Below are 46,337 nucleotides of genomic sequence, written 5' to 3' on the forward strand. Positions count from 1 at the left end.
ATGGCACTGCTACCGAGGGTTTAAGGATGTTTGGCAGTGATCTTCCCAGTGGCACTTACTTTTATATCCTGGAGCTGAACGACCCGGACTATCCCCAGCCGTTAACTGGATTTGTATACCTGAAGAAGTAACCAAACCTTTGAGGTCCGTGTAAATTACTGTCTCTCTAACGCCGGCAAATACCACTTGAATCTCACCGCCATAAGCCTTAGGGCGATAATAACCGATGAAGTGGCCAGATATACACAGTCTTTGTCGAAACCGAAATGCCGCATCCCGAAAAACACCGTGCCGCCGATTATACAAATCGTAGCGTAAATCTCACGTCGGAAAATAACCGGAATTTCATTGCACAAAATATCGCGGATCACCCCGCCGAAACTCGCAGACATGGTCCCGAGCGCGATGCAGATGACCGGATGAAGTCCCACGCTGATCCCTTTCTCAATCCCCACGAGCGTGAAAACGCCCAACCCGATGGTATCGAACAGAAAAAGTGACACCCGAAGGCGGTCCAGTTTCTTTCGAAAAATAACAGCGAGAAAAAAACCAAAAGTAATCAGGTATACATAGTTCAGGTCGAGCATCCACCCGACAGGTGTGCGCCCAATCATAATGTCGCGCAGCGTTCCGCCACCCACCGCGGTGACAAAAGCAATAATATATACCCCAAAAGGATCCAGCTTTTTATTCATCGCAGTCAAGGCGCCGGAAACGGCAAATGCCGAGGTCCCAATCACATCAAGCAGGTAAAAGACGTTTGACTCCATTACATGTTTCGGGTGTAGTAATTATAGTCCTTAAGGACAATCGCTACGAATATTTCGTCGCTGCCAGATTGGTTCCTGATTCCGGTAACCTGTTCTATTTTCATACAAAGCCTGCTGAAAATATGGTAATCCCGGTCCTTCAGCGCCACCTGGTACGTTTCTTTGATAATTCGGATGTCGTTATCGGTAAGCTTAATCACTCCGGGATAAGTTGGAACGTACTCGGCATCAATTTCCTCAAGGATTGTGCTGTCGATGGTAACATTACTTTTCAGTGTGATAACCGCAGTACCGGCTGCCATATCACCCAATCGCTGCGTTTTGTCACTTACCAGCGAGGCGATAAGCCCCACTAATCCAAATGCAAAAAACAAATCAATGAGCTTCATCAGCCACCGGATCAGGTAGTCCCCAAAACCCGCCTGATACCCATCAATCTTTACCACTTTAATCTTTAAAAGCCGTTTGCCCAAAGTTTGCCCTTCAAAGATACTCTCCATCAGCAACGAATAAAACATCGCCGGAAGACACAGCATAATATTCAGCGCGGCAGCAGACCAATAATCCCAGTCTGCGGTCAATCTGCCTACATGAAAAAGGTCCATTACCAACCAGAAAATGAAGGTGAGGTATGCCGTGAGAATCAACAGGTCGATGCAAAGTGCGAGGATCCGGACCCCTAAGGACGCCGAGCTGAAATTAATATTAACATTCTGTGTCGTGGTAATCGATAATTGCGTCATATTTTCTATTTTAGCCAGCGATGAGAGAAGTTTCGTTTATTAAACAAAATAAAGAAAAATGGCTTGACTTTGAGCAGGTCATTTTTGGCAAAACTAAGAAAAATCCTGATGAGATCGCGAGTCTTTATATCCACCTGATAAATGACCTCTCGTATGCACAGACGTATTACCCAAAAAGTAAGACCGTCGTCTACCTGAATTACCTCGCCTCGAGGATTTACCAGAAAATCTATAAAACCAAACGGCAGGATTCGAACAGGCTGGTTTACTTCTTCAAAACAGAAGTCCCTTTGGTGCTTTATGAATACCGGCGCTATTTGTTGTTTGCCTTTGTGTTTTTTTTCCTTACGTTCGGAATCGGTGTCATCTCAGCGATGTATGACGACACCTTTACGAGGCTCATCCTGGGCGATGAATACGTGAATACCACATTGGAGAATATTAAAAACGGAGACCCATTGGCCGTTTATAAAAGCGGAAGCCATCTCGGCAGTTTTATTGCGATCACCATGAACAACCTCAAAGTCGGTGCGATGTGTTTTGTATACGGAATTACCTGCGGCCTGATGACTTTTTACATGTCGTCGTACAATGCCGTGATGATTGGCTCATTCCAGTACTTTTTTTACCAGCATGGTGTGTTTTGGCAAAGTGTGCGCGGTATCTGGATCCACGGTTCGATGGAAGTATTCGGAATTGTCATTGAAACAGCAGCGGGATTTATACTCGGCGCGTCGATTTTATTCCCAAAAACCTATTCGCGGATGAATTCCCTGAAAATTGGGTTTAAAAGCAGCCTCAAGATCTTTCTCGCGACGGTACCTTTTACGATCGCAGCGGGGTTTCTCGAAGGTTTTGTAACCCGCTACAGCATTGTCATGCCAAACTGGCTCAGCGTACTGATCATTTTGTCCACGTTATCGTTGATATCATTCTATTTTTTGGTATATCCTTTCATTGTAAACAAAAAAGTAAATACAGCACATGTTCGACCTTTATAAAAAGCGGAAATTCGGGGACTACATCTCCGACAGCATTACGTTTATACGAACGTTTGCAAAACATTATTTTGGTAATTATTTCGCCATCAATGGGGTATTTTTAATGATTCTTGCTGTAGGCTGCTATTTTTTGATGGAAATCCTGATGAATGCGATTTTTGCCATGGCGCGACAAGGGCAATCCCAACTGCTTTGGAACGATTACCTCAATGGTTCCGGGGGATTGATCATCACGACGTTCATCATCACGTTGCTGATGATTATTTTGTTGTCGCTTTGCAGTTTTACTTACACTGTTGTCTATTTTGAACTTGTCGATAAGCACAAAGGCAATGATTTCACCCGCAAAGAAATCCGTGCTGTGTTTAAAACCCATATTGGGAGGATGTTCCTGTTCTTCCTGCTATCCCTGATCACCATATTTCCGATATTGATTCTGTTTTTCATGGCAGCAACCGCGCTGAGTTTTATGGTGATTGGCATCCCGCTTTTGGTGATTTTCGGCCCGTCAATGCTGGCCTGGGTTAGCCTGAGTTATTACGAATATTTACTCAACCGACAAATTGGCTACTTCGGCGCCTTGAGCCACGGACTGGAAATGGTACGGAACAGTTTCTTAGCCATCACCGGTGCCACACTGATCATCACCATCATCATCCAGATATTGCAGTCCGCAGTGACGATGATTCCATACGTCATTGGAATTATTATGTTTATGGTGTCTACAGATTCCGGAAATGTTGCGCCAAATCAGGAAACCTTCAGTATGATTTCCGTGATGATGGCCATTATTTTTGTAATTTCAATCGTTGCCGGGTATTTTTTCAACAACCTGATGATCGTCAGCCAGGGCATCATTTATTACACGGCGAAAGAAAACGAAACCAACAATTCCGCACACATGGAAATTGATAATATTGGAACTTTTGAGTAGATTCCTGTGCATACTTTTAGTTTTGATGATTTCCTTTTCAGGAAATGCATTGGCATTGGCGCCGATTGAAGCGAAAACAGAAATCACACAAGCGAAACAGAAACCGATAAAGACCGATCAGTCAGACCTACAGAAAGTCAAATTCGGAGACCTAAAAGAAAAATATAGTGGTGCAGACTTTATCTACGAGAAACGCTCTGCGAAAAAAAATGCCTGGGACCGTTTTGTGGAATGGTTCAATGGCCTTTTTGAAAGCAATACCAGTAAAAATACCCAAGACACTATTGATATGGTGAAGACGTTTGGGGCGGGTTTATTGATATTATTCGTGGTTTTCCTGATTGTAAAATCGGTGATGAATAAGGAAGGACGCTGGATTTTCGGGAAAAACTCCGATAAGGGCATCATCCGTCATGAGGAAATTGAAAAAAATCTACTGCTTGTCGATTTTGAAAAACTGATTCGCGAGACCAAAATCTCCGGTGAACGACGGCTTACGATCCGGTATTATTACCTGTTCCTATTGAAAAAAATGGCGACACAGGGATTTATCGCCTGGGATCCTGAAAAAACCAACTCCGATTACCTTCGGGAACTTGTGGACCCGCAGTTAAAAACGAAGTTTGACTATCTGTCTTACCTGTACAATTACATTTGGTACGGTGAATTCGAAATTGATGAAGACGCATTGCAGCGCGCGGAGCAGGCTTTTGAGCAAACGATTAAATCGATGCCGTTATGAACCGGACGCTAAAGATATACATCGGGCTTATCGTACTTATGGTCGTTCTTGTTGCGTTTTTGGACAGCACAAAACCGAAACCCGTGGACTGGAGCCCGACCTATCGAATAGAAGATAAAATTCCGTTCGGGCTTTATATTTTCGACAAAGAACTTCCAGAGCTATTCGACGGCAAGAAAGTAACAAAGGTAAATTCCACGCCGTACGAGTATTTTGGCAATGACTATCAGGAAGATACCTTAGGAAGCTACTACTACCACCCTGAGCAGACATTCCTGTCAATCTCTGAAAAACCCATATCCGACAAGCAGTCTGAAATGATGCTGCTTCGTTTCGTTGCGGGAGGAAATCACGCCTTTATCAGCTCCAAAGGCATCTCCCGATACCTGATGGACACGCTGAAACTCGATCAGGAAATGGATTTTCAATACGCAAAAGACGTTGTAAACTGGGTGGGTAATCCAAAACTGGGAACCAAAAAATATAAAATCACTGAAGGGCTTGGCAACGTATATTTTTCAAAGATTGATACGCTCACGACAACGGTGCTGGGCTATCAAAGTGGCGATACTGCAAGGGTGAACTTTATAAAAGTCCCTTTCCACAAGGGCTATTTCTTACTCCACACCCAGCCTGCCGCTTTCACGAATTTTCACTTGCTGAAAGACGACCATGCTGCTTATGCGGAAAAAGTGTTGTCGTACCTTCCGAAGAAGGACATTGTGTGGTTTATGAAAGGCAACACGCGGCCAAATGTTTCGAATTCGATATTTCGTTTTATCCTCACCAACCAGCAGCTCTCATGGGCGTGGTATATTTTCCTTGGTGGCTTGCTGGTGTTCCTTATTTTCAATGCCAAAAGGCGCCAGCGGATCGTTCCCATTATCCCACCGGTGACCAATACGACCATCGACTTCGCAAAAACAATCGGAAACCTGTATTTTCAGGAAGGGGATCACGATAATCTTATCGATAAAAAAATAATCTACTTTCTTGAAAAGCTAAGGCAGGATTATCTGATGGACACTGCCGTTCTCGACGATAAATTTATCACCAGGCTACAACTGAAATCCGGAAAAAAACTGGAAGACATTCAAAATGTCGTTTACCTCATCAACAACCACCGAAAGAAATATTATACCGCCACTGAAAGTGACTTGATTGCGATCAGCCAGGCCATTGAAAAAATAGTTAGTTAATGCCGAAAGGCCACAAAATACAAATCGATATGGAAAATTTTGAAAATGAGTCCGAAAGCCAAAAACCAGTTGCTGAAAACATCAACTTCGAGTCACGCCTGGACCTGAAGAAATTGCAGGACGGCATTGCTGCAGTGAAAGCGGAACTCTCGTCTGTGATTGTAGGGCAGCAAAAAATGATTGACCAGTTGCTTGTCGCCATCATGTCAAACGGGCACGTGTTGCTCGAAGGCGTGCCTGGCGTAGCCAAAACGATTACGGCAAAACTGCTGGCGCGCACCTTAAGCATCGATTTCGGAAGGATTCAGTTTACACCGGATTTGATGCCTTCAGATATATTGGGTACCTCTGTATTTGATCTAAAGAAATCTGAATTCGAATTTAAGAAAGGCCCTGTTTTCTCTAACCTTATCCTAATCGATGAAATCAACCGGGCACCGGCAAAAACGCAGGCGGCGCTATTTGAGGTCATGGAGGAAAGGCAAATTACGATTGACGCCAAAACCTACCTGATGGACACACCGTTCCTGGTTATCGCGACACAAAACCCGATTGAGCAGGAAGGTACTTACCGGCTTCCCGAAGCCCAGCTGGATCGTTTCCTGTTCAAAATCACCATCGACTACCCGAAGCTCGAAGAAGAAATCGCGATCATCGATCGGGAGCACAAGCTGCAGGATCATGGGAAATTGGATAATATCCGCAAAATCCTCTCCGCTGCTGACATAAAGCACTACCAGACGCTGGTGAAGCAGGTTATTGTAGAACCACAACTGCTGGAGTACATCGCCAAAATCGTCATCAATACCCGCGAAAATGGCTTCCTGTATTTGGGGGCATCGCCACGGGCGTCCATTGCAATACTAAATGCTGCCAAAGGTTTCGCGGCGTTGCGCGGCCGGGATTTTGTAACGCCTGAAGACATCAAGGAAGCCGCCATACCGGTACTGCAACACCGCGTAATCGTTACTCCGGAACGCGAAATGGAAGGCATCAGCAGCATCGAGATCATCAGGCAAATATTAGAATCGGTAGAAATACCAAGATAATTTAAAGATGAGGCTATTGAACTTTTTCCGGAAATTATACATCAACCACCAGTTCTTCTTTGCGCTGATGGGCTTGATGGTACTATTCGTCCTATCGTTCATTTTTCCGTTTTTATTCAATGCCACCCGTTACCTATTCTTTGCTTTGCTGTTGCTGCTACTGCTCGACATCATGATCTTATTCGTCGCCCAGCGTGGCATCGAAGCGTCCAGAAGCATGGCCGAAAAACTGTCAAACGGCGATGAAAACCCCATCACGGTGAACATCCGTAATTTTTACACGTTTCCAATACAAATTAAATTGGTCGATGAAATTCCCTTCCAGTTCCAGGTGCGGAATTTCAACATCAACAGCACCATCAGCCCTTCCTCCGAAAAAGTAATTGTTTACCAGCTTCGTCCTACAGAACGCGGAGAGTATTTTTTTGGAAACCTCAACATCTATGTTTCGTCACCATTGCGCATCATTTCCCGGCGGTTTACTTTCAACAAAGACCAGATGGTTCCCGTATACCCATCGTACATCCAGCTGCGGAAATACGACCTGATGGCATTTTCAAACAATTTGCTGCAATACGGTGTCAAAAGGATCCGCCGCATTGGCCACTCGATGGAATTCGAGCAAATAAAGGAATACACGCAGGGCGATGACATCCGAACGCTCAACTGGAAAGCCACCGCGAAGAAAAATGCATTGATGATCAACCAGTTTCAGGACGAAAAATCGCAATCGGTATACATGGTCATTGACAAAGGGCGCGTGATGAAAATGCCTTTTAACGGCCTGAGCTTACTTGATTATGCCATTAACGCCACGTTGGTATTATCAAATGTTATCCTGAAAAAACACGATAAAGCCGGGATGCTGACTTTTTCGAAAAAGCCCGAAAACCGTGTCGTCGCTGAAAAAAGGTCTTCGCAGATGGAAAAAATCCTGCAGAGCCTTTACGGCATAAAAACCGATTTCTTTGAAAGCGATTACAGCAGGTTGTACGCCGATATCCGCCAGCACATCAACCAGCGGAGCTTAATCATTTTATACACCAATTTTGAAAGCCTCGACGGGCTGCACCGCCAGCTTCCTTACTTAAAAGCCATTGCTAAAAGCCATTTGTTGGTGGTCATTTTCTTCAACAACACCGAACTGAACGATCTCATTGATAAAAAAGCAGATACCATCCAGCAGGTGTATGACAAAGCTATTGCCGAAAAATTTGCATTTGAAAAGCGGTTAATTGTCAACGAACTCCGAAAATACGGCATCCATTCTGTACTGACACAGCCCGAAAACCTTACGCTGGACACAATTAATAAGTACCTCGAGATTAAGGCGCGCGGAATTTTGTAGTTTTGCTGAAACACTTCAGATGATCCGCAACAATATCGATCTGGTAAACATCGTCCTTATGGTACTGTCTATGGCGGTGGCGGTGTTCATTCCGTTCGAATTATTCCTGTTTGTTTATGCGGTGCTTGGCCCGTTGCATTATCTTACGGAAATCAACTGGCTGCACGGAAGGAACTACTTCCTGACCCGCAAAAACGATTATTTTTTTATTTTCTTCTTCATTGGCCTGCTTTTGGTTACCAGTATTTTTCAACTGAAGGGATATTCGCCGCTGCTTATTTTCACTACTTTTTTTGGATCACTGGCGTTGCTGTTTTTCGAAAGCCGGACGAAACGATTTCTGGCGCTTATTGGAATATTGGTGGTCGGGATGCTGTTAAACACGTTCTGTTTTTACCATTTTCGACTGGTTTTTTCGATGTTTTTACCTTCAATCGTACATGTTTTTATTTTTACAGGCTTATTCATTTTGCTTGGCGCCTTAAAGACCAGGAGCAAAATAGGCATCGCTTCAATCGTCGTATTTATAAGTTGCTCCGTCGCACTGCTGCTCATCAGCAGCAACATCAATCAGTCGTCTATCTCAGCCAATCTCATCGACAGCTACCGTATTTTCCGGAATCTGAATATCAAGATGATTGAGGTTTTTCAATTCTTTCATTTCCCGGAAATAAAGGAGAATATCGGCAATACCAATGACAATCAACTTGTTTTCTTTTCTGATTTCGGGATAAAAATCATGCGGTTTATCGCGTTTGCATATACCTACCATTACCTGAACTGGTTTTCAAAAACATCTGTAATCCTATGGCATAAGACTTCAACCATGAAATTATTGGCTATTTTCGTGATATGGTTTGTATCGGTCGCGCTTTACACATACAATTACAAAGTCGGACTCCAATGGCTTTACCTTTTAAGCATCGCACATGTATTGCTGGAATTTCCGCTAAACCACAAAAGTTTGATCGATATCCGCAAACAGCTGAAATCGCAGCCGTCACAGTAAAAAAGTTGTATATTTAACTTAAATTATCGTTTTGAAACAGATTACATCGGTACAAAATCCATTCATAAAATCGCTGGTCCTACTACAGGAAAAATCCAAAGCACGCAAACAGAGCGGGACATTCCTGATTGAAGGAAAACGCGAAATCGAACTGGCATCAAAGGGAGGCTATCACATTGAACAAGTACTTTTCTTTCCCGGAATCTGCACCGAAAGCGAGGCGCGAAAACTTGTACCGCAGGGAGATCCGATTGAAATCAATAAAGAAGTCTACCAGAAACTGGCTTACCGTGATACCACAGAAGGGGTTATTGCCATAGCGCAAACCCGCGATTATTCCCTGAACGCCCTAAAACTGAACGACAACCCTTTAATCCTGGTGGCGGAAGCACCTGAAAAACCGGGAAATATCGGTGCCCTACTTCGCACTGCGGATGCTGCGAAACTTGATGCCGTGATTATAGCCGATCCTAAAGGAGACCTGTACAACCCCAACATCATCCGCTCCAGTGTAGGTTGCCTTTTTACAAACCAAATTGCAACAGGAACTTCCGATGAAGTGATTGCATTCCTTCACCGCCATAACATTGCGATCTATTGTGCCACGCTTCAGGATTCGACATTGTACCACACACAGGATTACACCACCCCATCAGCACTCGTAGTCGGTACGGAAGCAACCGGCCTTTCCCAGCCCTGGCGCGACGCTGCGACACAAAATATCATTATCCCGATGCAGGGCGAAATTGATTCCATGAACGTATCGGTTGCCGCTGCGATACTGATATTTGAAGCCAAGAGGCAACGGGGTTTTTAATAATGTCGAATTTATAATTTTAATTTATGAAACATAGATTGTTGCTTTTCATGCTGTTGATTTCCGGAACGATTTTCGCACAGCTTACGGAGCCTGAGGTAGATGCGTTGGTAAACCGTACGATGGCTACGTTTAATGTCCCAGGAATAGCCGTTGCCGTGATTAAGGATGGTAAAGTGGTCCTTTCAAAAGGATATGGCGTAAGATCGATAATTACCAAAGAAAAAGTGGATGCCAATACCCTTTTCGGGATTGCCTCAAACAGCAAGGCATTTACCAGCGCGGCATTGGCTATTCTCATTGACGAAAAGAAAATCAATTGGGACGATAAGGTCATCCAATACATCCCCGAATTTAAAATGTACAACGATTATGTCACTTCAGAATTCACCGTCCGCGATCTCTTAACCCACCGAAGTGGCCTGGGCCTTGGGGCAGGTGACCTGATGATCTGGCCTGATGGGCATAATTTTACGCCGAAAGACATCATCAACAACATCCATTTCCTCAAACCAGTTTCGGGCTTCAGGACAAAATACGATTACGACAACCTTTTGTATGTCATTGCAGGCGAATTGGTTGCAAGGGTAAGCGGGCAAAGCTGGAACGAATTTATTGAACAGCGCTTCCTGATGCCATTGGGCATGACCCATAGCGCCCCCTCGTGGAACCGTCTTAAAGACACGTCGAATGTGATTGTTCCCCATGTGCCTATCGACGGTAAACTACAGGTGATCAAAAGGTACAAGAACAACATTTTTGATGCCGCGGCGGGAATATACACCAGCGTAAATGACCTTAGCAAATGGGTACAAATGCAGTTGAATAACGGGAATTACAACAATATCCAGTTTTTTTCGGCTAAGCAGCAAAAGGAAATGTGGACGCCGCAAACGTTGATCCCGGTGACGACCATACCGCCATACAACACACATTTAAAAGCTTACGGGCTTGGGTGGTTTATTAGCGATATAGCGGGTCACAGCCAGATTACCCATACTGGCGGACTGGAAGGCATCGTGACACAGGTGACCATGATTCCCGACCTGAAACTCGGCATTATCGTACTGACGAACCAGCAGTCGGGATCTGCATTCAACGCGATTACAAATGCGATCAAAGACAGCTACCTCGGGATACAACAGGGTGATCTTGTAGATATTTACAGTAAAAAAGACAAAGCCAGTGAGGACGTTGCGGATAAAATAACCGATGAGGTCTGGGCAACCGTAGCCAAAAATCAAAAAGAAAAAATTACCGTGAATGCCGCCGATTACGTCGGAACGTACAAAGACAATTGGTTTGGCGACATCATCATTACAGCGAAAAAAGGGCATTTGTATTTTTCGTCGTTACGCTCCCCAGGCCTCTCCGGCGAAATGTTTTTTGTGAAAGACCATCAATTTGCAGTGCGCTGGAACAACCGGTTCTTTCACGCAGATGCGTTTGTTAATTTTGCAGAAGGAAACCGGAATTTCGAAATGCGTGCCATCTCCCCTTTAACCGATTTCAGCTATGATTTCCAGGACCTTTATTTCGAGAAGCAATAAAGATAATCTTGGTGTATTCCTATAAACACCGGAGACTCTTAAATAAAAAATAAAACTGTTTTACAGTATCTTTCTCCCGTACTTGTTAGTTGCACAGTTCAATTCTTTATCCTATTTTTAGGGTTGAATGTTTTTTGCTATGACAGAAATTGAAATTGAACAGGAAAATAAGGCCATTGCGCGCGAATATAAAGAACTGCTTCGCATCAGTTACCAAACCCTCAGTGTTGACGACAAGAAATTGATCCGAAAGGCATTTGATGTGGCGGTTGACGCCCACAAAGACCAACGACGCAAATCCGGAGAAGCCTATATTTTCCACCCTATTGCCGTCGCAAAGATCGTCGCCTCCGAAATCGGATTGGGCGCCACCGCCATTGCCGCAGCACTGATGCACGACGTGGTTGAAGATACCGAAGTAACGATTGAGGACATCGAAAAAATGTTCAATCCGAAAATCGCCCAGATTGTCGAAGGCCTGACCAAAATCTCACAGGTTCAAAAAGACCTGAATATTTCGATGCAGGCGGAAAATTTCCGCAAAATGCTGCTGACGCTCAATGATGACGTCCGTGTGATCCTGATTAAGCTTGCCGACAGGCTGCACAACATGCAGACGATGGATTCGATGGCGGAGCATAAACAGACGAAAATCGCGTCGGAAACTTTATACATTTACGCACCCCTCGCCCACCGACTCGGACTTTACAACATCAAAACAAAACTCGAGGATTTAGGGCTGAAATACACCGAGCCGCAGGTATACAACGAGATCCTGAGCAAGATGAAGGAAACCAAGGAAGAGCAGGACGAGTATATCAAGACGATTTCTGACATCCTGAAACAATCCCTCGATTTAGAGCACCTGGATTACATTCTCAAAGGCCGCCCGAAATCCATTTATTCGATCCGCCGGAAGATGAAGGCACAGAACGTAAGCTATGACGAAGTGTACGATAAGTTTGCACTCCGAATTGTTTATCGCTCGTCTTTCCACGATGAGAAATTTATTGCCTGGAAAATATATTCCATCGTAACCGATCATTTCCGACCAAGCCCAAGCCGCTTGCGGGATTGGATTTCCTCTCCGAAATCGACCGGTTACGAAGCGCTGCACACCACCGTGATGGGTCCGAAAGGCCGCTGGGTGGAAGTGCAGGTACGCAGCGAGCGCATGGATGAAATTGCAGAAAAAGGCTACGCAGCCCACTACAAATACAAACAAGGCGCAAATGAAGAAAGCGGTCTCGACATCTGGCTAAACCTGCTCAAGGAGGCGCTCGAAAATCAGGAAACCAACGCGGTTGACTTTGTCGAGGACTTCAAGATGAACCTGTATTCGAAGGAAATTTTTGTCTTTACACCAAAAGGTGAAATTAAATCATTGCCAAAAGGGGCGACATCACTCGACTTCGCATTCAGCATCCACTCGGCCATCGGAATACGAACCCGCGGCACGCGCGTGAACGGAAAACTTGTTCCGCTAAATTATGAATTGAAAAGCGGTGACCAGATAGAAGTCATTACCTCTCCCAACCAAAAGCCGACGATGCACTGGCTGGAGTATGTAACCACCGCACGCGCCAAAAATAAGATCAAAAGCGTACTGAACGAAGACACCAAAAAAATCGCGGAAGAAGGCAAGGAACTGCTGACGAGAAAACTGCGACACCTGAAAGTAAACGTCAATGAGAATACGATCAACGAACTCGTCATTTTTTTTAAACTCAGGACCAGCCTCGACTTGTTCTACCGCGCCGGAATAGGATCAATTGAAAACACACAGCTCAAAGAATACGCCGCGCTGAAAAGCAATACGTTCATGAATTTTTTCAAGAACAAGATCAAGCGCACACCTTCCTACCAACCCGAACAGATCCAGAAAGACGAAATCACCAGCAATTATGACATGCTGGTTTTCGGTCCGGAACACGATAAACTGGATTACAAATTGTCAACCTGCTGCAACCCGATTCCGGGCGACGAGGTCTTTGGATTCATCACGATTAATGAGGGAATCAAGGTGCACAAAAAGGACTGCCCCAACGCGATTAGCCTACAGTCAAATTATGCATATCGGATCATACAAGCCAAATGGATCGATTCAACGCAACAGGAATTCAAGGCAGTGCTGAATATCACAGGAATGGACAGCCTGGGACTCACAAACGAACTCACAAAAGTCATTTCCAGCAACATGCATGTCAACATCCAGAGCATTTCGCTGAGCAGTGAAGCCGGCATTTTCAAAGGACAGGTGACAGTAATTGTACAGAATAATACCATTTTGAAACGACTGCTGGAAAACATCCAAAAAATCGAAGGCATCGATAAAGTGACGCGGGTGTATAAATAAGTTTGAATTAGGAATTACGACGCTATTGCCTTAATTCCTAATTTTTAATTCCTAATTTGAAATTTCTAATTCTTAATTCCCAACTCCATGGAACCCATCTTCAACGACAGCTGCAGGCTGGAGAAAACGGAAGGCAAAGGCGCCTGGACATTCGTGATGATGCCAATAATGACGCACCTGCCGAAAAAGAAAAACAGCACCGTTCGCATTCGCGGCACGATTGACGATTATCCACTGGAGGGCATCAACATTTGGGCAATGAAAAAAGGCACATTCCTGGCCGTCAAAGCCGACATCCGAAAAGCCATTAAAAAAGAAGCAGGCGATACTGTAAAACTAGTGCTATACCTCGATGAGCCACAATCTGCCATTCCTGAAGATTTCCTATTGTGCCTGCAGGACGAGCCAAAGTTGCTTGCGTTTTTTCAAAAATGGCCGGCAGCAAAGCAAAAAGAGATGATCGACCATATCTTCTCGGCTAAAACCGAAGACGAAAAAATCCTGCGCATGGCAAAATCCATCGAGAAACTTGAAAACTCTTTTAATTATTAATTGTTAATTATTAATTATCCACCATGCGGCAACAACTATTAATTATTAATTGTCAATTATTAATTATATTTGCCAAATGACATTGATATCCGTCGACAACAGCAAAAACCAGGAAACCGTAAAGACCGTTTTCACGAAATACCTGGAACTCAAAGGGCACCGAAAAACACCGGAACGCTACGCCATCCTGCAGGAAATCTATGATAGTGAAGAGCACTTTGACATCGAGAACCTGTACATCAAGATGAAAAACAAGAACTACCGCGTGAGCCGTGCGACCCTGTACAATACGATTGAATTGTTGCTCGATTGTGCATTGGTCCGTAAACACCAGTTTGGGCAAAATCAGGCACATTACGAGAAGTCCTATTTCGACAAAAACCACGACCACATCATCATGACCGATACGGGAGAGGTAATCGAATTTTGTGACCCCCGCATACAAACCATAAAAAAAACAATTGAAGAGATTTTCGATATTGAAATCCACAATCACTCACTGTACTTTTATGGCAACCGCAAACAAATTAATAATGACCCGAACCCGCAGGGTGAATTGAGCGGAGCTAATAATTGACAATTAAGAATTTGGGCGCCGCCTTCGGCCCGGGCTCTACGCGGTGCATGGCACCTTGCTTCGATCCCTGGCGCGGTCCCGGCAAACATTTAAACCATAAACACACAACAACCAAATTAACAACTGACGATTATTGATCGTGCGCCGCAACATTATTAATTATCAGGAGTTAATTATTAACTTAAAAAAATGACCGTAGATTTATTATTAGGACTGCAATGGGGCGATGAAGGCAAAGGAAAAATTGTTGACGTCCTCACTTCCAGGTACGACATTATTGCCCGATTTCAGGGCGGTCCGAATGCCGGGCACACACTAGAATTTGATGGCATTAAGCACGTCCTCAGGACTATCCCCTCTGGAATTTTCCACAAAGATTCTATTAACGTCATCGGGAATGGCGTGGTCATCGACCCGGTCGTATTTCAAAAGGAGATTGAAGGCCTGGCGAAATTCAACATCGACATCAAGAACAAACTGATCATCTCCCGTAAAGCACACCTGATCCTCCCGACGCATCGTCTTCTCGACGCCGCATCTGAAGCTTCGAAAGGCAAAGCGAAAATTGGCTCTACATTAAAAGGAATCGGTCCAACCTATATGGATAAGACAGGACGAAACGGGCTTCGTATCGGCGATCTTGAACTCGACGATTTTAAAGACCGCTACCGCAACCTCGCTGACAAGCATGAGGCCATGATTAAATTCTATGATGTGGCTATCCAATACAACCTTGCAGAACTTGAAAAGGAATTTTTTGAAGCCGTAGCCGATTTAAAGAAATTGACCTTCATAGATAGCGAAGAGTATTTGTACCAGGCACAAAAATCCGGAAAATCGATTCTCGCCGAAGGAGCGCAAGGGTCTTTACTTGATGTGGATTTTGGAACATACCCTTATGTAACCTCATCCAATACGACCGCTGCGGGCGCGTGTACCGGTTTGGGGATTGCGCCAAACCAGATCGGAGAAGTCTATGGTATTTTTAAGGCGTACACCACCCGAGTAGGAAGCGGACCTTTCCCCACTGAATTGTTTGACGAAGTGGGTGCAGACATGGCCCGTATCGGTAATGAATTCGGATCCGTAACCGGAAGGCAACGACGTTGTGGCTGGCTGGATCTTGTAGCTTTAAAATATGCCATCCGCGTAAACGGCGTCACGCAATTGATGATGATGAAGGGCGATGTGCTTTCCGGATTTGAGAAACTGCAGGTTTGTACAGCCTACAATTACAAAGGGGAAATCATTGACCACCTGCCGTACAATATCGAACCGGAAAATGTCACTCCGATTTATACGGAATACAGCGGCTGGCAGGCAGATTTAACAGGAATGACAACCTATAATGAATTGCCAGCAGAGTTGAAATCCTACATCGAATTCATTGAAAAAGAGGTTGAGGTTCCTATAAAAATTGTATCGGTTGGGCCTGACCGGAAACAGACCATTATGAGATAATAAATTGCCGCCTTACAGCGGCTTTTTTATTGGCCACGGCTATAAAAAAACTGCCCCTAAGGGCAGCTTGATAAGAGTGTGTTTGCATTAACTAATTGAAATTCTGATCGTGTGTTATTCCTTTACCATCTTGCCCCGTTGCGAATGTCCATTTGCGTCAGTGATACTATAGAAATAAATACCGGGGGTCAGATGCTGCACGTCAACCGACGGAAAAGCCTTAACATTCCGGATAACATTCCGACCGTTAACGTCGAAGACAGAAACCCTGCACGTTTCAATGCCGGGTCCCTGAAAACGAACTTCGCCATTTGTAGGATTGGGCGAAATCGTAAACTTATCGCTAAATTTGGCACCAACACCTTTTCGTGATTGCGATCCAAAACCGGCATTGCACTCAACACCAACAATACTGTAAATTTGCCGTACTTCTTTAGGTGAGCAATATTGGACCATATCGTCATTTTGAAAACTAATTGGGTAAGATGCATCGGTTCCATCTGTATATTGCAGATAAACGATAAAGCATTGGTGACAATCAGGCCCCAGCAACTTATACTGAACGCAATACATATCACAACATTTGGTAAAAGTGTAATCCACACAAAGTGGCGGTGGTGGCGGTGGAACTGATGTCGCCAAAACGATGGCAACCCTGCCAATGCCTACCCCAGTCTTTACCGCGACACTGACAACAGGTGTTTGCCCGGAAAAATCGTCTTTGAAAACTGTAGTAAATCCAGTAATCCGGGTATCAGCGTTAAACTCAGCCGTCTCATTGACGTAATGATCATACCCTCCACTCAATTCAGGCGAAACAAAAAAAGCTGCGGATGTATCACCACAAGCAGATGTAATGGTCAGGCGTACGGGCGTATCCCATGGAATCTCGCCGACAGCTGAACTAACAATGCCCGCTGAATCAAATGCGGTCTTAAAAAAAGTAATTTTGCCATCCTGGCTCGTCCCCGAGAGGATACTACTACACCCCTGTTGCCCGTAGGTAAGGCAGCAGCAGGTCAATAGCAACGCATAAAATGCATTTTTAATTGATTTCATAATTAGATAGATTTAGGGGTTTCTCTACTTTCAGGTTTTATAGTCGCTGTTTCGAAAATTCCGACTTTACACACTTCATTTAAAATAATTTCAATTAATTATTCGCAATTTACGATATTACAAGCACTTTGCCATTCTCGTATAGAATACTTAATTAACTATTTTTTCAACAATTTCATAAAAAAAAACGACTGCTGAAAGTCAGTCGTCTGGATCTGTGCACCGCACCGCCAAATACATCAAAAGTCCGTACGGAAGCAAAAACTGAACGCATCCGCTAATAAGATGTTATCCTAAAAAGGTTGGGATTATTGTTTTATAACGATTATTGTTGCCTTGAAACCCGTGGCGAGATTCCAGCTATTGGCCGAAATTACTTCTCCCTTATCGTTATAAACGACAAGCTGAGCTGTATTGGGTCCGGAAGACCCCTGATTCAGGGCTTCAAACTCTATGGTATTAAACCCGGGATTCAATGGCAATTCAAATCCCTGGAAATCGCTGTCCAAAGTTACATTCGAGCGGGCAATGATTCCATTAGCATAAATCCGAATCTCATCGCCATCCACAAATTCATGGTCGCGGTACATGATATTAACGGTTCCAGAAGTAGTCTTGATATCACCTAAGTACTGATCTTTTCGGATTGCCTGTTGATTTTCACTTAAGGCATTATCCTTGTTCAGTTTTTTAAGATAGGGCGTTCCGGCATTCACAAACTGCGGCTGGTCCATGATGCCTTTTCTTTCAGGCTCCATCAACGGCTTTACTTCCTCGGGCTTTTTATCAAAAAGGCTTGGCGTTGGCAGTGTTGGACTTACTGTGGTCGGTGTAGTGGTGGTATTGCTTCCCGGAAGGATCGGTTTAAATTTTTTCCCAATGTCATTTTGGGCAAAAGCGCCAAATCCAGACAGGAGCAAAATGTAGCCGAAATTCCGCATAACGTAAAATATAACATTGAACCGCCGATAAAAGTATAAAAATCCTGCTGCCGTTTTAAAAAAATAACATTTCTCTAAGATTTAAGCTTTTACTTTTGGACCAATTTAAAGATAAATGACTCAGAAGGGTTTATATCAACTTCCAAAATACCGCTCCCTTTCGCTACGGTGAGTTTGGAGTTTTGCTTTTTATAAAGTTGGTCCTGCATGTCATAAATTCCGTCACTAAGTCCCCATTGACTAATTAATGACTCTGGAATAAGCAGATTGAAATGGCTTTTGCTGACCCATGAAAAATTGTTGACAATCACGAGCTTTTCATTATCCGCCCAACGCGCAAAGGAATAAATGCCTTCACTGTAGCCTTTTGATTGCCTGCGGTTTATTGTTTGCAATTCCTGGTACTTCCCCATCAAAGCGTCGCTCTTTATGGTAAAATTAAGCAGCCTCGAATAAAAATCCCTGAGATCCTGTTCCTCCGCCGACAATTGTCCCCCATCAAATTCACCATTGTTCATCCAACGCTGGTGGTGCGGCACACCAATATAATCAAAGATGGACGTACGGGACTTTTTACCGAAACCAGCGTCCTCATCGCCTGGCTCACCGACTTCCTGTCCAAAATAAATCATCGTTGGTGAAGTGCCCACAGTAGCAGAGTATACCATTAATGGTTTCCCTTTCTCTGGGGTTCCCGCAAATTCGCGGCTGGCAAGCCTCTGCTCGTCATGGTTGTCCAAAAAATGGAGCATATGGTGCTCAATGTCCTTAAGACCGCCCTGAATATCTGCCAGCGGATCCGGAAGACTATGACCCTGAATGACTTTCTTTAACTGATCATATGTTTCCACTTTATCATATAAATAATCCATTTTACCATAATGGATATAATTGCGGTACTCTTTCGGATTGTAAACCTCCGCCATCAGGAAGGCATCCGGATTTCTCATCTTTATCGCTGAATTCATATAACTCCAGAATTCGTAAGGCACCATTTCAGCCATATCATAACGAAAACCATCTACGCCTTTCCCAATCCAGTATAGCGCAATATTGCGGAACTTCTTCCATGAATCAGGGACATCTTTTCCCTTCCAGAAGTTATAATGTTCCTGGTAAGAGCGTTTGTCAAAATCCACCGGAAGCTCTGGAAAGTCCTTAGTGCCATCTGGTTTAATACCATAATTAATTTTTACTGTTTCGTACCAGTCGTCATTACTCGGTTTTGGCAATCGCGAACCATTCCCGGTCCATTTTGCCGGATTTTCAGTAAACTTACCATCAATAAGCGGGTTTTTCTCCCCGTTTAACGGCTTATAATGATCCGAAGTGGGCACTTCGAAAGCCTTCCCCGGAATATAGTAAAAGTTGTTGTCGCGCTTGTATTCCACGGAAGTGTCATCATCCGCACCAAAATCCCGAACACCTTTAGGATTTGACTTGCCCTCGTATTTACGGGCAATATGGTTCGGAACAATATCGATAATCACTTTCATACGGTATTTATGGGTCCGCTCCACCAAGGCCTCAAATTCTTCAAGCCGATGCGCCGGATCGTTCGCCAGGTCAGGATTTACATTGTAGTAATCCTTTACAGCATATGGGGAACCTGCGCGTCCTTTAACGACATCGGGATCGTCATTAGAGATACCATAAGCGGTATAATCCCCTACTAAAGCATGATGTGGAACACCGGTATACCAAATGTGGGTGACACCCAGCTTTTTGATTTCACTTAAAGCCTTGTCCGTAAAATCACTAAATTTTCCAACACCATTGACTTCTTTTTTCCCCCAGGGCTTGTTGGCGGTCTTCTTGTTTCCGAACAGTCTGGTAAAAACCTGATATACCACTATTTTTTTCTCAGGTGCTCTCGACACCGCTCTTTTCTCAGGCATTGGCGCAGTATTTTTTGTTTGTGCTGAAACCGATAAGAAACAGATGATCAGGACAGCGGTCAATATTTTTTTCATGTTTGCGTAATTAGGCATGCGACGCATGGCTTACAAATATAAATAAAGCTTTGGGATTTCAAAGTAGCACCACTATAGCAGTATAAATATTTCTTAATAACAATCGGTGTTGCTACATTTTACCTAAATTTGGCAAAAAATAAAATACGTTGAAAAAGTACTTTTTTCTCTTCTTTTGCGGCTTCCTGCTTTTGGCTTCAAAGCCAGCCACTGCACAAAAGGCAAAACCGATTATCATTGAGAATGCAGACCATTTCGACATCAACCAGGCCGAAATCCCGGACGCGGCATTGCTCACCGGCAATGTGCGTGTAAACCACGACGGCGTCATCATGACCTGCAACAAAGCGTATTTCTTCCAAAAAGAAAATTACCTCAAAGCTTTTGGGAATTTCCAGATGGTACAAGGAGATACATTGTACATGAATAGTGAATATGCCGAATACAATGGTAATGTAAAACAGGCCTTTGCAACAGGAAAACCGGTACTTCGCACACCTGACATGACATTGACAACTGACACCATCCATTTTGACAGGAATATCCAACAGGCATACTATAATTCGCCCGGAACCATCGTAAACAAGGAAAATACGTTGAAAAGCAAGTCCGGAAGGTACTATGCCAAAGAAAAAAAATTCCAGTTCCTGACCGCTGTCACCATCACCAATCCAAAGTATGTAATCAAGTCAAATCATCTGGACTATTACAACAATTCTGGGCACGCTTACTTATTTGGTCCCTCGACGATTACCGGCGACAAGGACTACATTTATACTGAAAAAGGATTTTATGACAACAAGAAAAACGTCGGACATTTCCTAAGGAAATCCTATATACGCTACAAAGACCGATTGATCGAAGGCGACAGCCTTTATTATGACCGCACGCGTGAGTTTGCCTCTGCCACCAACAACGTCAAGATTACGGATTCGATCAATAAGGGGCTTGTCAAAGGACATTATGCCGAAATTTACAAAGCGAAGGATTCCATGTTCGTAACGAAACGCGCCGTCGCAATCAACCTGGTTGAAAATGATTCGGTGTACATCCACGGCAAAAAGTTAATGATCACCGGAAAGCCCGAAAATCGGGTAATTCGGGCGTTCAATAATGCACGGTTTTACAAAACAGACATGAGCGGGAAGTGCGATTCGATACATTCAAGCCAAAAAGAAGCTTTGACAAAACTAATCGGGCATCCGATTATCTGGAACGGCAAAAATCAAATGACCGGCGATGTCATGCACCTCGTCGGGAACAACAATACCGAGAAACTTGATTCGTTAAAAGTTCTGAATAATGCGTTCCTTATTGCCAAGGATACCGTCGGAAATGGGTTCAATCAGGTCAAGGGCGTCAATTTATACGGAAAATTCAATGACAACAAACTGAACGAGGCGGACGTCGTAAAAAACACCGAAATCATCTATTTTATGCGTGATGACAAGCAGGAACTTATTGGCATCAATAAAAGTGTCAGCAGCCGCATCAACCTAAAGCTGAAAGACAATGAAATCGATGAAATCACCCAGTATGACAAACCCGATAGTGATTTGTATCCGGAAACGAAATTTCCCGAAAATGCGCGAAAACTTAGGGGATTTATCTGGCGTGAAGACGAGCGCATCCGAACCAAGGACGATATTTTCCCAGTAGAAGAAAACGAACTTGATGACAAAATCCAGGCTGCAAAGAAAGCCGCTGAACTCAAACCGGACGTCCCGATGAAAGTCCGTAAGGAAACCAAGGATTATGACAAGAATCACCCGTCTGGAAAGAAAACATTACCTCCTCCAAATCCGCAAAATTAATTCCCTTGAAAAAAGATTTCCTCAAATACCAGGCGCAGACTTCCCCGTACCCGCTCGGCATGGAAGTATCACATGCGGAAGGCTCGTACATTTACGACACCCATAACAAAAGATACCTTGACTTCGTCGCGGGCGTTTCAGCCATCGCAGTAGGCCATCGCAATAAGCGCGTCAATGATGCCATTAAAGCACAACTCGATAAATATTCGCACGTGATGGTGTATGGCGAATATGCACAGGATCCCGCGGTAGCGTATTGCAAGCTATTGGTAGAAAACCTACCAGCGCCATTAGACAAAGTATACCTGGTCAATTCAGGGACTGAAGCTGCTGAAGGCGCGTTAAAACTCGCGCGACGCGTTACCGGGCGGAGCCAGCTGATTTCATGCCATAACGCCTACCACGGCAATACGATGGGGTCCATGAGCGTCATGGGATTCGAAGAACGGAAACAGGTTTTTCGCCCGTTAATTCCGGATGTCGATTTTATCACGTTTAACAATGACGCCGATTTACAGAAGATCACGACGAAAACGGCCGGCATCATACTCGAAAGTATCCAGGGCGGCGCGGGATTCATCCAGCCGGAAAATGGATTCCTGAAAAAAGTACGCGAACGCTGTACTGAGGTGGGCGCAGTCATGATTGTCGATGAAATCCAACCCGGCTTCGGACGTACCGGAAAACTGTTCGGATTTGAAAACTACGATGCGGTTCCCGACGTAATTATTATAGGAAAAGGAATGGGCGGCGGTATGCCGGTAGGCGCATTCGTAGCGCCATCACACATGATGGATCTGTTGAGCCATGACCCAAAACTCGGACACATCACGACCTTCGGCGGACATCCTGTCATAGCGGCAGCCTGCCTCGCCACTTTACAGGAAATCATCGAAAACGGGCTGATGGCGCAGGCCCTGGAAAAAGAAGCGTTGTTCCGTACACTTTTGGTACATCCTTTGATAAAGGAAATAAGAGGGAAAGGGCTCATGCTTGCCGCAATGACCGAGAAACCGGAGATTACCGATAAAGTAATTTTACAATGCCAGGATGAGGGGTTAATCCTATTTTGGCTGCTCTTTGAAGGACGCGCGATCAGGATTACGCCTCCCCTAACGATTTCAGAAGACGAAATCCGGGAAGGTTGCGGGATTCTTTTGAAAGTGCTAGACAGCGTAATGGATGATATGAGAAGCTGATCCTGCTGTACGTTCCTATCAAAGTATGCTGTTAATTAAATTGTTCACAACAATAAAATTACAGCCCGAAATCAACAATAAGCTTGCCTAATTTTAGTTAGGATAATTTTAAAGATAAACAGTATGCAATTAAGCAACGAAGAAGAAGACTACAATTTATCCTTATCAAAATTCGAATCCATGTTGAAAACCAACAAGGTGCTCTTTTTTGATTCCGAGGAATTTGAAGAAATCATCCTTCATTACCTCGATATGGGTAAAGCGTCTTTAGCAAAAAAAGCCTTAAAATTAGCACTGGAACAGCATCCCAAATCCACAGGCCTGAAGCTTGTACAGGTAGAAATGCTCGTTTATGATGACAAACTTGACACAGCCGAAAAGCTGCTGAATGAACTCTTCGCTATTGAACCGAACAACGAAGAAATATACATCCAAAAAGCCAGTATTTATTCAAAAAGGGATGACCACGAGAAAGCCGTGGAATTTCTTAAAACCGCTTTGGAATATACCGACGACTTCGCAGATGTTTATAATCTGATGGGCATGGAATACCTTTTTATGGACAGCCTGGAATTGGCCAAGGAAAGTTTCATCAAATGCCTTGAAGAGGATTTTGAAGATCAGGCCGCCCTATACAATGTGGTATACTGTTTCGAATTTCTGGACCAAAATGAACAGGCAATCGAATACCTCGCAAAATATATTGAACGAAATCCCTACAGTGAAATCGCCTGGCACCAAACCGGACGTTTACACTATGGACTTAAACAATATGACGAAGCTTTACGCGCGTTTGATTATGCTACCCTGATTGACGATGAATTCCTTGGTGCCTTCATGGAAAAGGCAAAATCACTGGAAAGGCTGAAACGATATGATGATGCCATTGAGGCATACAATCGGACGATAGAACTCGAAGACCCAACGTCATATGCGCTTTTACGAATTGGAAAATGTCACGAAAAACTGGGCAATAAGGCTTTAGCGCTCAAATTCTTTAACAAGACGGTGCACGAGGATCCATTGCTGGATAAAGGCTGGATCGCCATCACCGACTTTTACGTTCGGCAGAAGAACTTTCAAAAAGCTTTGTTTTACGTCAATAAGGCGTTGAATATTGACAATCAAAACCGCCTGTATTGGAAAAGATATGCCACAATAAACCGTGAAATGAATTTCTATGAGGAAGCCGAATTCGGTTACAGAAAAGCGGTGGAATTTGGTGATGCTGCGCTGGATACCTGGCTGTATTGGGTTGACATACTCCAATTCCTGGGAGAATTCGACACTGCGATAGAAACCTTGTTACAGGCAACTGAATTTTTTCCGGAATCATACGAAATCGAATACCGTCTTGCAGGGTTGTATTTCATGCTGCATGAAGATACCAAAGGAAAATTCCATGTCGCCAATGGGCTGCGCCTGGATTTCGACAACCACCATATCCTGGCGGATCTGTTTCCGGTGATCTGGACAAGGAAGATTGTTCAGAATGCCATTCACAAACACCGCAAATAATTTTTTTTTATACACAGTTCCTGTTCTCCGGCGCCTTACTTCCGGAGAACTTTTTTATACACCAAAAAATGTCAAATTTTAACCAGTTCGGGCTTGTAGGCAGGAACATTTCCTATTCCTTCTCAAAAAAATATTTTACTGAAAAGTTCAGCAAAGAAAACCTTGGGGAAAACACTTACGAAAATTTCGACATCGCCGACATCACTGAATTTCAGGATATTATTGAGGAAAATCCCGATTTGAAAGGCCTGAATGTTACCATTCCTTTCAAGCAAAGCGTCATTCCGTACTTAGACAAGGTTTCAAAAAAAGCCAACGCAATCGGGGCGGTAAACACGATAAAAATAACAAAAAAAGGCAGGCTCAAAGGCTACAATACCGATTGGTTTGGCTTCAAAAAATCGCTTTTGCCTTTGTTACATCCCCACCACAGGAAAGCTTTGATTCTGGGGACCGGAGGCGCTTCAAAGGCAGTTGCCTATGCATTGGAAAAACTGGACATCGGCTACCTGTTCGTATCCCGAAACGAAGGCAAAAATACGATCACGTACGATCAGGTTTCGCCTTATATCATGGAGGAATACACAATCGTTGTCAATTGTACGCCGCTTGGCACAAGTCCTGATACAGATGCCGCGCCGGAAATACCTTACAACTATTTTACTTCTGGCCATATTGCTTATGACCTGATTTACAATCCTACAGAAACAACCTTTCTTAAAAACGCCGCAAAAAAAGGGGCTGTGACAAAAAATGGTTACGAGATGCTGGTATTTCAAGCCGAAAAAGCCTGGGAAATTTGGAATTCCTAGTGAACCGTTCCCAATTCACTTCACCGCTATGAAAATCACCGTAAAAGGTTTACGCTTTTAAATACAGGTTTTTCTTTGAATTTTGGTCCGCCTTTATTACCTTACGCCCTCAAATTTTACGAACGTTATACATTTATAAAAAATGTTAGAAGAAAAGAATGACAACCTGGCTCAAAACGAAAATGAGACAGATGGAAATGTAGAAAACCCAAACCAGGAAACGGTAAATGCGGAAAATCACGTAGAAGCACCGACTGACGAAGTGGCCAATGACGCTGAAGTTGCGCAGGATGTTTCAGCTCCGGAAGAAACAGTGAATGAAAGTGCAGATACAGAATCGCTGGGCGACGCTATGGTTGCAGAACATGAATTAGGCGAAACACCGTCGGATGAAACCTTGCTTACGGAACAGAATGATGAACCTGAATCAGAAGAAACGGATAGCCCGGCAGAAACTGAAAGTGAGGCAACAGTAGACAGTCCTGATGCACAAGTAGAGGATACTCCCGAAGCCATTATCGATGAGATCACCGAAACCACAGCTGACGTTGAACCTGAAAGCGAGGAAGAACAGGCTGCAGTGGAGACTGAACTGGTACACGGGTCGCAGGCAGCACCTGACACTGAACAGGCCGCTATTGACGCTATAGCCGAAACAAACGCCGAAGAAGGCGAAGATGAAACCCTCGCAGGCCGTCATGAAATCCCGATGCAGGACTATGAAGCAATGCCTATGGACAAGCTGGTTTCCGAACTGGAAATCCTTGTGGCGGTTGACAAAGTCATGTCAGTAAAAGACCACGTCGAAAATTTACGTACGGCATTCCTTTCCAAATACAACCATTTTATTGAAGAGAAAAAAGAAGAATTCCTGGCCGAAAACCCGGATGGTACGGAAGAATTCCATTATCACTATCCGCTAAAGTCAAAATTCGACGTCTTATACAACCAATTCAGGGATAAAAAGAACATCCACTTCAAAAGCCTTCAAAATAACCTGCAGGCGAACCTGGAAAAACGGCTCGCTATTGTCGAGGAATTAAAGGAACTGATCAATCCGCAGGAAAACATCAAGGATACGCTGAAACACTTCAACGATCTTCGCGACCGTTGGAAAAATGCCGGCCCGATCCCAAAAGACAAATATAACCACGTGTGGAATAACTACCATTTCCACCTGGAAAATTTCTATGATTACCTGCATTTGGACCGCGAAGCACGCGACATCGACTTCAAGCACAACCTGGAACAGAAGGAGCGTATCATCACCCGTGTAGAGCAGCTCGTCAATGAGCCGGACATCAATAAGGCATTCCGTGAACTGCAGGATTTGCATAAAATCTGGAAAGAAGACATCGGTCCTGTTTCAAAAGACCACCGTGAGGATGTGTGGAACCGTTTTTCGGCGTTGACAAAACTGATGCACGACAAACGCGAATTGCTTTTTGAAGGGCAAAGGGAACGGGAAAACCAAAACCTCGCTGCGAAAAAAGAAATTATCGCCAAAATTGAGGCACTGGCACAGGAAAAAGTGACGGCGCATGCTTCATGGCAAGGCCAGGTGGAAAAAGTCGAAGCGCTACGCAACGAATTTTTCTCGGCAGGCAAAGTCCCTTCTGAAGTCAATGAAGAAACCTGGGCGGCTTTTAAAACCGCTGTGCGCAACTTCAATGCGCTGAAGAATTCATTTTATAAAGACATTAAGAAAGACCAGAATGATAACCTGAATAAAAAGCAGGCGCTTGTGGAACGAGCAAAAGCCCTTCAGGAAAGTGAAGATTTTGCCGCAACCACACCCGTGATGAAACAAATTCAGGAAGAGTGGAAACAGGTGGGACACGTACCAAGAAAATACTCCGATAAAATCTGGAAAGAGTTCAAGGATGCCTGTAACCACTATTTCGAAAGACTGAAGGCACAGCGCAATGAGGCCAACACAGAGGAAATGGAAGCTTTCGAAAAGAAAAAAGCCTACATCGAAAGCCTTAAGGATTTTGAAATGACAGGCGACCACAAAACCGACCTCGATGCCATTAAGGCACACATCGAAACGTGGAAAGGACTGGGCAGGGTTCCTTTTTCAAGAAAGCACATCGATGGGAAGTTCAATAAAGTACTTGATGTATTGTTCGAAAAACTGAGCCTGAGTAAAAAAGACACCGACATGATGCGCTTCAGCAATAAGGTGGAGCAGTTATCGGAGTCAAATGATACGCGCAAGATCGACAACGAGAAAATCTTCCTGATGCGTAAGATTGAAGAAGTACAGTCAGAGATCTTCCAATTGGAAAACAACATTCAGTTCTTCACGAATACTAAAAACGCGAAGAAGGAAAATTCGATTGTACTTGAAGTCAGGAAAAGCATTGAAAGGCATAAAGACGAGCTTTCTGTGCTGAAAGACAAACTAAAAAAAGTCAGGAGTTTAGGCCAGGAATAACGCCAGTTTCTTTAAATATACAAAAGCCTCATTAAACGTGAGGCTTTTTTTATGCGCTCCCCGCCCCTAGCCCTGATCGACGCGGCATCCTTTTGTGGCGCAGCGCAGCGGAGCCACAAAAGATACAGCAGAGAGCAGGATAAGGCTCCTGAAAAACTACCCCTTTTTATCCATAAACAAGTAATACACCGGAATCCCGAGTGCTACAATTCCGAGCCCAAGTCCTGTGTTCGCGGTATCGTATACCAATAGCGTCACGCAAATCGCCGCGGTCACGACTATATAAAGTGCCGGTACGAAAGGGTATCCGAAAGCTTTATAAGGACGTTCGGCTTCCGGTTCCCGTTTCCTTAATATAAAAACCCCTCCGATGGTCAGCATGTAAAACAACAGTGAGGCGAAAGTCGCATAGGTCAGCAGGTCGCCGTATTTTCCGGAAATGCACAAGATGCAGGCCCAGAGACACTGTACCCAAAGCGCTTTGGCAGGAACATCATGTGCGTTCAATTCGCCCGCTCCTTTGAAGAATTGTTTGTCTTTTGCCATCGCATAAAAAAGCCTTCCGCCGGACAATACCAAACCGCTGTTGCAGCCAAACGTCGAAACCATAATCAGCGCCGCCATGACAAACACGCCGATATTGCCCATGAATACGCTTGCTGCAGCGGCACCAACACGTTCTTCGGCGGCAAATGCAATTCCTTTTTCCATTACGGTAGCGCCATCGATGGTGCCGTTTAGTGGTAACAAAGCGAGGTATGCGATATTTGCCAGGATGTAAATGATGGTCACGATTAATGTCCCTAAGAACAGGCTGCGTGGGATATTCTTTTTTGGTTCTTTTATTTCACCGGCGATAAAGGTCACGTTGTTCCAGGCGTCGCTTGAAAACAGGGAATTGATGATTGTAGCACCCGCAGCGCCCAATACGGCAACGCCCACGAGCTTTGTTACGGCCACCGTGCCATCGGGGTTCTCTACGGTTTTAGAGGCTTCCCACATGTGGGCAAAATTATTGGCCAGTACATCCGATTGCAGTCCGACGTAAAGCCCAAAAATAATGATGGAAAAAAGCGCAATCAATTTGGCCGAAGTAAATACCAGTTGGATCGTCTTTCCTGTTTTAACGCCTTTGGTATTGATGTACGTCAGCAGCAGGATGCTTGCCATCGCAAGGACCTGTTTGTACGTAAACACCCAGGTTTCACCGACTGCAAAGATCTCGATGTCTAATTTGGGAAAAAATACTGCGGTGTATTTTGCAAAAGCAACAGCCACAGCGGCAATGACACCTGTCTGGATGACGGTAAAAACGGTCCATCCATACAGAAACGACAGCAGCCTGCCATACGCGCGCTGGATGTATACAAACTGCCCGCCTGCTTTCGGCATCATGCCTGCCAATTCCCCATAGCTCAACGCGGCGGTCATCGTCAGGAATCCGGTAATGAGCCACAACGCCAGAATCCAGCCGGCGGAACCGATGTCGCGTGCCATTTGTGACGTAACAATAAAAATTCCCGATCCGATCATGGAACCGGCGACAAGGCTTGTGGCATCGATCAGCCCGAGTGAGCGTTGTAAGTGGTGTTTTGTTTCAGACATATTTTGGTTTGGTTAATTCGTTGATAGAGTAGGAATATTTTTGCTTCTCCGCTGCGCTTGAAGTTGTTTCCGGTAAAGCTACAGTTTTTTTGCCTCGTTCCAGAACACGTCCATTTCTGCTAAAGTCATCTCGCTTAAAGGTTTCCCCAATGCACCGGCTTTGCTTTCCAGGTATTGGAAACGTTTAATGAACTTCTTGTTGGTGCGTTCGAGCGCGTCCTCGGGATTGATATCCAGAAACCGGGCATAATTGATCATGGAGAACAGTACGTCACCGAATTCACTCTCCATCCGGTCTTTGTCGCCTGATTGCACCTCATCCTGCAACTCCGCCAGTTCTTCCTGAACCTTGTCCCATACCTGGCTTGGCTCTTCCCAATCAAAACCGACGCCTTTGGCCTTATCCTGGATGCGGCTGGCTTTGACTAAAGCCGGCAAACTGCGCGGCACACCTTCCAATACCGATTTCTTGCCTTCCTTCAGCTTTAGCTTCTCCCAGTTCTGTTTTACTTCTTCTTCGTCTTTCACGACGGTATCGGAATAGATGTGCGGATGCCGGTGGATCAGTTTGTCGCAGATTTCATTGCATACGTCAGCGATATCGAAGCTGTCCGTTTCACTGCCTATTTTAGCATAAAAGACAATATGCAGCAACAGGTCGCCGAGTTCCTTTTTTACTTCGTTGAGATCGTTATCAAGGATCGCATCACCGAGTTCATACGTCTCTTCTATAGTAAGGTGGCGCAGTGTTTGCAGGGTCTGCTTCCTGTCCCATGGGCATTTTTCCCTGAGGTCATCCATAATGTCGAGCAGCCGCCCGAATGCCTGAAGCTGTAATTGCCTGTCTGCCATAATTATTGTTTTGCATAAAAATAAAAAATCCCGCCACTTGATTTGAGTGACGGGACTATATTTTATAAAAAGATGTTAACTATTCTTCTGTAACTGGCGCTTCTTTTGTTTTCGCCGGTGCTTCTTTTGAGACCAGGCCTTTTGCCTGCAGCAGGTTATACCAGTTCAATACCTTCTTGATATCGGATACGTAGACACGGTCTTCATCATAATCCGGAAGGACTTCCTTAAAGTAAGCGGTCAATTTATCGTTGTCTTCTTTGTGGGAAATGGCTGCACCTTCATTCTCTTTTACAGCGATGTTACGCATCACTTCAGCAAGTGGTTTCTCTTCGGTATTGGTGTACATTGAAATTTCTGAAAGCAGGCTGACGTTGCTTCTCAAACCCACCGTAATCTTTTTCCCATCCAGCAAAGATTCTGCAACGAATCCCGTACGGGTCTGTATTTTTAATGCGTATAAACCCGGTTTTCCGGAAATGGCCAATATTTTCTCTAAATTCATTTTAAATATGTTAATACGTTAATTGGGTTATATTTCTTTTACCTGCCTTTTTTGGCGTGGAATTTCATTTTATAGTCCGGACGGGCTTTCCCCTCCATAATATTTGATAGTTTTTTCTTGATGAGCTGTTTCTTTAACGTCGAAATCAGGTCTGTAAACAAAATGCCTTCAATGTGGTCGTATTCATGCTGGATCACGCGGGCAACGAGTCCGTCGAAAACTTCGGTTTTCTTATTGAAATTTTCATCAAAGTATTCGATGGTGATTTTCTCATGACGGTATACGTCTTCGCGTACGTCCGGAATGCTGAGGCAGCCTTCATTAAAGCCCCACTCCTCGCCTTCTTCCTTCAGCATCTTTGCATTGATAAACACCTGGCGAAAACTCTCAAGCTGTTTTTGCTCGTCTTTTGGGAGGTCTTCGTCTTCACTGAACGGTTTGGTATCGATTACGAACAAACGAATGGCAAGGCCCACCTGCGGCGCCGCTAATCCGACTCCATATGCATTGTACATCGTCTCGAACATGTCTGCGATGAGTTGCTTCAGGTTTGGATAGTCTGCAGTGATCTCATCACATACTTTCCGTAAAACCGGGTCGCCGTAACCTACGATTGGTAAAATCATTTTCTTTTCTTTAAATAACGGTCCTGCAAATATGCATTGGAACGGGTCAGCAAAAATAATGAAAAAACCATCATGACATAAAGCGCACGCAAGAATTGGCGTTTTTTTACAAATTTCTCTTAAAACACTCCGTGCGAATCGCTTATCGCTTTAACATTTTTTACCTTTGCGTATATTTTAAGTAATGGTTACAAAAGTCAGGAATTTTACCGCGAGCATTAACTTCTCAAATGCATTGAAGGTCACTTTGGCAGCGGTTATTCCGGTGGTTACACTGAACTATTTCGGGTATTTCCAAATGGGATTCACGATCGCGCTGGGCGCACTGCTCACCTATCCTTCCGACATCCCAAGCAACAAACGCCATAAGATCAAGGGTGTCGGCATTGCGGCATTGATTGTCGCCGGTGCGAACCTGCTGATGAACGTGCTGTATCCCTATCCTTTTATCCTTTATCCTGTTTTTACCTTCCTGATTTTTTTCCTGGCGATGATTTCAGTGTATGGTCAACGGGCGAATATGGTATCGTTCTCAGGATTGCTCGCACTGTCACTGGCTTTTGCGCACCTTCACCAGGGTTGGGAAATGCTGCAATACTCCGGCCTGATGCTTGCCGGAGGGTTGTTTTACCTGCTGGTATCATTAGCATTCGACCTGATCTGGCCGCACCGTTATGCACAGATGCAACTTGCGGATTGCATTCGGCTGACTGCAAAGTACATGAAGCTGCGTGGGGATCTTTGGGATGCTGATGCCGATCGGGATAAAATCATTGAAAGCCAGCTGCACCTGCAGGTGGAGCTCAATACGATACACGAGAACCTGCGCGAAATCCTGATCCGCAACCGGTCAAATTCCGGGGCGTCGAACCAAAACCGCAAAATGCTGCTCGTGTTTATCTCGTGCGTTGAGATATTGGAGCTTGCACTGGCTACTTCCTTTAACCACAACCAACTGCAACAGAAGTTTAAGGATTTTCCGAAGGCGCTGCCCACGTATCAAAGCCTCGCTTACAATCTTGCCGCGACGTTGAAGCGCGTTTCAAAAAGCATCTACAACAACAAGCCTTATGTTTCAAAACATAAACTAAAAAAAGAAGTTGAAGCGCTTGAAGCGGTAATCCAGTCCTATCGCCAGGAGTTTGGTGACCAGGCCACGGAAGGTGTGTTGATGCTGTCGAATATGCTGCATTATGCCGAAAAGCAGATTGAAAAAATCCGTGTGATGGAACGTGCCTTTTCTGCCAATACGGACCTGAAAGAATTGCTCGTCAAAGATAAGGATATCGAACGGCTGGTCGCGCCCGTGTATTACCCTTTTAATACATTAAAGGAAAACCTCAGCTTTTCGTCGATCATCTTCAGGCACTCGCTGCGGCTCACGGTAACGATCCTTTTTGGGATGGCGTTTGGGAGTTTGCTGCCGCTGCAGAACCCGTATTGGATCCTGCTGACGATCATTGTCATCATGCGACCGGGTTACGGCTTGACGAAGGAGCGTTCGTACAACCGTATGCTGGGCACGGTGTTTGGGGGATTGATTGCTTTTGCGATCCTGTACTTTGTGCACAACAATACGGTTATCGGAACCCTGGCGGTGTTTTCCATGCTGCTGGGCTTTGCGTTTACGCAGATCAATTACCGCGTGGGCGCTACCTTCGTAACGATGTATGTGGTGTTCATCTACGGGTTATTGATGCCTGACAACAACCAAGTGGTCGAATTCAGGATATTGGATACGGTAATCGGTGGTACGCTGGCGTTTATTGCAAATTACCTACTGTGGCCGTCGTGGGAATTCATGAGCCTGCCTGCTTACATCGTCAAATCGATTGAAGCCAACCGCAATTACCTGCGTGAAATTGTTTCGTATTACACGGCGAAGGGCGAAGTTACGGCGGCGTACCGCCTTTCCCGGAAGAATGCCTTTGTGGAGACGGGTAACCTGATGGCCTCGTTCCAACGCATGTCGCAGGAACCGAAATCCAAGCAGAAACAGATCCAGTTGCTGTACAAACTGGTGGAACTAAACCATACCCTGCTGTCCGCATCGGCATCTATCGGTACTTACATCCAGACGCACCACACGGCAAAAGCCTCAGAGGCGTTTAACGTGGTCATGAGCACAGTGATCCGCAACTTAGACCATGCTGTAAAAGTGATGGAACACGATGCCGTCGATTCGCCGGTATTGGGCACCTCAAAAGACTATGAGCTTGACGTCCGGTTTACGGAATTGAAGAACCTCCGCGCCAAAGAGCTTAAAGCACTGGCGAATGACGATACCGAATTTTACCTGAAGATGCAGGAATCACAACTGGTTTTGGAACAATTGGTGTGGCTGATCAGTTTGTCTGAGAGCATCTTAAAGACAACCACGCGTCTTGAGGAAAAACGATAAATCGCGCGCTGGTTTTCAGTAGTTTCCGGCCATGTAGCCCTGCAGCAGGATGGTGGCGGCAATCTCGTCGACGAGGGCTTTATTCTGCCGCTGTTTTTTTGACAATCCACTATCAATCATCGTTTGGAATGCCATTTTCGACGTAAATCTTTCGTCTGCGCGCACGACGGGCATTTTTGGAAACCTGGACTGAAATAAGACCACAAATTTTTCGATGATTTCAGTGCTTTCGGACGGCTGCCCATTCATCTGCATGGGTTTACCGACGATTACTTTCTCTACTTTTTCCTTTGAAAAATAATCGGCGAGGAAAGCGATGGCGGTTTCGGATGGAATGGTCGTCAATCCGGACGCAATTAATTGCATTTCATCGGTGATGGCAATCCCAGTGCGTTTGATTCCGTAGTCGATGGCGAGTAATCTTGGCATTTTTTTCTGTAAAAGTAACGATTTACAATCAAAGCGTGCGATGAATGGCGACCGTACGTTACTTTATCAGCATGTAGCCGATGGCCGACTGGAGCTTATCGGGGCAAAGGTGCCGCAATACATAAAGGTAGGCGTATAGTCCGAAAAGGAGGCATGGTAAAATCACCGCTGCTGTCCATGCCAATGAAAAACCGTACAACATCCGCGAGATCACTATCGGTTTCAGTTTCAGATGCAGGATGAATGCGGACGCCAGTATACAAACAATATGCAATACTGAAATAATCTTGTAATATTGAGGAAAATACCTTGGTGTGTAGTAGTTCAACAACCAGGAGGGGTAAAAACTCATTTTATAATCCTGGAAATAAACGGCGCGAAAATACAACAGCAGCGCCACCAGCATGGAAATGGCGAGATAGCCAAAAGCAGTCCAGAAGGCGGCGATAAACGCTTCGTGAAATCGGAGGGCATATTTCTTAAACACCATGCCAAACAAAAACAATCCGATTGACGCGGGAATGGCGGCGAACAATGCTGCGGGAACGAATACGATACCGGCGGCCAGCACCAATGCTACAGTGCCGTAATATAGATTTGTGTAATTTTTGCTCATTCGTCTAATGGATTAATCGTTGAAACCTGTCAATTGTGTTCGTTTGCCTGCAATACGTTCTGGTACATCCTAACCGTGGACGATACTTTGTCCCTGCGCCGCACTGGGTTAAAATACGACGGGTTTTCCAATAGCAATAACATGGTAATCTGTTCTGCCTCGTTCAGTTCCGGTACTGATTTATGGAAATAGTATGCTGCTGCCTGGTGTACATCCTTTTTCCCGAAACCAAATCCACCTTCACTATGCAATAATAAGAATTTTATGCATTCTTCGTCAGAAAATTCTCTTTCTAATTTAAAGTGGTAGAGCCTGTTGAATATTCCATGGTGTCGGGCGGTGATGACATAAGCGGCATCTTTGCACGGACAGGGTTTGTTTTTGCGCCCGGCGTACATTTTTATATATAAGGCAGCCAATGTGTCGAGGTCCTTTTCCATTTTGCCGGCCGTAAGTTCTTTGTGCACTTCCCGGTATGTGTCGTCGTGGTATAGGGGGTTGAGATCACCGAGCGCGAATCCATAGCCCAACAGCGCGAGCACTAAAACGATTCCGGTAACTTTTAGCAGGGTGTTCTGCATTGGGTATTAATCGCCGTCGTGGTGATCCGTTGGATTTTCGGCTGGCTGGAGCGCACCATCGACGATTTCCGTATGGCGGATCTGGCCACCGAGGTATCCGGTGCGGGCGACGAGACCGAAACTGATTAGCGCCAGCAACAAAACGAGGATTCCCATCGTCCTTCCGGTTGTCGGCCGGGTGCGTGTGAGGAACCATGCAATCAAGGCGGCAACACCCAAAACGATCAGCGAAATCAGTGCGTAGAGCGCGAAATGTTCGTGCTCATGGATGGCATGGCGGGTTACGCCTTCGAGGTGTTCTACTTTTTCCTCTGCGCCTTCCCCGGTGAGGTAGGCGATCCCTGCCCCGATTGAGGATAAAAGAAGTACGAGATACGCTGCTATGTTGGTAGCATTGCTTTTTGCCCAAAGTCCGTAAGCGAGGACTATTGCCCCGCACAATGAGCCGAAAATCGGCAGGTGGGTGATCAGTAAATGAATGTGTGCCTGGTCCATGGTAAGTGTGTTTTAAGGTTAAAGGTATGGAAAATGGTGGTTATGGGTGCTACTTCCCGGTAAATGTTTGTGCGTTTTGGGTATTGAGACGGGATGGCTGTAACCTTACTGCTGCGGACCGATGCTTGCGGCTATTTTCATTGTTTTTATGGTTAAGGTACGGATTATTGAGAATTTCTCTGGTGTTTTTTAGGCTCTATAATTTACAATTGAAACCAATTGTCCAGAAAGTCGAGTGAGGGATTGATTGTCTTGATCAGATTGAGTTTCTTCTCCCTTCTCCATTTCTTAATTTCCTTTTCGCGCGCAATGGCTTCATCTATCCAGGTGAATTTTTCGAAATACAGTAAATAATGTACCTGGTATCTGGAGGCAAACGTTGGAATACTCGATTGGATGTTTTCGGAATGTTGTTGTAACCTATTTTTCAGGTTGCCCGTTACTCCGGTATACAGTACTGTTTTGGATTTATTGGTGATGATGTAAATGTAGTAGGTATGGTAACCTTCGTGGAAGTGCATGGCGTGTAGTTTTATACTAATTTAGTGATACTTCCTCGAAATGACAACGTCCTACAGGGAAAATTAGAGTAATGGGGAATAATTGTAACGGGTTGGTTGACAATAGCGGCGAAGATTTCTCCTTCGTCGAAATGACAACGTCCTACCGTGAAAATTAGAGTAATGGGGATGATTGTATTTTGGGTGGAACCCGCCAGCCTTCTTCGTCGAAATCACAACGTAATACGAGGTGAAATTGTAGTGGTGAGCGTGCAAGGCTGTGTCGTTTAGAATAAAGAAAAGCGCCTGTTGGCGCTTTCCCGATTATCCCTGCGGCGGGTTGTGGGCTATTGTTCCCGGAGCTGGATGGTGGCGAAGTTGCGGTTGCCGTTGGTGATGGCGATAGTGTGAAGCAATTCTTCGTAGCCGGGCAGTACGAAGCGCAGTACGTAAACGCCGTCGGGGAGGCTTTTTACGCGGAAAGTCCCTTTGGCGGTGGTGCGCGCCTTTTGTGTGTGTCCGTCGATGGTCATTTTGACGCCTTTGAGCGGGACGCCGGCGGCGTTTACGACGGTGCCGCGCAACGCCAGCGGTTGTGATGGCAGGTTCACGATGATGCGGCGCTGCCAGTAATCGTTGTGGAAATCGGGTTGGCTTTTGCGGCGCGTTTTGACGAGGTTGTCCATGTGCAGCAACGCTTCATCGGCGCGGCGGAAGCCTTCCTTAACCTTTTTTGTCGCATCGGCCTTCGCCACGACGTTTAAGCGCGGGGTCGACATCAACGCCTTAAACAAGTCGGTGGCGGCGCTGAGTTCCAAGATTTCATTTTTGCCAATACCGTAGGGTGCGAGATCGTTTTCCCATTCGGTGATGAGTTTGACGATGTTCTCGGCCTCGAGCGAGAATTCCTTGTCATTCAGTTTGCGTAAAGTGGAATCGGCGGCTATTACCCCTTGTGCGATACCGGGCTTGTTGTTGTCGGCGGCAAAGGCCTTGACGATGAGCTCCGCGTTGAGCATGCTGTTGAGCAATGCTTCGCGCGCGGCGGTCTTGTCGGCGGCGGTCAGGCGCGGATAATCCTGCTGCTGGCGCGCTGCCACATCGATGTCGGCGATGGCCAGCTTAAACTCCGTGAGGTGTGTGTTGAACTTTGGCATTCCGGCGATGATGGCCGGGTCGGCTGTGGTTTCAAGGTCTGCGGTCACCACGTACATCGCTAACCTTGCGGTTTCTTTTGCATTCATTTTGTATTGTGTTTAAATTACTAATATGGCCCCGCACTACGCTGAACCTGAGGCTAATGTAACAGGTTGAATAAAGCACTTTTAAAATTTTGCTAATATTTAACTTACAAAAATTTGGAAGTCAGCAAAATCAACGCTTCGCAACTATGTGAATTTTATGTTAAATCAACATTTTAACAATATGTAAGGGTTTTTTTAATATTTTTTTATCATTACGCTTATTAAATACAATACGCAAACGATTTCGAAATGTACATGCTTTAATACTGCTTTCTGATATCAGGCATTGTCACATGGATATGCCGTTCGTTTGGTATTTTAAATCGGGCTGTAAGAAGCGAAACCCGCTGTGTTTCGACCGCGAAGCGTTGTAATTCCATCGCGAAGCCTCGTAATTTGACCGCGAAGCCTTGTAATTTGACCGCGAAGCCTCGTAATTCGACCGCGAAGCCTTGTAATTTGACCGCGAAGCCTCGTAATTCGACCGCGAAGCCTTGTAATTCGATCGCGAAGCCTTGTAATTCGATCGCGAAGCCTTGTAATTGGGACTGTTTAATTAGCTGTGTAAAGTCGCGGCCGCTCCTATTAAGGCAAACCATTACCGGCAGCGCACTAAACTGTAAAAGCTTCCGTTTGCCGGGGTGTTTTTTTATTATTTTTGTTTGGTGTTTTGCCTTAATCGTTCCTGTGCCTGTCTGAAATATGCGTTTTGCCGTTGTGATGGAACAGCGGTACCTTATTCGCCTTGGTGGTGCCCCCCCCTTGTTGTGGGCACGGCGCGGGGCGCGACGCGTATTGCTGCGAAAATGAACTTACAGTGGCAAAGGACTATTTTGACGAAGGTGGCCCGCTGTTGGGTCGGTAACACACTACATCTGTTCCCTAACAATGCCGTTGATACGGCTTTAATACCTACCATACTATGACTATAGCGGCACTACTGGCTGACAAGACCACGAAAACGAAAGCCAAAACGGAGGCACTCGCCGGCTGGCTGCTGGACGGTTCGCTGCCGGCAGAGGAGCTGGTCGCCTTTGCGGAAACGGCTAAGGATGCCGATAAGGGAACGTGTATTGAAGCGATCGAATACGCGACGCAGCGTCGGCCGGACATTGCTACCGATGGGGTATTTGATTTTATGGTTGGGTCGCTTGCGGCGAAAGCACCGCGGGTGAAATGGGAAAGCGCGAAAGTGATTGGGAACACGGCGCATTTGTTCCCGGACAAACTCAGCGTGGCGGTTGCGGGCCTGCTCGTGAATGCATCGCATGAGGGCACGGTGGTGCGGTGGGCAGCGGCTTTTGCACTCGGGGAAATCCTGAAGGGCCACACAGCGCAACATGCTGATTTTCTGGCTTCCATTGAGTCGCTAGCGGCGCAGGAGCAGCAGAATGGTGTGCGGAAGAAGTACCTTGATGCGGTAAAAAAAGCGGCAAAAAAATAGCGGTATGTTGAGGCTATTTTTCTTTTGTGAAAGAAAAACTTTTTTGCTTAACTTCGTCTGGCTGCGGCGCGTGGCGTTGGCTTTGCGTTTCCGGAGGGTATTCCGGCGCCACGGAATCCGGCAGCAGGTTCGATTAAAAACGGAAGCAATAACACGCAGGTTGCCACCCCTGTAAAATACCTATTTATGGAATTACCAACATTTAAGTACCATCCAAACGCGTACACACTGGAAATCATTTCGGAAGAAGACATCGTTTGTGAATGTTGCGGCGCGCCCAGTCCGTATCGGTACAACGGGCCTTTTTATACGGTAGATGAAATAGAAGATCTTTGTCCGTGGTGCATTAAAAATGGCAAAGCGGCGGAGAAATTCGGGGGCGATTTCCAGGATCCCGCGGCTGTGGACGGCGTCGAAAACGAATCGGCGATTGTAGAAGTTTCCCAACGTACACCGGGTTTTGATGCCATCCAGGAAGCGAACTGGCTCGCGCATTGCGATGACCTTTGTGCTTTTGTCGGTTATGCGAATCCGGAATTGGTGGCGCCGATCCTGGATGAATTGATGGACGACATTGAAGACAGCGGGTTTGACGTGGCTGAGATGGTTAAAGGCCTGAAAAAAGAAGCGTTGGACGGGTATGTGTTCCAGTGCCTGCATTGCGGTAAGCACCGCATTTACTTTGACGATTAGCGGCGGCACTGTTAGTCGGTGCGCACCAATAGCCGCTGACCCGGAAAATTAATTTAAACAAATATAGTTATGAAGAAGAAGTTACAATTTCAGGTCAGCATCGAGGCGCCTGTGGGCAGGGTTTACGATGCTATGCTGGGCCTGAGCGACAAATCGACTTATGAGCAGTGGACTGCGTTGTTTAACCCGACGTCGACGTATGAGGGAAGCTGGGACAAGGGGAATAAGATGTTGTTCCTGGGCGTTGATGACCAAGGCGAGAAAGGCGGTATGGTTTCGCAGATTGCGGAGAACATCCCGAACCAGTTTGTGTCGATCCAGCACGTTGGCCTTTTACAGGGCGACAAAGAAATCATGGAAGGTCCGGATGTGGAACAATGGGCCAATGGCTTTGAGAACTATACCTTTACTGAAGCTGACGGACGGACTACGATTATGGTTGAGCTCGACGCCACGGAAGACTTTTCCGCATACATGAACGAGACGTATCCGGGCGCGCTGGAAAAGCTCAAGGCCATTTGTGAACAGCCTTCGTAAGGACGATTATCAACCAACACATTATACCGATGAACCATTCATTCAGGGAAGCGCTTTGGAACCAGTTTGGCGCGGGCATCGACATGCTGGCACACGTCATTTCGAATTGCCCGGACGATTATTTCTCAGCCGGGACGCGTTTCTATTACCTGGCGTTCCACAGCACATTGTTCCTGGATTATTACCTGACCTTCCCTCCTGCTGATTTTGTCCCGATGCTTGCTTTTACGCAAAAAGACCAGGATGACCGGCCGGCGGAATCGGTGGGTGATTTTATACCGGATCAGATTTACCCGAAAGCGGCACTGCTGGATTATCTTGCGCAAAGCCGCTTAAAGTGTGCGCAAATTATAGCAGGATTGCGCGACGATCCCCTCGATGGCCGCTTTGTGGAAGGGGATGCACCGGATGATATGAATTATTCGAGATTGGAAATATTGCTGTATAATTTACGGCATACACAGCACCATACAGGACAGTTGTATATGCTGGTGCGGCAGGACTTTGACCGGCATATGGAATGGTCTTTTCGGGTCGGGGATATGGCGCAATAGCCAATAGTAATGAACAGAACATTAATCCTACGTTTTGCCTTTCCGATAACCCTTATCGCATTTGCCCTTTTCACGAAGTGGTGGCTGGTCGACGTTGTTGACGGGACTGACGGCCTCATGTATGGTTTTCCGTTTATTTATCGGGCACCGGCCTTTTACACTTCTATGGCAGAGGAATATTTTATGGACGCTCTGGCTGCAGATTTCATCATTTATTTTGGGATCGTTACCGGGATCATTTATTCGGTGAATCGTTGGGTTTCTGCGATTACCGTTAAGAAAGGATTTTCAGTTGTGTTGTTCGTCATAGCGTTGCTGTTAATTGGTTTCAGGACCGCTTTCACTTTGATGCCGGAAAACCGGTTTTCGCTGACGAGGGATTATGATATTGTCATACGGCAAACGGGGATTGAATTCCCTGGCAACGATCGTGACAGGAGCGCGTTTGACGATAGGCATAAATAACACAGCAGGAAATGACCGTTTCACCGATGACATTTTTTAAGGCAAACAAGGCGCTGTTTAATTCGGTTGTTGTGGGGCTGTTGTATCTGCTGCTGTTTTGGTTGAGGGGTATTGGCGATTCCCCTGAGCCGCTGTTTTCGATGGTGATGTTGTTTCTCCCAGGAATCACTTTTCCGATTAGCACTACGTATTTCAACGTGGAAAAGGAAAGCGAAGGAAAAATAGTGCTGCACTTCCTCATGTCGGTCGCGACCTACCATGGCGGTGTGTGGCTCTTCTCGGCAGCCGGCCGAATGGCATTGGCAGCGCTTTTTTCCGGTTCGTTGGGATCGCTGGTTTATCTGCTGGGCACAAAATACATTTTAAAAAAACGACTGCGGATTTCATCTATATTGATCACCTCGGTTCTCAGTGGTATGGTTTTTATCCCGTATGCGTTTTTCGACGAGAGCAGTTTGAATGTTGGGATTGCGGTCTGTTTATGGATGATCGTGAATGGCTTATTGCTTAACTACGCGAATAAGATGCATGGGCATTGACAGAAGTTTCGATGGCTCTTCGGCCGGTTTGATCGGTTGGTTGTCAATGTAATTCTATTTGCATAACTTCGTCCTATCTACCCGGGAATTCTCAGTTACCAATGCCTGAACTGACTTTAAGCCGTGGACGCTAGCACCAATACTTCAACAACGCACAATGAGATATTCACTACTATTGACACTTGTCTTTTTCTACTCGTGTACTGAAAAGGATTCTCGAAAAGAGACTGAAATTGATTTAAGCAGCAAAAGACTAACAACAATACCAGACAGCGTTTTCGAGTACAAAAACCTTATCAAACTGAAGCTTGGCGCTAAAGAAGTAGTATTCTATCCGCCATTGTCAGCATTGCCAGAAAGCGACAAAGAAAAAAATCAAATCTCTGAGTTGCCGGAAAAAATTTCAGAATTGATTTTATTGAAAGTTTTAATTCTGAACTCAAATAGCTTGAAAAGTTTACCGAACGAAATATCAAAACTTAAAAACCTTGAAGTCTTAGATCTGGCACTAAATAAAAATTTAAATATTGTTGCAGAAATTCCAAAGTTAAAGTTGCTTCCAAATCTCAAGGTACTCAAAATTACAGATGCAAAATTTAACAAAGTTGATTTAGAAATTATTCAGAAATCTCTGGGCTCAAAAGTTAGGATAGTCAGTTCGGCAACTGAATATATGGAAAGTTATACTGAGTAATAACTACTGATTCGGACACCGGTTTTCGCCGTTGGCTTCGCACCGTTCGCTCACTGAATGTATCATTACCTATGACGTACGGAAAGTTGGTTCGGGTGCCGCTTTCCGTGTAAAAGGTAAACGGTTTTTCCATAACTTCGTAATGGCCTGAGGATATGTGTTTGCCGATACGCTGCGCACATGCCCTCCGGCCGATACACGCCATTATTTACATTATACGCCAGAAGTTATGGATTGGAAAGCCAAATTGATCACGCACCGGGGCGCCTCCCGGATTGCCCTGTATTTTGATAAAGACGCTGCATTTTTGCAGGAATTGCAACAACTCGAAGACTGCCGCTGGAGCCAGACGCTTGGTGCGTGGCATGTGCCGGATACGGAAAGCAACCGTTCGATTTTTCGGGTGGATGCTGCGGCGGGAAAATCGGTACTCGCGCTCATCCACGAAGTGAACCAGCCGGTATTGCTGCGCTTTGTGGAGCAGTTGCGGCTGAGTGGGTACAGTGTGCACACGATACGGAAGTACCGGGCCGATTTCGGGGATTTCCTGTATTGGCTCAAAGGGGTGCCGGCACGCGACTGCGACGAGGAGCAAGTGCGTGCCTACATTCTGCAGTGCCTTGTGGACAAGCGGCAAAGCGAGGCGCTGATCCACAGCCGGCTGAATGCGCTGAAGTTCTATTACCGGACGATACTGCACCGCGAACATTTTTTCCTCGACATCCCAAGGCCGAAGAAGCCGCAGAAACTCCCGAAAGTGATTCCGGTGGCCATTATCAAAAAACTGTTTGAGCAGACGACGAACCTGAAGCACAACACGATTTTGAAGCTGTGCTATGGCATGGGGCTGCGGGTGTCGGAGATTGCGGGGCTGACGATTCCGCAGATTGACAGCAGGAACATGCAGGTGCTTGTGGAGCATGGCAAGGGTAAAAAGGAGCGGTATGTGAACCTGCCGGAGAGCATCCTGGAGCAGCTGCGGTTGTATTATAAAGAGTATAAACCGAAGCATTACCTTTTTGAGGGGGCTGATGGCGGGATGATTTCGATCCGGACGGTGCAGCACATCTTCCGGGAGTCGATGAAAAAGACGGGATATGAGCGGAAGTTGGGGATCCACAGCCTGCGGCACAGTTTTGCGACGCATTTGCTGGAGCAAGGCACGGACATCCGGTTTATACAGGAGCTGCTGGGACACAGCAATATCAAGACGACGTTATTGTATACGGAGGTGAGCGACCACAACATCCGGAAAATTGTGAGTCCGTTGGACAAGCTTTGAATAAAGTAGTATATTTGGGGAATCCGGTACAGGTGGTAACACCTTTTTACGCAATGCGCTTTTTTGTATATCAGCAGCAATGAATGGGGCTTGTGGAAAGTGATTGCGTGTATTGGATAGTTAGCCGTAATTTTCAACCAAAATCGCGTATTTACTATTATGATAAATGTCTTTTGTTCTCTTAAACTTGCAAAACTTTTAGATATTCAAAAAACTGTAAACGTTAATGTAAACTTTGAATCTGACTGGAATGCACATCTATTTTCAGTCGCAGGCAAAAAATGGATAATCTTTGTAAACAAGAAAACTTTATTCAGTTTTATAATTATGGATGTCCTAAAAAAGGATCTAAATAATTTGTCAATACTCTTTACCGAAATGCTAATTAAGCAACTCGAACGAGAGTTTATATTGACAAGTAAATATGAAAATTATTTGCGGGAATATGATCAAATTGCAAATATTTGTACTACTGACAATGATAGAAAAATTATGGGTTCTTTAAATGATTTTGTTTATCACACAAAAGCTTGTTATGAAGATGACAAAAATGTTGAAAAAGCAAGAAATTATGCTTTGCGGTATATTAATGAAATGCCTAGTAAAGTTTTGAAATTTAAAACCCCGCGTGAAGCCATGAAAGAACATATAAAAAACTACGGCTAACAGCGGTTTCACGCAATTGCTGCTTTTCGTGTAAAATGAACTTCTTTTTTCCATAACTTCGTTTCGTTCAGCCGAGAGTACTCAGTTCCAAAAGCCGCAACTGACGTGAAGCCGCCGGACGTTACAGGCCATAGCTCCGCGCCTCCGAAAGAACGATTCCCCTAAACTGAAACGTTCGGCTTGTGTTTGAGTAAATTTGACTTATCCCCTATTTTTCACGGTGCATCTTTGTGGTTACGTTGTGTTAGTGTCCCCGGAAATTTTGTCTATCTATTTTCGCATCTCCTGGCCGAGAGTTCTCTGCTGCACGTAATCAGGCGCAATAGCTGCGGATGTGCTTTGTCGATCTTCTTTGCGTTGAAAGCGCAACCAAAATCCGTTGCGTTGAATTATGCCAGCTTAACTTTTGAAAAGTTTAAAACCAAAGCAGAATTTCTTTGTGGTTACTTTGTGTGATTCAGCAACTGTGTCGCAACGGCCTGTAACAGCGGTTTCACGCAATTGCTACTTCTCTTGTAAAATGAACTTCTTTTTTCCATAACTTCGTTTCGTCCAGCCGAGAATACTCAGTTCCAAATGCCGCAACTGACGTGAAGCCGCCGGACGTTATCTACAATTGCAAAAAAAATCGCGTAAAAATCTCGATATGAAATGGTTAATCATTTTACTGCTGACAATCTCAACTTGCTTTGGACAAAAAAAATTGGAAAAAGATTCGGAAAAAATAATCCGAAAATGGGAATTGGAACAATTCGAAGATTCTGAAAAAAATGGAGTTGTGGTAACAGTTACTCTCTTAAAATATGCTGAAAATGTTACATTTGAATTTAAAGAAGATCAAACTTTAGAAGTAATTTATTCACCATCGAAAAAGGAAACGTATTCTTGGAAGATAAAACGCGACCTTGTAGAAGTTACTTCTAATGATTCTAAAAATTTCAATTCTGAAATAGTAGGAGTATTCGAGATTCACTTTCAAGATAAAATTTCAGGGCTTTTTTTGCAGAGAAAGAACGACCATCATCATGGAATTATGTTAAAAAAACAGCAACTGTAGATAACAGCGGTTTCACGCAATTGCTGCTTCCCTTGTAAAATGTAACCGCTTTTTCCATAACTTCGTTTTGTCCAGCCGAGAGTACTCAGTTTCAAATGCCGCAACTGACGTGAAGCCGCCGGACGTTACCTGCAACATTACCGTAAATGAAACACTTTTCTAAAATAACGATCTTTTTACTCGGCTTGAATTTTTCATGTAACAGCATTGCGCACAAATCGCATTCGGAAGGTTTTCGAATTTTAAAAACCGAAAAACTTAAAGATTATAATCTGATCACTTTTACAAATGTTTCAGACACAATTCTAGGCGTTGCAAAAAAAGACATTTCTGAAAATTGCATATTAAAACAAATAGCCAACTATGGAGTCGAAAAAAATTATGAAAAAATAGTGGCTCTTAACGATAAAGGCGATAGCATTATTTTTGTTTACAAAATGAATGAAATAACAAATAGAAAAATATATACAGGAGGTGGCGCTCCTGGTCAATTAGATAAAACATATATTGACTCTTACAACTCCTCTCCTATACTAATGAAAAAGTGCAAATAAATGCTGCAGGTAACAGCGGTTTCACGCAATTGCTGCTTCCCTTGTAAAATGAACTTCTTTTTTCCATAACTTCGTTTTGTCCAGCCGAGAGTACTCAGTTCCAAATGCCGCAACTGACGTGAAGCCGCCGGACG

The 46,337-nt window shown here is 44.9% G+C and carries 46 protein-coding genes (1 of these 46 only partly in view); 31 read left to right on the forward strand and 15 right to left on the reverse strand.

Features of this window, described 5'->3' with window-relative positions; translation table 11 throughout:
- Positions 1-131 carry the 3' portion of a gliding motility-associated C-terminal domain-containing protein gene (locus CFE23_RS10560; RefSeq protein ID WP_291087621.1) on the forward strand. The gene continues 1,672 nt to the left of window position 1, outside the view, so only the last 131 of its 1,803 coding nucleotides appear in the window; its start codon lies off the left edge, out of view; the stop codon is at positions 129-131.
- A 24-nt stretch (positions 132-155) separates the two neighbouring features.
- Here CFE23_RS10560 and CFE23_RS10565 read toward each other — a convergent pair whose 3' ends face one another.
- Positions 156-770: a trimeric intracellular cation channel family protein gene (locus CFE23_RS10565; RefSeq protein WP_291087624.1), complete on the reverse strand. Its 615-nt coding sequence runs from the start codon at positions 768-770 to the stop codon at positions 156-158.
- Complete coding sequence (locus tag CFE23_RS10570) at positions 770-1,513, reverse strand: RDD family protein (protein ID WP_291087626.1); 744 nt, start codon at positions 1,511-1,513, stop codon at positions 770-772. Before CFE23_RS10570 ends, CFE23_RS10565 begins: the two co-directional genes overlap by 1 nt.
- A 20-nt stretch (positions 1,514-1,533) precedes the next feature.
- Between CFE23_RS10570 and CFE23_RS10575 the strand changes: the two genes are divergently transcribed.
- The 13 genes from CFE23_RS10575 (at position 1,534) to CFE23_RS10635 (ending at position 16,108) form a co-directional block, all read left to right on the forward strand.
- Positions 1,534-2,514 (forward strand): stage II sporulation protein M, encoded by a 981-nt coding sequence (locus tag CFE23_RS10575; protein WP_291087629.1) that lies wholly within the window; start codon positions 1,534-1,536, stop codon positions 2,512-2,514.
- On the forward strand, positions 2,498-3,448 hold the full coding sequence (locus CFE23_RS10580; protein ID WP_291087632.1) for a hypothetical protein: 951 nt from the start codon (positions 2,498-2,500) through the stop codon (positions 3,446-3,448). The genes CFE23_RS10575 and CFE23_RS10580 overlap by 17 nt, the downstream gene beginning before the upstream one ends.
- Entirely contained in the window at positions 3,441-4,190 is a 750-nt protein-coding gene (locus CFE23_RS10585) for a DUF4129 domain-containing protein (RefSeq protein ID WP_291087636.1), read from the forward strand. The genes CFE23_RS10580 and CFE23_RS10585 overlap by 8 nt, the downstream gene beginning before the upstream one ends.
- Entirely contained in the window at positions 4,187-5,389 is a 1,203-nt protein-coding gene (locus CFE23_RS10590; RefSeq protein ID WP_291087638.1) for a DUF4350 domain-containing protein, read from the forward strand. The genes CFE23_RS10585 and CFE23_RS10590 overlap by 4 nt, the downstream gene beginning before the upstream one ends.
- A gap of 29 nt (positions 5,390-5,418) precedes the next feature.
- A complete protein-coding gene (locus CFE23_RS10595; RefSeq protein ID WP_291087641.1) occupies positions 5,419-6,438 on the forward strand; it encodes a MoxR family ATPase in 1,020 nt (339 codons plus the stop codon).
- 7 nt (positions 6,439-6,445) lie between these two features.
- Entirely contained in the window at positions 6,446-7,786 is a 1,341-nt protein-coding gene (locus CFE23_RS10600) for a DUF58 domain-containing protein (protein WP_291087644.1), read from the forward strand.
- A gap of 19 nt (positions 7,787-7,805) precedes the next feature.
- On the forward strand, positions 7,806-8,795 hold the full coding sequence (locus CFE23_RS10605; protein ID WP_291087645.1) for a hypothetical protein: 990 nt from the start codon (positions 7,806-7,808) through the stop codon (positions 8,793-8,795).
- A 31-nt stretch (positions 8,796-8,826) separates the two neighbouring features.
- Positions 8,827-9,612, forward strand: a complete 786-nt coding sequence (locus CFE23_RS10610; protein ID WP_291087650.1) for an RNA methyltransferase — start codon at positions 8,827-8,829, stop codon at positions 9,610-9,612.
- Positions 9,613-9,638: 26 nt separating this feature from the next.
- A complete protein-coding gene (locus CFE23_RS10615) occupies positions 9,639-11,162 on the forward strand; it encodes a serine hydrolase (protein ID WP_291087653.1) in 1,524 nt (507 codons plus the stop codon).
- Positions 11,163-11,301: 139 nt separating this feature from the next.
- Positions 11,302-13,518 carry a RelA/SpoT family protein gene (locus CFE23_RS10620; RefSeq protein WP_291087655.1) on the forward strand — a complete coding sequence of 739 codons (2,217 nt, stop codon included), beginning with the start codon at positions 11,302-11,304 and terminating at the stop codon, positions 13,516-13,518.
- 87 nt (positions 13,519-13,605) lie between these two features.
- Positions 13,606-14,070, forward strand: a complete 465-nt coding sequence (locus CFE23_RS10625; RefSeq protein WP_291087660.1) for a YdeI/OmpD-associated family protein — start codon at positions 13,606-13,608, stop codon at positions 14,068-14,070.
- Positions 14,071-14,146: 76 nt separating this feature from the next.
- Complete coding sequence (locus CFE23_RS10630) at positions 14,147-14,647, forward strand: transcriptional repressor (RefSeq protein ID WP_291087665.1); 501 nt, start codon at positions 14,147-14,149, stop codon at positions 14,645-14,647.
- Between the two features lie 189 nt (positions 14,648-14,836).
- Positions 14,837-16,108, forward strand: coding sequence for an adenylosuccinate synthase (locus tag CFE23_RS10635; protein ID WP_291087670.1), 1,272 nt, complete (start codon positions 14,837-14,839; stop codon positions 16,106-16,108).
- Between the two features lie 114 nt (positions 16,109-16,222).
- On the opposite strand, the gene CFE23_RS10640 is transcribed toward CFE23_RS10635, so the two are convergent.
- The 3 genes from CFE23_RS10640 to CFE23_RS10650 all read right to left on the reverse strand — a co-directional run bounded on the left by CFE23_RS10640 (position 16,223) and on the right by CFE23_RS10650 (position 20,081).
- Positions 16,223-17,167, reverse strand: a complete 945-nt coding sequence (locus CFE23_RS10640) for a T9SS type A sorting domain-containing protein (RefSeq protein WP_291087675.1) — start codon at positions 17,165-17,167, stop codon at positions 16,223-16,225.
- Between the two features lie 308 nt (positions 17,168-17,475).
- Positions 17,476-18,108: a hypothetical protein gene (locus CFE23_RS10645; RefSeq protein WP_291087678.1), complete on the reverse strand. Its 633-nt coding sequence runs from the start codon at positions 18,106-18,108 to the stop codon at positions 17,476-17,478.
- Between the two features lie 89 nt (positions 18,109-18,197).
- Complete coding sequence (locus CFE23_RS10650) at positions 18,198-20,081, reverse strand: alpha-amylase family protein (RefSeq protein ID WP_291087680.1); 1,884 nt, start codon at positions 20,079-20,081, stop codon at positions 18,198-18,200.
- Positions 20,082-20,266: 185 nt separating this feature from the next.
- Between CFE23_RS10650 and CFE23_RS10655 the strand changes: the two genes are divergently transcribed.
- The 5 genes from CFE23_RS10655 to CFE23_RS10675 all read left to right on the forward strand — a co-directional run bounded on the left by CFE23_RS10655 (position 20,267) and on the right by CFE23_RS10675 (position 27,864).
- Positions 20,267-21,895, forward strand: a complete 1,629-nt coding sequence (locus CFE23_RS10655) for an OstA-like protein (RefSeq protein WP_291087760.1) — start codon at positions 20,267-20,269, stop codon at positions 21,893-21,895.
- Between the two features lie 5 nt (positions 21,896-21,900).
- Positions 21,901-23,094, forward strand: coding sequence for an aspartate aminotransferase family protein (locus tag CFE23_RS10660; RefSeq protein WP_291087683.1), 1,194 nt, complete (start codon positions 21,901-21,903; stop codon positions 23,092-23,094).
- A 123-nt stretch (positions 23,095-23,217) separates the two neighbouring features.
- A complete protein-coding gene (locus CFE23_RS10665; RefSeq protein WP_291087686.1) occupies positions 23,218-24,612 on the forward strand; it encodes a tetratricopeptide repeat protein in 1,395 nt (464 codons plus the stop codon).
- A 68-nt stretch (positions 24,613-24,680) separates the two neighbouring features.
- The gene (locus CFE23_RS10670) at positions 24,681-25,424 is read left to right on the forward strand and encodes a shikimate dehydrogenase (RefSeq protein WP_291087689.1); all 744 of its coding nucleotides are present in this window, start codon (positions 24,681-24,683) and stop codon (positions 25,422-25,424) included.
- Positions 25,425-25,566: 142 nt separating this feature from the next.
- Positions 25,567-27,864, forward strand: coding sequence for a DUF349 domain-containing protein (locus CFE23_RS10675; RefSeq protein ID WP_291087691.1), 2,298 nt, complete (start codon positions 25,567-25,569; stop codon positions 27,862-27,864).
- Positions 27,865-28,020: 156 nt separating this feature from the next.
- Here CFE23_RS10675 and CFE23_RS10680 read toward each other — a convergent pair whose 3' ends face one another.
- The 4 genes from CFE23_RS10680 to def all read right to left on the reverse strand — a co-directional run bounded on the left by CFE23_RS10680 (position 28,021) and on the right by def (position 31,452).
- On the reverse strand, positions 28,021-29,469 hold the full coding sequence (locus CFE23_RS10680; RefSeq protein WP_291087694.1) for an amino acid permease: 1,449 nt from the start codon (positions 29,467-29,469) through the stop codon (positions 28,021-28,023).
- 78 nt (positions 29,470-29,547) lie between these two features.
- The gene (gene mazG, locus CFE23_RS10685; protein WP_291087697.1) at positions 29,548-30,321 is read right to left on the reverse strand and encodes a nucleoside triphosphate pyrophosphohydrolase; all 774 of its coding nucleotides are present in this window, start codon (positions 30,319-30,321) and stop codon (positions 29,548-29,550) included.
- 79 nt (positions 30,322-30,400) lie between these two features.
- Entirely contained in the window at positions 30,401-30,826 is a 426-nt protein-coding gene (locus CFE23_RS10690; RefSeq protein ID WP_291087700.1) for a DUF5606 domain-containing protein, read from the reverse strand.
- A 38-nt stretch (positions 30,827-30,864) separates the two neighbouring features.
- Positions 30,865-31,452 (reverse strand): peptide deformylase, encoded by a 588-nt coding sequence (gene def, locus CFE23_RS10695; RefSeq protein WP_291087702.1) that lies wholly within the window; start codon positions 31,450-31,452, stop codon positions 30,865-30,867.
- Positions 31,453-31,636: 184 nt separating this feature from the next.
- On the opposite strand from def, the gene CFE23_RS10700 reads away from it, so the two are divergent.
- On the forward strand, positions 31,637-33,853 hold the full coding sequence (locus CFE23_RS10700) for an FUSC family membrane protein (protein ID WP_291087705.1): 2,217 nt from the start codon (positions 31,637-31,639) through the stop codon (positions 33,851-33,853).
- Positions 33,854-33,868: 15 nt separating this feature from the next.
- Here CFE23_RS10700 and ruvX read toward each other — a convergent pair whose 3' ends face one another.
- The 6 genes from ruvX to CFE23_RS10730 form a co-directional block, all read right to left on the reverse strand.
- Positions 33,869-34,282, reverse strand: coding sequence for a Holliday junction resolvase RuvX (gene ruvX, locus CFE23_RS10705; protein WP_291087707.1), 414 nt, complete (start codon positions 34,280-34,282; stop codon positions 33,869-33,871).
- A 58-nt stretch (positions 34,283-34,340) separates the two neighbouring features.
- Entirely contained in the window at positions 34,341-34,898 is a 558-nt protein-coding gene (locus CFE23_RS10710; RefSeq protein WP_291087710.1) for a hypothetical protein, read from the reverse strand.
- 29 nt (positions 34,899-34,927) lie between these two features.
- Positions 34,928-35,479 (reverse strand): transglycosylase domain-containing protein, encoded by a 552-nt coding sequence (locus tag CFE23_RS10715; protein WP_291087713.1) that lies wholly within the window; start codon positions 35,477-35,479, stop codon positions 34,928-34,930.
- Positions 35,480-35,485: 6 nt separating this feature from the next.
- Positions 35,486-35,920: a hypothetical protein gene (locus tag CFE23_RS10720; protein ID WP_291087716.1), complete on the reverse strand. Its 435-nt coding sequence runs from the start codon at positions 35,918-35,920 to the stop codon at positions 35,486-35,488.
- A gap of 257 nt (positions 35,921-36,177) precedes the next feature.
- The gene (locus tag CFE23_RS10725; RefSeq protein ID WP_291087719.1) at positions 36,178-36,495 is read right to left on the reverse strand and encodes a GIY-YIG nuclease family protein; all 318 of its coding nucleotides are present in this window, start codon (positions 36,493-36,495) and stop codon (positions 36,178-36,180) included.
- Between the two features lie 326 nt (positions 36,496-36,821).
- The gene (locus CFE23_RS10730; RefSeq protein WP_291087722.1) at positions 36,822-37,718 is read right to left on the reverse strand and encodes a carboxypeptidase-like regulatory domain-containing protein; all 897 of its coding nucleotides are present in this window, start codon (positions 37,716-37,718) and stop codon (positions 36,822-36,824) included.
- 922 nt (positions 37,719-38,640) lie between these two features.
- On the opposite strand from CFE23_RS10730, the gene CFE23_RS10735 reads away from it, so the two are divergent.
- From CFE23_RS10735 to CFE23_RS10785, 11 genes are all read left to right on the forward strand, one after another.
- The gene (locus tag CFE23_RS10735) at positions 38,641-39,162 is read left to right on the forward strand and encodes a hypothetical protein (RefSeq protein WP_291087725.1); all 522 of its coding nucleotides are present in this window, start codon (positions 38,641-38,643) and stop codon (positions 39,160-39,162) included.
- A gap of 186 nt (positions 39,163-39,348) precedes the next feature.
- Positions 39,349-39,855 (forward strand): CbrC family protein, encoded by a 507-nt coding sequence (locus CFE23_RS10740; protein ID WP_291087728.1) that lies wholly within the window; start codon positions 39,349-39,351, stop codon positions 39,853-39,855.
- 69 nt (positions 39,856-39,924) lie between these two features.
- Complete coding sequence (locus tag CFE23_RS10745) at positions 39,925-40,392, forward strand: SRPBCC domain-containing protein (RefSeq protein WP_291087730.1); 468 nt, start codon at positions 39,925-39,927, stop codon at positions 40,390-40,392.
- A 29-nt stretch (positions 40,393-40,421) separates the two neighbouring features.
- The gene (locus CFE23_RS10750) at positions 40,422-40,946 is read left to right on the forward strand and encodes a DinB family protein (protein ID WP_291087733.1); all 525 of its coding nucleotides are present in this window, start codon (positions 40,422-40,424) and stop codon (positions 40,944-40,946) included.
- 9 nt (positions 40,947-40,955) lie between these two features.
- Positions 40,956-41,411: a hypothetical protein gene (locus tag CFE23_RS10755; RefSeq protein WP_291087735.1), complete on the forward strand. Its 456-nt coding sequence runs from the start codon at positions 40,956-40,958 to the stop codon at positions 41,409-41,411.
- An 11-nt stretch (positions 41,412-41,422) separates the two neighbouring features.
- Positions 41,423-41,950, forward strand: coding sequence for a hypothetical protein (locus tag CFE23_RS10760; protein WP_291087738.1), 528 nt, complete (start codon positions 41,423-41,425; stop codon positions 41,948-41,950).
- Positions 41,951-42,107: 157 nt separating this feature from the next.
- Entirely contained in the window at positions 42,108-42,644 is a 537-nt protein-coding gene (locus CFE23_RS10765; protein ID WP_291087741.1) for a hypothetical protein, read from the forward strand.
- 229 nt (positions 42,645-42,873) lie between these two features.
- Positions 42,874-43,926, forward strand: coding sequence for a tyrosine-type recombinase/integrase (locus CFE23_RS10770; protein ID WP_291087744.1), 1,053 nt, complete (start codon positions 42,874-42,876; stop codon positions 43,924-43,926).
- 159 nt (positions 43,927-44,085) lie between these two features.
- Positions 44,086-44,592, forward strand: coding sequence for a hypothetical protein (locus CFE23_RS10775; RefSeq protein WP_108372818.1), 507 nt, complete (start codon positions 44,086-44,088; stop codon positions 44,590-44,592).
- Between the two features lie 646 nt (positions 44,593-45,238).
- Complete coding sequence (locus tag CFE23_RS10780) at positions 45,239-45,649, forward strand: hypothetical protein (RefSeq protein WP_291087746.1); 411 nt, start codon at positions 45,239-45,241, stop codon at positions 45,647-45,649.
- Positions 45,650-45,795: 146 nt separating this feature from the next.
- Entirely contained in the window at positions 45,796-46,203 is a 408-nt protein-coding gene (locus tag CFE23_RS10785; protein ID WP_291087749.1) for a hypothetical protein, read from the forward strand.
- The last annotated feature ends 134 nt before the right edge of the window (positions 46,204-46,337 follow it).

Origin of the sequence: Flavobacterium sp. BFFFF1 (assembly GCF_002256285.1) — a bacterium.
Taxonomy (GTDB): domain Bacteria; phylum Bacteroidota; class Bacteroidia; order Flavobacteriales; family Flavobacteriaceae; genus Flavobacterium.

What these genes read in the sequence shown, in the direction of transcription:
- CFE23_RS10715 (WP_291087713.1), bottom strand. Translation starts at nt 35,479, where the DNA reads ATGCAGAACACCCTGCTAAAAGTTACCGGAATCGTTTTAGTGCTCGCG.
- CFE23_RS10675 (WP_291087691.1), top strand. Translation starts at nt 25,567, where the DNA reads ATGTTAGAAGAAAAGAATGACAACCTGGCTCAAAACGAAAATGAGACA.
- CFE23_RS10615 (WP_291087653.1), top strand. Translation starts at nt 9,639, where the DNA reads ATGAAACATAGATTGTTGCTTTTCATGCTGTTGATTTCCGGAACGATT.
- CFE23_RS10625 (WP_291087660.1), top strand. Translation starts at nt 13,606, where the DNA reads ATGGAACCCATCTTCAACGACAGCTGCAGGCTGGAGAAAACGGAAGGC.
- CFE23_RS10665 (WP_291087686.1), top strand. Translation starts at nt 23,218, where the DNA reads ATGCAATTAAGCAACGAAGAAGAAGACTACAATTTATCCTTATCAAAA.
- CFE23_RS10690 (WP_291087700.1), bottom strand. Translation starts at nt 30,826, where the DNA reads ATGAATTTAGAGAAAATATTGGCCATTTCCGGAAAACCGGGTTTATAC.
- CFE23_RS10575 (WP_291087629.1), top strand. Translation starts at nt 1,534, where the DNA reads ATGAGAGAAGTTTCGTTTATTAAACAAAATAAAGAAAAATGGCTTGAC.
- CFE23_RS10635 (WP_291087670.1), top strand. Translation starts at nt 14,837, where the DNA reads ATGACCGTAGATTTATTATTAGGACTGCAATGGGGCGATGAAGGCAAA.
- CFE23_RS10740 (WP_291087728.1), top strand. Translation starts at nt 39,349, where the DNA reads ATGGAATTACCAACATTTAAGTACCATCCAAACGCGTACACACTGGAA.
- ruvX (WP_291087707.1), bottom strand. Translation starts at nt 34,282, where the DNA reads ATGCCAAGATTACTCGCCATCGACTACGGAATCAAACGCACTGGGATT.
- CFE23_RS10780 (WP_291087746.1), top strand. Translation starts at nt 45,239, where the DNA reads ATGAAATGGTTAATCATTTTACTGCTGACAATCTCAACTTGCTTTGGA.
- CFE23_RS10730 (WP_291087722.1), bottom strand. Translation starts at nt 37,718, where the DNA reads ATGAATGCAAAAGAAACCGCAAGGTTAGCGATGTACGTGGTGACCGCA.
- CFE23_RS10680 (WP_291087694.1), bottom strand. Translation starts at nt 29,469, where the DNA reads ATGTCTGAAACAAAACACCACTTACAACGCTCACTCGGGCTGATCGAT.
- CFE23_RS10765 (WP_291087741.1), top strand. Translation starts at nt 42,108, where the DNA reads ATGAGATATTCACTACTATTGACACTTGTCTTTTTCTACTCGTGTACT.
- CFE23_RS10745 (WP_291087730.1), top strand. Translation starts at nt 39,925, where the DNA reads ATGAAGAAGAAGTTACAATTTCAGGTCAGCATCGAGGCGCCTGTGGGC.
- CFE23_RS10770 (WP_291087744.1), top strand. Translation starts at nt 42,874, where the DNA reads ATGGATTGGAAAGCCAAATTGATCACGCACCGGGGCGCCTCCCGGATT.
- CFE23_RS10580 (WP_291087632.1), top strand. Translation starts at nt 2,498, where the DNA reads ATGTTCGACCTTTATAAAAAGCGGAAATTCGGGGACTACATCTCCGAC.
- CFE23_RS10735 (WP_291087725.1), top strand. Translation starts at nt 38,641, where the DNA reads ATGACTATAGCGGCACTACTGGCTGACAAGACCACGAAAACGAAAGCC.
- CFE23_RS10620 (WP_291087655.1), top strand. Translation starts at nt 11,302, where the DNA reads ATGACAGAAATTGAAATTGAACAGGAAAATAAGGCCATTGCGCGCGAA.
- CFE23_RS10570 (WP_291087626.1), bottom strand. Translation starts at nt 1,513, where the DNA reads ATGACGCAATTATCGATTACCACGACACAGAATGTTAATATTAATTTC.
- CFE23_RS10755 (WP_291087735.1), top strand. Translation starts at nt 40,956, where the DNA reads ATGAACAGAACATTAATCCTACGTTTTGCCTTTCCGATAACCCTTATC.
- CFE23_RS10565 (WP_291087624.1), bottom strand. Translation starts at nt 770, where the DNA reads ATGGAGTCAAACGTCTTTTACCTGCTTGATGTGATTGGGACCTCGGCA.
- CFE23_RS10600 (WP_291087644.1), top strand. Translation starts at nt 6,446, where the DNA reads ATGAGGCTATTGAACTTTTTCCGGAAATTATACATCAACCACCAGTTC.
- CFE23_RS10700 (WP_291087705.1), top strand. Translation starts at nt 31,637, where the DNA reads ATGGTTACAAAAGTCAGGAATTTTACCGCGAGCATTAACTTCTCAAAT.
- CFE23_RS10640 (WP_291087675.1), bottom strand. Translation starts at nt 17,167, where the DNA reads ATGAAATCAATTAAAAATGCATTTTATGCGTTGCTATTGACCTGCTGC.
- CFE23_RS10760 (WP_291087738.1), top strand. Translation starts at nt 41,423, where the DNA reads ATGACCGTTTCACCGATGACATTTTTTAAGGCAAACAAGGCGCTGTTT.
- CFE23_RS10590 (WP_291087638.1), top strand. Translation starts at nt 4,187, where the DNA reads ATGAACCGGACGCTAAAGATATACATCGGGCTTATCGTACTTATGGTC.
- CFE23_RS10650 (WP_291087680.1), bottom strand. Translation starts at nt 20,081, where the DNA reads ATGAAAAAAATATTGACCGCTGTCCTGATCATCTGTTTCTTATCGGTT.
- CFE23_RS10750 (WP_291087733.1), top strand. Translation starts at nt 40,422, where the DNA reads ATGAACCATTCATTCAGGGAAGCGCTTTGGAACCAGTTTGGCGCGGGC.
- mazG (WP_291087697.1), bottom strand. Translation starts at nt 30,321, where the DNA reads ATGGCAGACAGGCAATTACAGCTTCAGGCATTCGGGCGGCTGCTCGAC.
- CFE23_RS10785 (WP_291087749.1), top strand. Translation starts at nt 45,796, where the DNA reads ATGAAACACTTTTCTAAAATAACGATCTTTTTACTCGGCTTGAATTTT.
- CFE23_RS10710 (WP_291087710.1), bottom strand. Translation starts at nt 34,898, where the DNA reads ATGAGCAAAAATTACACAAATCTATATTACGGCACTGTAGCATTGGTG.
- CFE23_RS10645 (WP_291087678.1), bottom strand. Translation starts at nt 18,108, where the DNA reads ATGCGGAATTTCGGCTACATTTTGCTCCTGTCTGGATTTGGCGCTTTT.
- CFE23_RS10670 (WP_291087689.1), top strand. Translation starts at nt 24,681, where the DNA reads ATGTCAAATTTTAACCAGTTCGGGCTTGTAGGCAGGAACATTTCCTAT.
- CFE23_RS10595 (WP_291087641.1), top strand. Translation starts at nt 5,419, where the DNA reads ATGGAAAATTTTGAAAATGAGTCCGAAAGCCAAAAACCAGTTGCTGAA.
- CFE23_RS10725 (WP_291087719.1), bottom strand. Translation starts at nt 36,495, where the DNA reads ATGCACTTCCACGAAGGTTACCATACCTACTACATTTACATCATCACC.
- def (WP_291087702.1), bottom strand. Translation starts at nt 31,452, where the DNA reads ATGATTTTACCAATCGTAGGTTACGGCGACCCGGTTTTACGGAAAGTA.
- CFE23_RS10775 (WP_108372818.1), top strand. Translation starts at nt 44,086, where the DNA reads ATGATAAATGTCTTTTGTTCTCTTAAACTTGCAAAACTTTTAGATATT.
- CFE23_RS10605 (WP_291087645.1), top strand. Translation starts at nt 7,806, where the DNA reads ATGATCCGCAACAATATCGATCTGGTAAACATCGTCCTTATGGTACTG.
- CFE23_RS10630 (WP_291087665.1), top strand. Translation starts at nt 14,147, where the DNA reads ATGACATTGATATCCGTCGACAACAGCAAAAACCAGGAAACCGTAAAG.